Here is a 57,496-nt window from a genome sequence, read left to right on the forward strand (position 1 = left end):
AATGTCTTGCAACTAAAAAATATCTCTTTAGATTGCGATAATGACACCTTGTTGGTGCTGGTTAATCCGATTGGGCCAACATGTCACACTGGAACCACAACCTGTTTCGATGGCGATAAGCAAGAAGTATCTCAATTGGTGTGGCTTCACCAACTTGAAACTCTGCTGGCTGAACGAAAAAATGCCGATCCAGATTCCTCTTATACAGCCAGTTTGTACGCCCGTGGTACCAAACGTATTTCGCAGAAAGTGGGCGAAGAAGGGGTTGAAGTTGCGCTTGCGGCAACGTCGGGCGATAAGGCGGAGTTAGTCTGTGAATCAGCCGATTTGATCTATCATTTGTTTGTTTTATTACAAGACCAAGGTTTATCAATGAATGATGTGATTAATAAGCTAAAAGAAAGACATAAGTAAGTTGTTTGTTTTTTGAAGCTAAAATCCCCGCATAAGGCGGGGATTTTTATATCAACCAATAGTTTTTACATCTACCAATAACTTTTACATCTACCAATAAGTACTAAATAACCAAGAAGTAGTAAATAACCAAGGCCGCTAACGCTAAGCGCAACACTTTTTGTATTTTTTGCCGCTACCGCATAAACAAGGATCATTACGACCTATCTTTTGTACTGGAAAGTGGCCATCTAGATAATACCAATGTCCCTTTTCTTTAATAAAGCGGGAACGCTCATGCATATATTGTTCGGAGAGCGCTTCAATATAGTAGGCTTTAAATTCGACAATACCAGTGCTTCCATCAGGTTCAGGCGCTGCAATTATCTCTAAGCGCTGCCAATTGAGTTGAACAGAATCGGTAATACCTTGTCGATCGTTGTGCGCATTGCAACTTGGGTGATATGTATCGATGATAAAATCAATATTCTTTACGATGTGAGCGGAATATCGGGCCCGCATTAACTGCTCTGGTCGAAGCGCCATTGCATGATTATCATGGATTTTTTTACAGCAACTATGGTAGCTTTTATTACTCCCACAGGGGCATAAGCTCATACAACATCCTTTTTATTTACTGATCGTTTATTTACTTATCATTTTTTATTGGTCGAGCAAATAGGTCTTCAGTCCATTGAATGGATTGTTGGTAATATTTAACCAGATGGTCTTCATGTAAGCCTAATTTAATTCTCGTCTCGCCAACGGTTTTCCAATCAGCTAATTCATAAGCGATCACTAAATTGAGAATATCGCCCAATATCCCCTCATGTTCTAATAACGCTACCTTTATTTTGTCATCAATTGGTATTGCATTAACTATTTTTTCAAGAGGTTGGTCAAACAATGAATCCAATAGTGAGAACATGCCAGTAAGGAATGCTTGACCGCTGTTGTTTTGGTCAATTTTTTGCGAAATAAGTTCACAGAATCTGGCGCGTTGTATTGATAAGGAATAAAGTGATTCCGGTTTAGCTTTGTCAGTAGAGGCAACAACCACAAGAGAAACAAATTTTCTAAGTTTTTCTTCGCCTAAGTAAGCCAAGGCCTGATGAAATGACTGAATAGGGGACGATATTAAATAAGACGAGTTTACGAAGCGGAGTAACTTATAAGATAAGGTTACGTCACCGGTGACGATACGTTCTACTTCTAAATAATCTATTTCCGCTGCAGAGATGGCTTTACACAATTGCACAATGATTAAAAAGGAAGGTTCGATAGATTTTTGTTGGATCATTTCCGGTTTGCTAAAAAAATAACCTTGAAAATAACTAAAGCCAGCATCAATAGCCTGTTGATATTGTTGGTAGTTTTCCACTTTTTCAGCTAAAAATTTTATTTTAGACCCTTTTAATCGCTGGATAAACTTTTTGGCTTTTTCTATAGGAATAATTTGAATATCAAATTTAATAAGGTGGATATGTGGTAAAAAGCGTTTCCATTCTGGGCTTGGAATAAAATCATCTAAGGCAATGATATAGCCTTTTTTTTCTAAATGGATAATCGCAGTAAGTAACTCGTCAGTAGGTTGACAATTTTCTAATATCTCAACGACAATTTTTTCTTTAGGGAAAAGTCCGGGTATTTGATTAATTAAGCTTTGATAGGGAAAATTAACAAAGCCTAGTTTATCACCGAGAACACAATACTCATTACCCCAGAATTGATCGGATAATAGACGATGAGTTGCTTTTTCTGGTTCTATTTCAGGAAACGTATTTTGAGGACCGTCTCTAAAAAGAAGCTCATAAGCAACCGTATTTTTGTCTATGTCTAAGATTGGTTGACGAGCAACGTACGAGTATTTCATATAGGATTTAAGTCCAAGCAAACAAACCGTTTCGTAATATTGATAGGGATTATTAATTATTCTAATAATATAACATTATTAGAATATTTTTTTATACAATTTGTCTTACCGTTAAACTATTTTTCAAAAAATTCATTTTCAAATGCATAACCATTTTGATCATATTTCAATATTGAACTTTGTGAGTACCAGTCACCTAGGACAATACGAGTACAAGGGGTGTGGTCATTTATATTAAAATGATGAATATTAGGTCGATGAGTATGACCATGAATCATTAAATCACATTGGTACTGTTCTAGTACTGTTTCAACTTCTTGTTGATTAACATCCATTATGTCTAGGGATTTTGCTTTTTTATCTTGGCCAATATCAGATTGGACTTTAGCGACAATTTTCTTTTTGACGAACAATGGCAAACAATTGTATACCGATTGCAACCAAGGCTGATGGACTTTTTCTCTAAAAGCTTGGTATTTCACATCATCGGTACAAAGTGTATCTCCGTGTAAAATAACCGCTTTCTGACCATAAAGGTCGATTAGAGTTGCATCATCTAGTATTTGCATACCAGTTTCTTGTTCGAAACGTTTACCGACTAGGAAATCTCGATTACCTTTAATGAAATAACAGGGAACACCTGCTTGAGTTAGTGCTTTAAACTCACTTTTGATTGATTGATTAAAAGTGCTTTTATCATCATCGCCTACCCAAAATTCGAATAAATCACCAAGCACGTATAAGGCGTCAGCATTGACGGCCTGTGTCTTCATGAACTTGTTAAAGCTCTTGGTAATGTCAGGGCGAGAAGGCGTGAGGTGTAAGTCTGATATAAATAAAGTTGTCATAATAATAGCTGATAAAGGGAGCTCGTGGGCTCCCCTATTTTTTACTCTTCTGTAATAGTCGTGCCAGTAATAGTCACTTCTTCTAGAGGTACATCTTGGTGCATACCCATAGAACCCGTGCTTACTGCTTTAATTTTGTTTACGATTTCCATACCATCAACAACATGAGCAAATACACAATAGCCCCAGCCATCCATGCTTTCAGATTTAAAATCTAGGAAGGTGTTGTTGTTAACATTGATGAAAAATTGTGAACTTGCTGAGTGAGGTTCCATTGTACGAGCCATTGCTAGCGTACCAACGCTGTTACTTAAGCCATTGTTGGCTTCATTTTTGATTGAGGCGCGAGTGGCTTTTTCTTTTAAGCCAGATGTCATGCCGCCACCTTGAATCATAAAACCATCAATGACACGGTGGAAAAGTGTATTGTCGTAAAAACCATCGCGACAATATTGCAGAAAGTTCGCGCTAGTTTCTGGTGCTTTTTCTTCGTTTAGCTGAATGGTAATATCACCGAAATTAGTGTGAAGGATGATCATGGTTTAAACCCTTTTTTGATTGTATTGTTTGCAAGTGTGAATTCTAGCTTATCACAGCCGCTAAGCAAATTATTCTGATTTTATCTGACTGCATAAAACGGTTACCTATTCAAATTGGAATTGATATACTCACCGTCAATTTTATTTTCATACAGACCAGATAAAGATTATGTTAAAAATATACAACACACTCACGCGTCAGAAAGAAGAATTCAAACCAATCACCGCTGGAAAAATTGGCATGTATGTGTGTGGGGTAACCATTTATGATCTTTGTCATATCGGCCATGGACGTACTTTTGTTTCATTCGATGTTGTTTCTCGTTATCTGCGATTTTTAGGCTATGACCTAAATTTTGTACGAAATATTACCGATATAGACGATAAAATCATCAAACGCGCGACAGAAAATGGTGAGAGTTGTGAATCGTTAACTGAGCGTCTTATTCAAGAAATGTATCAAGATTTTGATGCACTGAATATGAAACGTCCTGACGTTGAACCAAGAGCTACACACTTTATTGCTGAAATAATTACCTTAGTTGAGCGATTAATTGAGCGTGGATTTGCTTATGTTGCAAGCAATGGCGATGTGATGTTTGAAGTGAAAAAATTTGAACAATATGGTCAATTGTCAAAACAAGATTTAGACCAACTACAAGCCGGTGCGCGAGTAGATATCGATAGCGCCAAGCGTAGTCCGCTCGATTTTGTAGTGTGGAAAATGTCCAAGCCGGGTGAGCCTACTTGGTCATCTCCGTGGGGAGATGGTCGTCCAGGATGGCACATTGAATGTTCGGCGATGAATTCGGCTATATTAGGTAACCATTTTGATATCCATGGTGGTGGTTCGGATCTGCAATTTCCACATCATGAAAATGAAATTGCTCAATCATGTTGTGCGCATGATACAAAGTATGTCAATACTTGGATGCATAGCGGTATGGTGATGATTGATCAAGAAAAGATGTCTAAATCCTTGGGTAACTTTTTCACCATTCGAGATGTGCTACAACATTATGATGCCGAAACGGTACGCTATTTCTTAATGTCAGGTCATTATCGTAGCCAACTAAATTATAGTGAAGACAACCTTAATCAAGCGCGTTCAGCCTTGGAGCGTTTATACACAGCGTTACGCGGGCTAGATACAGAGGCAGTGGCAGACACTGAAAGTGATTATGTTGGTCGTTTTACGGATGCAATGAACGATGATTTTAATACCCCTGAAGCTTATTCGGTTTTATTTGATATGGCGCGAGAAATTAATCGTCTGAAAACTGAAGATTTAGCTGCTGCGTCAAAACTTGGGGCATTAATGCGCGAGCTTGCAGATGTTATCGGCATTCTTCACCAAGACGCAGATACTTTTTTGCAAGGTGACTTAGGTAATAATGATGAAGTGGCCGAGATAGAAGCGCTAATTAAGTTACGTAATGATTCTCGTGCTTCTAAAGATTGGGCCAACGCCGATTTAGCGCGTAACAAGTTAACTGAAATGGGTATTATCTTAGAAGATGGTCCAGAAGGAACAACTTGGCGTAAAGGTTAGATCCGATGTGAAAAACCTTAGGGTATAACTTTATAACGGGCAGTTAACTGGTAATACGTTTCTCGGTTCACGTATTAATTAAGTTGCTGCCTTTGCTATGTTTTGTGAATTAAACCCCATAAGATGAAAACAAGAACCGTCAGTGAGCTACCTAAAATCAATTAGCTAAAATCAATAACCTAGAATTAATAACCTAAGAATTAGTAACCGAGAACAAATCATGGCTCAGATGTACTTCTATTACTCGTCAATGAATGCGGGTAAATCTACCACGCTTCTTCAATCCTCTTTTAACTATCAAGAACGTGGTATGAATCCGGTGATTTTTACTGCCGCATTAGATGATCGTTACGGAATGGGAAAAGTTAGCTCTAGGATTGGTTTACAATCCGATGCTCAGCTGTTCAGTGCTACGACCGAACTTTACCAAGAAATAGATCAATTGAATAACCAACAGAAGCTGCATTGCGTTTTGGTTGACGAGTGCCAATTTTTATCTAAACAACAGGTTTACCAGTTAACCGAAGTGGTGGATAAATTACATATTCCAGTGCTGTGTTATGGTTTACGTACCGATTTCCAAGGTGAATTATTTGAAGGCAGTAAGTACCTGCTTTCTTGGGCTGATAAGTTAGTTGAATTAAAAACCATTTGTCATTGTGGAAGAAAAGCCAACATGGTTATTCGTACCGATGAAAACGGCAAACCTATCGCAGAAGGCGATCAAGTTGCTATTGGTGGCAATGACAAATATGTTTCCATGTGCCGAGCACACTACAAGGAAGCGCTGGGTAAATAAATCGGCCATTAGTCGATATTTTGCAGAGTTCTCGGGAGCACGTTCATTCAAATTAGTGAATGAATACAATGGGTATTATTCAGACACTGAAATCGCAGATGTCTGAATAATATCTTCCTTAGTTTAAAAGTTAACGACCAAAGTGCTTAGCTGCATACGCAACTCTTTCTGCCGGTTTTGGATAGTCATTATCGTGCTCTAATTCCTCTATATGACGAAGCCTCGGTAATAATCCCGCGCCATTAGCTATTTGAATCGCTAATCCGGGGCGTGCATTTAGTTCGAGTACCATGGGGCCTTCTTCTCGGTCTAGAACCATATCGGTTCCCATGTAACCAAGCCCGGTCATTTCCCACGCACTTGAGGCTAACACCAACAGTTTGCGCCAATGGGGAACTTGCAGTGAAAGCAGATCTTTGCCGGTATCCGGATGTTGTTTAATGGGGTGGTCGAATTGCACCGCACGAACGGCTTTTCCAGTCGCGATGTCGATACCAACGCCTACTGCACCTTGATGTAAGTTGGCTTTTCCATCTGAGGCTGCCGTCGATAGTCGCATCATCGCCATAACGGGGTAACCTTTAAATACAATTATTCGAACATCAGGCACACCTTCATAGCTGAATCCTTCAAAACAATCATCGAATTTAATCAAGTTTTCTACAACGGCAACATCATTTTTACCGCCTAACGAGAACAGCCCCGCCAGTGTGTTACTAATGTGTCGTTCTACATCTTGTTGATTACAGGTCGCTCCAGATGGTTTGGTATAGACGCCGTCTTTGTGCGACACAATAACTAAGATGCCTTTTCCGCCACTGCCTTGGGCTGGTTTAATAACGAAACCAGGCCATTGCTTAACCATGGCATGAACCTTCTTTACTTCGGCTTGTTGTCTTATCACACCAATCAGCGCTGGCGTGGTTGCACCTGCTTTTGCCGCTATTATTTTGGTTTTCAGTTTGTCATCAACTAAAGGATACTTAGAACGGTCGTTATATCGCCCGATATAGCTATGGTTCCTTGTATTCATGCCCATTATGCCTTTGTTTTTAAGCTTTATAGGGGAGGTGAAACTTGCAAACATAACGTTAATCCTCGGCTAATGGCTTAAAGCGACGTAATTCTGTTAGGCGATAGCCGGTGTAGTTACCTAGCGCTAAGATAGCGGCTAAAATTAACAATTGAATACCGATAAAGTTAAAGGTTAGGTGCTGGATCATATCGTTGGTCATGGCTAAATAAACAATAACAGAGGTTAGCAATGAACCTCCACCTTGCATAAAGACTTCTTTGGGACCTTCTTCTTCCCATAAAATCGACATACGTTCGACTGTCCAAGAAAGAATGATCATTGGGAAGAAAGTAATACTGAGTCCTTCTGTTAATCCGATGCGGAAGGCGACCACGGTAAACACAGAGATAATCAATATTACCGTGATGATCACGGCGGATATTCTGGCCACTAATAATAAATTAAGCTTGGAAAGATAACCGCGTATAATTAACCCGGTTCCGACAATAAGTAAGAAGCCAATGATACCCGTGAGCAGCTGAGTTTGTACAAACGCGACAGCAATTAAAACAGGCATAAAGGTACCGGATGTTTTGAGGCCAATAATGACTCGTAAGAACACGACGATTAATGCGCCAATTGGAATGAGCATGATGGTTTTAAACATCGACTGCTCTTCTAATGGCAGAGTATGGATAGAAAAATTGAGTAGATTATCGGCGTTGACCTTGCTATCAGTCGCGGCCGCAGGAGAAATATCTTGCGCTATCATTGAGAAATGTACTTGGCTATTTTTACCTCCAACCACATCAAGCAGCGATACATTCGATTCGTCCCAAATTAATACGCCATCAGATTTTCCTTGGGTGCCGGAATCTGGGTCGAATAATAGCCAAGTTTGGTTGTCCCACACTTGAACCATTTTATTAATATTTTGTCGACGACGGCCATCTTCAAGATAGATTACCCCAACAATTTTGTTGGGGATTTGCGCATAAGAAAGCAGTTTGGATATCATTTTTGCTTTACTTGACTGATCAAGCAGTAATGCTGCATTTTGGCTATCAGCATCGTTTAACCGTTTTATTAACTCTCGAGTAAAAGTAGCGTTATCAGCACTGCGTTGCGAAGCTTGTTCAATGAGCGATTTTGCCGCTGCGTCTTGTGGGCCATCAAAAGTGGGTTGCAAAATCGGTTCATCAGAAGGAGGGATAGGCTGTACGTCAGCTTGATCGTCCTGTAAAAATTGAGTCTTGTAATAAATAGTCTGTGCGCCACTGGCTTGTCGTATTGACCATTCGGCACGTCGGCCTGAATCGGAGTCGACGTATGCAATTCCATACCCCGGTGATGATGCTGATTCATTTATTAATGTGTATCCCGATTGTGTATTAGGGGCTGCAAGAGACACTTTGGCTGGTTGATCCATTCCAGTGAATTCTATCCGCGCTTCTACTTCCCAAACTTGGCGTTTTTCTCCTGGAGACCAAGGAACACCGTAGTTGTCGTGACGCATGATATTAAGCCAAGTCCCGGCAGCAATGAGCAGCGCAATCAGGAAGTAAAAAGGAATTCTTGAGGTCATAGTTGTATCCTTAAGATCATAGTTGTTTCCTCGGGGTCATAATTGTTTACTTAACATCTTGGTTATTTACTTAACATCATAGATGCTCGATTAAAGACTATAATTATTCTTCTGCGGTTACATTTGCCGCTATCTTTGCATCCTTTGTGTTTTGTTCGGTCAGCAGAAATTTCTTGCTAACATCGACTAGAGCGATGTCTCGAATAAATTCCCTACCCAGTAAGATAGGTTGGCTCATTTGATCTCTATTCGCCAGTGTAAACTGTGCTTTTTCATGAATACTGCCTATTTTTACCCATAATTCGACCACGGCACGTTTTTCTATCGATTCGGATGCCAATAAACGAATATTGGCGAACCTTACAATCGGCGCTTCGATGGTATGTTTCTCAACAGTATGCGGTTCGGAAGATGTGTCTTGAGGTGAGGTGTGATCAGCCGAGTCCGGGTCATTTAGATCAAATCTAACCCATTTTTTTCCTTCACGTTCAAAGTGCTCAATATTATTGGCGTGCAGTGAAGAGGTAGCAGACCCGGTATCAATTCGCGCTAAATAGAATCGCTCCATATTGGCAACTTGGATTTTTTCGATTGCGCCGAGTATGAGTGGTTTAGAAGGAATAGCTGGAGGTACATTACTCGATGGGGCTTGTTGTGTTTCACTGTTTGGATTATGTGCTGCTATTTGTGCTCGTAAGCCATTGGATTGCACTTTTAATTGCTGCGTCTCGGTTTTTAAAGCCGTTGTTTCCGCCGTTAAATCCATAACGTTGTTTTCAAGTCTTTGGATAGAATCAGACTGGTTGCTCAACACTATGTTTAGCTCATTGAGGTTATTCGTCATGATTTTTTGTGATGCTTTGATTGCATCTAAGGTTTGTTGATTCTGTTTTTCTAACTTGTTTGATACACATCCTGCAAGCAAGGTTGTTGCGATAACAGGGACAATAATACTTCGCATTTTTTACCTTAATTTCATTAGGATAACAGATAATTTGACGCGGAGTGTAGCCCACAAAAAAGGGTGCGAAAAGCACCCTAATGTCAGCATTTGGTTAGTATTTCATATGCAGTTAAAATAACAGCCATCGAATGCCTAGAATTCGATGGCTGTTTTCAACAACATCTCAATACTTTATCGCTTAATTAGACTGGATTTTTAGCGACTAATATTGCACGTTTTGGCGCAGGATAACCTTCGACTGTTTTACTCGGGTCATTCGGATCCAAATAATCGGGTAATGAATTGTGTTTCATCCATTCAGTACTGCGTTGTTCGCCCACGGTTGTGACGTTTTCATCTACAATACGAACCTGTTCAAACCCGCATTTTTCTAACCAAACCTTTAACGCTTTTGCAGAGGGGAAAAAGTACACGTTGCGCATTTGTGCGTAGCGGTCTGTTGGAACCAATACCGCATTCTCATCACCATCGATAACCAATGTTTCTAGCACTAGTTCACCGCCAGCAACCAATTGATTTTTTAATTGCATAATGTGGTCTAACGGTGAGCGGCGATGATAGAGAACGCCCATACTAAATACCGTATCAAACGCTTTTAGTTCAGGGAGTTGTTCAATTCCAAGCGGTAAAAGATGTACACGTTGGTCATCACCCATCAGTTTACGAATGGCTTCGAACTGAACTAAAAAAAGATGCGAAGGATCAACACCCATACATAATCGAGCACCCTCACCGAGCATTCTCCACATATGGTAGCCATTACCACAACCAACATCTAATACCGAACGGTTTTTAAGTGGTGATATATGTGGCAATACTCGATCCCATTTCCAATCTGATCGCCATTCGGTATCAATATGAATGCCATGAACAGAATATGGACCTTTACGCCACGGATGAAAGGTGCGTAATAGGTTATCGAGTTTCTTCTTTTCACCTTCAGCTAAAGGTTGCTGATTAGATAAGGTAACCGATAAATTTAGCTCAATGTTGTCGGGTTTATTATTAGGTAGTTTTTTTAGTGCCTTAAGCCAACGGTCAAAGTCACCGTGGTCAGCGGTTTGCCAATCGGTTAATTGTTGCGGAAGAACATTAAGCCATGGTTGCAGTTTTGGCTCTTGGGCAATGAGTTGATAAACATTAGCAAAATTGAACATTATTTGAGAGATCTTTTATTGAGTTTAAGTGAAGGCAATAAATGGCTTGTTGTGTTTTCAGTAATGCTTGCCATTTTATATCAAGTAACTAGCCAGTATATATCAAGAAAAAAGCCAAGATCTGGCTATTTAATCGCCAACATGGAGCCAAAGTTAAAGCACTGAAACCATACTTCAACCGTAGAAAAACCGATTTCTTTTAAGCGCGTTGTGTGCTGGTCAATCGAATCTGGAATCAAGACGTTTTCTATTGCACTACGTTTTTGGCTAATTTCTAATTCGCTATAACCGTTAGCACGCTTAAAATCATGGTGCAAATCGATAAGTAATTGATTGGCGTTATGATCTTCAAAAATATACTTTTCAGATAGAATCAAAATACCACCAGGGCGCAAACCGTTATAAATTTTTTCTAACAAGGACAGTCTATCTTCGGGAGATAAAAATTGTAGAGTGAAATTCAATACCACCATGCTAGCGTTATCGATTGAGATGTCACGAATATCGGCTTCGATTACTTCAACAGGTGTATCTGAGCGGTAAGCATTGACGTGCAACTTGCATCGTTCAACCATCGCTTTAGAGTTATCGACAGATATTATTTTGCAGCCTTGGTGGTGAATGTTACGTCGGATAGACAAGGTCGATGCACCAAGCGAGCAACCCAAATCATAAACAACCGAGTTAGGTTTAACAAATCGTTCTGCTAGCATGCCAATTGCCGAGATTATATTGCTGTAACCTGGCACAGATCGCTGAATCATATCAGGAAAAACTTCGACGACATTTTCATCGAAATTGAAGTTACCGATATTGTCGATAGGGGCTGAGAAAATATTATCTTTATTGCTCATGGTTGCCTGCAATTAAACCTGTAAATTGGGTGGCGTATTTTAAGAGAAAAAATCTGCCGTGTCACCCACCATTACCGCAATGGCTAAATAAGCCGCCCAGCAGTTGATGATACCAAGCAGTTGATAATACCAAGCAGTTGATGATACCAAGCAGTTGATAATACCAAGCAGTTGATAATACCAAGTAGCGTGATGACAAAAGAGCGGTAAAATAGGTCCAAATTGCTGTTTTTATCATCGAATGGTCGTAACTCGATACAAAATAAAATAAAAAGTCATTGCAAAGGTCGATTTTCGCTCGCTTTGAGGGTATAAATGTTGGTTGAATTGGCAGTAGTCACTGTCCAAAATTTAATAACTAATTAAGAGATTGGGAATTTCATTATGCGTACCCAGTATTGTGGTCAACTGAACAAGTCCTTTGTAGGGCAAACTGTAGAACTTTGCGGATGGGTTAACCGTCGTCGTGACTTAGGCGGCCTTATCTTTGTTGATATGCGAGATCGTGAGGGGATTGTTCAGGTAGTGGTCGACCCAGATATGCAAGACGTATTTGAAGTTGCCAACCAACTAAGAAATGAATTTTGTATTAAGTTTACTGGGGAAGTGCGCGCTCGTCCTGATAGCCAAGTGAATAAAGATATGGCAACAGGTGAGGTGGAAGTTTTAGCCACTCATTTAGAAATTATTAATCGCTCAGAAGCATTACCTCTTGATTCTAAGCAAAATAACTCAGAAGAGCAGCGTCTAAAGTATCGCTACCTTGATTTACGCCGCCCTGAAATGAGTGACAAAATTAAACTGCGCGCTAAAGCATCGAGTTTTGTACGTCGTTTCCTCGATGATAATGAATTTCTTGATATCGAAACACCAGTATTAACCAAAGCAACACCAGAAGGTGCTCGTGATTATTTAGTGCCTAGCCGTGTACATAAAGGCAGCTTTTACGCATTACCGCAGTCACCTCAGTTGTTTAAACAACTTTTGATGATGTCTGGTTTTGACCGTTACTATCAAATCGTAAAATGCTTTCGTGATGAAGACTTACGTGCTGATCGCCAGCCAGAATTTACCCAAATTGATATAGAAACTTCTTTTTTAACCGCTGACCAAGTCCGTGCTATAACGGAAAAAATGATCCGTGAAATGTGGCTAGAATTGCTTAGCGTTGATCTTGGTGACTTCCCAGTGTTGTCATTTGCAGAAGCGATTCGTCGCTATGGTTCAGATAAGCCTGATTTGCGTAACCCGCTAGAGTTGGTCGATGTGGCCGATCTAGTTAAAGATGTTGAATTTAAAGTGTTCTCTGGTCCGGCAAATGATGACAAAGGTCGAGTTGCTGTACTTCGTGTTCCTGGTGGCGCTTCACTTAGTCGTAAGCAAATTGATGAATACGGTAAGTTTGTCGGTATCTACGGTGCCAAAGGGTTAGCGTGGATGAAAGTTAACGATCTGGATGCAGGTTTAGATGGTATCCAATCGCCGGTAGCTAAATTCCTTTCTGAAGAGGTGATTCAAGGTATTTTACAGCGCACGGCTGCGGAATCTGGCGATATTATTTTGTTTGGTGCCGACAAAGCCAACATTGTTTCAGAAGCAATGGGCGCATTAAGACTTAAAGTAGGTAATGATTTAGAGTTAACCGATAAATCAGCGTGGACTCCGCTTTGGGTAGTGGATTTCCCAATGTTTGAAGAAGATGATGAAGGCAACTTGCATGCGATGCACCATCCATTCACATCCCCATTGGGAGTTACTGCGGAAGAATTGAAAGCAAACCCTGCGGCGGCTAATTCAAACGCATACGATATGGTTATCAATGGTTATGAAGTGGGTGGTGGTTCTGTCCGTATCCATAATTCAGAAATGCAAGAAACCGTATTTGATATTTTAGGTATTGATGAAAAAGAGCAACAACTTAAGTTTGGTTTCTTACTCGAAGCACTTAAGTATGGTACGCCACCTCATGCTGGCTTAGCCTTCGGTTTAGACAGATTAGTGATGTTACTTTGTGGAACAGATAATATTCGTGATGTTATTGCCTTCCCTAAAACTACCGCAGCAGCATGTTTATTAACTGATGCTCCAAGTCTTGCTAACCCTGCGGCTTTAGAAGAGCTCTCTATTGCGGTTAAATTAGCAGAGAAAAAAGAGTCATAATTAGACGACCCGAGTGACGGCTCTGCAATCGTTATTGGAAAACCAGTTCACAGTTTGAACTGGTTTTTTTGTTTAATGCTATTTTATGCCATTAACCATTTAAGATGTTTATGTGCTCTTATTGGTATTAATATAGACTAATAAACAGTATTTCTGCCTGGTGACCGAATATGGGTCGAACAGGCTTGATTGAAATGGCTATTGATTCGAATGGGAATAATCGTTTATTCGGCGGCAAAAATAATGATAGGAAAATAAATGATCATCCTTGGTATTGACCCAGGTTCAAGAATTACAGGTTACGGTGTTATACGCCAAGAAGGACGTAACTTACTTTATTTAGGCAGTGGTTGTATTCGTATGTCTGAAGCGGAGTTGCCCGGTAAACTTAAACAAATTTATGCGGGTGTTACCGAATTGATTACTCAGTTTCAGCCGGATGTTTTTGCTATTGAGCAAGTTTTTATGTCCAAAAATGCTGATTCAGCATTAAAGCTCGGTCAAGCACGAGGCAGCGCCATTGTTGCTGCGGTAAACGCGGATTTAGAAGTGTTTGAGTATTCTGCTCGGTCAATCAAACAAGCGGTCGTTGGTACAGGTGCAGCGGATAAGTCCCAAGTGCAGCATATGGTGAAAAGTATGCTTAAATTACCCGCAAAACCACAAGCCGATGCAGCAGATGCATTAGGTGTGGCTATTTGCCACGCGAATACGAATAAAACGCTGATTGCTTTAGCGGGTCGAGCAACCAGTGCAAAAAAAGGTCGGTACAGATAAGCTCAGAATTGCGCTAATCTCGAACTGGTTATTTATCCAGTAATATATTATTATCCCTCAATATTAATCGTTTCAAAGGATCGTTACTGTGATTGGACGCTTACGTGGTATTTTGCTGGAAAAGCAACCACCGCAACTGTTGATTGAAGTTAGTGGTATTGGCTATGAAGTACAAATGCCAATGAGTTGCTTTTATGAGCTACCAGAAATAGGAGCTGAAGCGACCGTGTATACGCATTTTGTTGTGCGCGAAGACGCTCAGTTATTGTATGGGTTTAATAGCGTAAAAGAGCGTGCTTTGTTTCGAGAAGTGATCAAAGCTAACGGTGTTGGTCCAAAACTTGGTCTGGCTATTCTTTCTGGCATGACGGCTGCACAATTTGTTTCTTGTGTTGAACGAGAAGATATTTCTACTTTAGTTAAGCTTCCAGGGGTAGGTAAAAAAACCGCCGAACGTTTAGTGGTAGAAATGAAGGATCGATTAAAAGGTTGGGGCGCAGGGGATTTATTTACACCTGCTACTGACGCGGCTCCGTTAGAGAGTCAGGCTCATGCTGAACCGGTACAAAACTCGCAAGACGAAGCGGTTAGCGCTTTAATATCCCTTGGCTACAAACCTCAGTCAGCATCAAAAGTGGTATCGCAAGTCGCTAAAGAAGGCATGACTAGCGAGTCGATTATCCGCGAAGCGTTAAAATCTATGGTTTAGTTTGTTTATCCAACCGTAATTATCAATACCATTGCGATGTAGGATGGTAGATATGAGAGACAAAATTGATGATCGAAGCAGATCGCTTAATTGCTCCGGAAAACCCGGTATTTAAAGATGAAGAAGTTATTGACCGCGCAATTCGGCCGAAAAAATTGGCCGACTATCGAGGGCAAGATCATGTCCGAGATCAGATGGAAATCTTTATCAAAGCCGCTCAACAACGATACGAAGCATTAGATCACTTATTGATTTTTGGCCCGCCGGGGCTAGGTAAAACCACCTTAGCCAATATCGTAGCAAATGAGATGGAAGTGAATATTCGCACTACCTCAGGGCCTGTGTTAGAAAAAGCAGGTGACTTAGCCGCACTGCTCACTAATTTAGAAGAAAATGATATTCTGTTTATCGATGAAATCCATCGTCTAAGTCCCATGGTTGAAGAGATCCTTTATCCAGCAATGGAAGATTACCAACTGGATATAATGATAGGTGAAGGCCCAGCCGCTCGTTCCATTAAGATAGATTTGCCTGCTTTTACTCTTATTGGTGCGACAACACGAGCGGGTTCGTTGACCTCTCCGTTACGTGACCGATTTGGTATTGTGCAGAGATTAGAATATTACAATGTGGCCGATTTACAGCATATTGTGCAACGTAGTGCCGGTTGTTTAAATCTCTCTATGGATGAAGATGGCGCGCTAGAAGTGGCCAAACGTGCTCGTGGTACACCAAGAATTGCAAATCGATTACTAAGGCGTGTGAGAGACTATGCTGAAGTAAAGAGTGACGGGCATATTTGTGCTGATATTGCAGATAAGGCATTAGACATGCTCGACGTTGACCAGAAAGGCTTTGATTATATGGACCGAAAACTGTTGCTGGCCATTATGGATAAATTTTCTGGTGGTCCTGTTGGTCTAGATAATTTAGCTGCCGCGATTGGAGAAGAAAAGGATACTATTGAAGATGTATTAGAACCCTTCCTTATTCAGCAAGGTTACCTGCAACGAACGCCAAGAGGCCGTATTGCGACAGAAAGAGCTTATTTGCATTTTGGTTTTGAAATAAAAAATTAGAGATCAAGAATTTAAAATAAAAACTAAACCGCATTCTGGATGGGTATTTAATTTGTAAATACCCATTTTGCTTTATAGCCATTTTTGTTTTATACCGATTTTTTATCTATATTCACTGTCAATCTATATCCACCTTTTCTCTATATTCAGCGTTAATTTATATTCATTTTTACGCAGGGTTCATTTTTTATTTATCTTCTTATTTGCCTTTTTCCGGTTAATTTACGCCTTGCTTCCTCTTATTAAAGTCTTATTTGCTGTTATTACTAAACCCTTATTGATCGCTGCTGTTATTGATATTCATAGCGATTACTAATTGCGTGTCTGTCATTGGTTAATTGTCGTTAGTTTTGTTTAGTCTCGCAGTGAGCATAATGCTACTAGTTGCTGATCTAAATCATACTCTCGTTGTGTTGCTGGTTTTTCGGCTATTTTTCTTGATATAAATCAAAGCGAAATTATTTATAGAAACCTTTTGAATCTGGTGGTGTTTATCGATAATATTAGCAGCAGCTTTATTAGATATAACTTAACAAAAAACTAACCAAAAAAGCACAAAATATTAACAACTGGCTGACTCTATCGATTTGCCTTATCGATTTACTCGGTAGACAGTGAAAGAGAAGGTTATAGTTAATATTCAATGCTTACACACGATACAAACGTATCAGTGTCACTCAGCCGACACAAAAAGGAGTTACCATGATTGACATAGTTGATCTATCGCGATTGCAATTTGCATTTACAGCGATGTATCACTTCCTGTTCGTTCCACTGACTTTAGGTATGGCATTTTTACTCGCCATTATGGAGTCTCTATATGTAATGACTGATAAACAAATCTACAAGGACATGACAAAGTTCTGGGGTAAGTTATTCGGTATAAATTTCGCCCTTGGTGTGGCTACTGGCCTAACCATGGAATTCCAATTTGGTACCAACTGGTCGTATTATTCTCATTATGTAGGCGACATATTTGGTGCACCGCTCGCTATAGAAGCATTAGTCGCTTTCTTCTTAGAATCCACTTTTGTAGGCTTATTTTTCTTTGGGTGGGATAGGTTATCGAAGCGTCAACATCTAGTGGTTACTTGGTTGGTGGCACTTGGTTCTAACTTCTCCGCTCTTTGGATATTGGTGGCGAATGGTTGGATGCAAAACCCGGTAGGTTCGGAATTCAATTTCGAAACCATGCGTATGGAAATGGTCAGCTTTGCTGAAGTGGTATTAAACCCTGTTGCTCAAGTTAAATTTGTGCATACCGTTGCCGCGGGCTATACCACCGGTGCTATGTTTATTTTAGGTATCAGCTCTTATTATTTACTTAAAGGTAGAGACATCGCTTTCTCGCGTCGTTCATTTGCGATTGCTGCTTCTTTCGGTATGGCGTCAATTCTGTCGGTTATCATTCTGGGTGATGAATCTGGTTATGAGTTGGGTGATGTGCAAAAAGTAAAATTAGCTGCGATCGAAGCTGAATGGCACACAGAAGAAGCACCTGCCGCATTTACTGTTATTGGTTTGCCTAATCAAGAGAAACAACATACTGATTTTGCAATTAAAATTCCATACGCGATGGGTATCATTGCTACTCGTTCTTTGGATAAAGAAGTAACAGGTCTTTCTGATCTTAAAATCGAACACGAAGAACGTATTCGAAATGGTATGATCGCTTATGATCTTCTACAAAAATTACGTTCAGGTGATAAAACACCAGAAAACATGCAAGCGTTTGATGACATAAAAGATGACTTGGGCTATGGATTATTGCTTAAACGTTATACCGATGATGTTGTCGATGCGACTGAAGAGCAAATAAAAGCGGCCGCGGATGACTCTATTCCAACGGTTTGGCCTCTGTTCTTCTCGTTCCGTATCATGGTAGGTATTGGCTTTGCGATGTTGTTTATTTTTGGCGCAGCATTCGTGCAAACTTGCCGTCAAAAAATCACGCAAAAACCGTGGGTATTAAAAGCGGCAATGTACGGAATACCATTACCTTGGATCGCCATCGAACTGGGTTGGTTTGTTGCTGAATATGGCCGTCAACCTTGGGCAGTAGGTGAAATATTGCCTGTTGATGTAGCAGTGTCAGGGCTAACCACGGGTCAACTTTGGGCTTCGTTGTTCGCTATTCTTGCACTGTATACAGTATTCTTGATTGTAGAAGTGTATCTAATGGTGACATTTGCACGTAAAGGGCCAAGCAGCTTGAAAACAGGCCGCTACCACTTTGAACAAAACGGTGACTCTGTCCAAGACAAAGTTAATCGCCAAGTAGAAGCGTAAGGGAGATTAAATAATGTTTGATTATGAAGCATTGCGATTTATTTGGTGGCTACTAGTCGGCGTACTGCTTATTGGTTTTGCCATCGCGGATGGATTTGATTTAGGCGTATGTGCTCTGGTACCGATTATTGGTAAAACAGATAGCGAACGTCGCGTTATGATTAACTCGATTGCCCCGCATTGGGACGGTAACCAAGTTTGGTTAGTGACAGCAGGTGGAGCATTATTTGCTGCATGGCCTCTTGTTTATGCAACCTCATTTTCTGGTTTCTACTTTGCGATGATCGTAACACTAGCGGCGTTATGGTTACGCCCGATTGGCTTGGACTATCGTTCAAAAATCGAATCAGATAAATGGCGTAAAAACTGGGATATTGCGATTAGTGCCAGTGGTTTTATTCCTTCTATCATCTTTGGCGTTGCATTTGGTAACCTTCTGCAAGGTGTGCCATTTACCTTAAATGATTTTATGATGTCTACTTATCATGGCTCGTTCTTTGGTTTGCTCAATCCATTTGCGTTACTGTGTGGGTTAGTCAGCTTATCAATGTTCCTCGTTATGGGGGCGACATGGTTGCAAATGAAGACGACCGACGATGTGCGAGAACGAGCAAGTAAAGTTGCTCAAATGGGGGCTCTTGCTATATTTGTGCTGTTTGTTTTAGGTGGTTTTTGGGTGCAAAATATTGATGGTTACGCATTGCAAACGGAACTTGATACCTTTGCCGCGTCTAATCCATTAAACAAAGAAGTGATTCGTGAAGCGGGCGCTTGGATGCAGAACTTTTCCGACTATCCTTTACTATGGGCTGCGCCTATATTAGGGGTGGTGATGCCGTTAATGGTTATCATCGCGTCGCGAGTAAACAGTGGTGCTCTGGCATTTTTAGCCGCAAGTTTGGCTTCTGCTGGTATCATCCTGACTGCTGGTTTTGCTATGTTCCCATTTATTATGCCTTCGAGTTTGGAACCAAGCCAAAGCTTAACCATGTGGGATTCAACGTCTAGTGAATTAACCTTGAAAATTATGACCATTGTTGCGGCCGTTTTTGTTCCTATCATATTGGGTTATACCAGTTGGACTTATTACAAAATGTTTGGCCGTCTTGATGATAAATTCATTGAAGAAAACAAAAATTCACTTTATTAAGGAGTCATTATTATGTGGTATTTTGCATGGATTTTAGGTGTGTTACTTGCCTGTGCATTTGGCATTATCAATGCACTTTGGTTAGAGCATTCGGAAATGATGGACAAAGATAGTGACTAAATTTGCTACTCAAATAGCGAATTTACATCGACCAATAGATAAGGCCCTTTTTAGGGCTTTATCTTTCATACTGGCTATTGGTCATGTGGTGTTAATGATGTGGGAACCGAGCACATATAGTGTGGCAATTGGTGGCTTTAATGCGCTGACCGGCCCACTATTTGTATGGGCAGTCTGTTCTGGCGTTATATTTGGAGTAGGGTTCACCCCTATATTTGTTGTGTGGCAAATATTATTTTCGCCGTATTTTTCGTTGACCATTCTTAGTTATCTCACTTTCGCTTATCTTTTCGTCTAAAATTTCCTCAAATTGAAGCAGTTATCATCAGACTGCTTCAATTTTTTGCTATTTATTTCAAAAAAATCCGTATGATAAAGACTATTGCCATATCTATAAGGTATAGTTTGATGTTAAGTTTATTTATTATTAGCAATAGGTTGTAGTAAATTTGATGACTTTTATATTTAAATGGCCTGTTACTGTCTATTACGAAGATACCGATGCAGGTGGCGTAGTTTATCATTCTAACTATTTAAAGTTCTTTGAAAGAGCGAGGACAGAAATGCTAAGACATAAAGGCATTTCTCAATACGATTTACTGTCAGAGAACATTGGTTTTGTGGTGCGCCATATCGATATTGATTTTATGCAAGCGGCTAAACTAGATGATAAATTAACGGTTATTACTACGGTGTCAGAAGTGAAAAAAGCCTCAATGGTGTTTTGTCAGGAAATCGTCAATCTTGAGCAACGCACATTGTGTAAAGCCATAGTTAAGGTAGCATGCGTGAACAATAAAAAAATGAAACCTCAAGCTATACCAAACTCAATAATCGCGGAGTTGAATTAGAGTGAACGCTGAACTTTCGATCTTAGATCTATTTTTACAGGCAAGCCTTTTAGTTAAGGTTGTAATGCTTATTTTACTCGGTATGTCCGTGGTTTCATGGGCTATGATTATTCAACGTAGTAAAGTACTGCGAACCGCAGTAAAAGAAGCGAATGAGTTTGAAGATAAATTTTGGTCTACACAAGATTTATCCAAATTGTATCAGGAAGTCAAAGAACACAAAGATGACTTGTCTGGTACTAAAGAAATATTTTTTTCTGGTTTTACCGAATTTGCTCGGTTAAGACGAACTTATGGTTCATCGAGCGAATCCGTTATGGACGGCACCGGACGTGCGATGAGAGTTACGGTATCCAAAGAAGTCGAGTCATTAGAAACCAGTTTGCCATTTTTGGCGACGGTTGGTTCAATTAGTCCGTATATCGGGTTATTTGGTACGGTATGGGGAATAATGCATGCTTTCATCGCTTTAGGACAAGTGAAGCAGGCTACATTAGCCATGGTCGCGCCAGGTATCGCAGAAGCATTGGTCGCCACCGCAATGGGTCTGTTTGCCGCAATTCCTGCGGTAATGGCTTACAACAGTTTGAGTAACCGTGTTGCTAAATTAGAACATTCGTATGCCACTTTCTCAGAAGAATTTCACAGTATTCTTCATCGCCAAGCAATGAGTGATAAGGAATAATCATGGCGGGTTATCAACCTAAAAAAAGGAAGTTAACCGCAGAAATCAATGTTGTACCTTACATTGATGTTATGTTGGTGCTTCTGATTATTTTTATGGTGACATCTCCTTTTATCACTCAGGGAGTAGACGTTGAGTTACCGCAAGCATCTGAAGCTAAAACGGCTTCTGAAATTGCGGGAGATTCCGATGCGAGTTTTATTATTGTCGAGATAGATCAAGATGGTAATTTAGGCTTGAGTGTTAATGATGAAGAGGTACAACGCGGCCTTTCTTTGCAAGATATGATCGTTCGTATAAAAGCAGAGTTATCTGTTTCGCCAAAATCGCCAGTTGCGGTGGGCGGAGACGCGGCAACGCCGTATGCAGAAATTATTTTAGTATTGGATGAATTAAGTCGAGCAGGAGTTCCTAAAGTAGGCCTGTTGACGGATATCAAGGAATAGCGTTAGCTGTAGATGAAAAAAAATAACAAATTAACATCAGCCATCATTATTTCCACTACCCTTCATTTATTGTTGGTAGCAGTGTTGTTGTGGGGCGCAGATTTTAATATGTCGACACCCAAGCCGACAGGAAATATGGTCGAAGCTGTGGTGATTGACCCAGCTTTGGTACAAAAACAAGCAAAAGAGATAAGAGAGAAACGTAAATCTGCCGCAAAATCTGAACAAGAACGTTTGGATAAATTACGTAAGCAAAGTGAGCAGTTAGAAAAAAATCGTCAAGCAGAAGAGGCACGTATTCGTAAACTTAAGGAAGAACGTACCAAGGCGAACAAAGCAACGCGAGAAGCGGAAAAGCAACAAAAGCTTGAGCAAGAAAAAGTACGTGTTGAAAAAGAACGAGCCGCAAGTGCAGAAGCGGAACGTATAAAAAAACAACAACAAGTTAAAAAAGCAGAACAAGAAAGAGTAGCAAAAGAAGCGGCAGCAGCAAAAGCCGAAGCGAATCGAATCAGTCGTGAAAAAGCAGCGCAAGAAGCTCAAGCAAAGGCTCAAAAAGAAAAAGAGCTGGCTGAGAAAGCTGAGCGTGAGAGAGTTGCAGCGCAGAAAGCGGCCGAAAAGGCTGAGCAAGAACGAATTGCCAACCAAAAAGCCGCCGAAGAAGCGAAACAAAAAGCACGAGAAGAGCAACAACGTTTAAAGCAACTAGAAAAAGAACGTAAAGAACGCGAAGCCGCACTGGGTGATATATTTGCTGGCTTAGAAGAAGAACAAGCCCAAAACAGTTCGGCAAAACAACAATTTGTAACCTCACAATTAGATAGGTATGGTGCAATCTATAAACAACTTATCCAGAGTAAACTACTCATGGATGATTCGTACCGAGGTCGTTCTTGTAAAGTAAACTTAAAGTTGGTGCCAACAGGAAAAGATGCAATGCTAAATAGTTTTGCAGTCGTCAGCGGAGACGCACAGTTATGCGCGGCGACAAAGAGCGCAGTAGCGCAAGTAAATAGTTTTCCCTTGCCGACGGATCAAGATATTATTGATAAACTGCGCAATATTAATTTAACCGTGGCACCTGAGTAATAGATTAGCAAGAAAAGGGATGTATTTTGATTAAAAAGCTTATTACAGGAATATTAATACTAAGTGCTAGCGTTAGCCAGATAGCCAATGCGGCACTAGAATTAGTGATTACCGAAGGTATCGATTCAGCTCGACCTATCGCTATCGTGCCTTTTAAATGGGAAGGTACAACTAAACTTCCGCATGATTTATCACAGGTGATCGCCTCTGATTTACAACGCAGTGGTAAATTTAGCCCCATTGCGGTCAATAAAATGCCGCAAACGCCTTATAGTGATAGTGAAATTGAATTTTCCGAGTGGACTAACCTAGGGGTTGATTCATTGCTAACCGGAACGATAACCCAAGATGCTGAAGGCAATTACGTCATAAGATATCAGCTGGTTGATGTTATTCGTGGCCAACTGACTATGGGGCAAAGTAAAGCTTTGGGCCCAGATGGTGAATTGGTTTTTTCCAAAGATCATATTTTATTTAATAAGCGTGCAACGGTTCCCGGCGAACGACTACGCGAATATGCACATCGAATCTCTGATCTGGTTTACGAGCAATTAACCGGTGAGAAAGGGGCATTCGTCACTCGTATTGCCTATGTTGTTGTTAATGAAGAAGAACAATACAGTTATCAGTTAAGAATTGCCGATTATGATGGATTCAACGAACGGTTAGTATTACGTTCTAAGCAACCACTTATGTCTCCTGCATGGTCACCAGATGGTCGACAGCTTGCTTATGTTAGTTTCCAGAATAACCAAGCAGAAATATTCTTAATGGATATTTATACAGGGAAAAGAGAAAAACTCACTTCATTTCCTCGTCACAACGGTGCACCAAGATTCTCACCTGATGGAAAAACATTGGCCATTGTTTTGTCAAAAACAGGCAGTCTACATGTTTATACATTAGATCTAGCCACACGTAAGCTGCGTCAGATTACAAGTGGTCGGTCAAATAATACCGAACCTTTCTGGGGTACGGATGGACAATCATTGATATTTACATCAGATCGGGGTGGTAAACCTCAGATATATCAAGTAAATTTGGTAGACGGTTCGACCAACCGTTTAACTTGGCAAGGCAGCCAGAACTTGGGTGGACAAATTACCCCAGATGGAAGGTTCATGATTATGGTGAATCGTTCAAATAGTGGTTTTAATTTGGCAAAACAAGATCTGGAGACAGGAGCGGTTCAAGTGTTAACTAAAACACTGCTGGATGAGTCTCCAAGCATTGCCCCAAATGGTAGTATGGTCATATACAGTTCTATTTATAGAAATAAAAATGTGCTCTCTATGGTCTCTATAGATGGTCGATTTAAAGCTAGATTACCGGCAACAAATGGGCGTGTTAGAGCGCCCGCCTGGTCACCGTTTTTGTAGCAACTAAGTTTGATAAAGTAAGGAAGATAATAAGATGCAACTTAATAAGATTTTTAAAGGGCTGCTAATTGCGCTACCTATCCTAGCTGTAACGGCTTGTAGCTCAAGTGATGAAGCGGCTGATGCGGCTTCTCAAGAAATGAACAAGCAGGCAGAAACAACGACAACAGTTGTAACTCCTGTTGATCAAGCCAGTCAACTTTCTGAAAGAGAGATGCAAGAGCAAGCACTTCGTGAAAAAAGCACGGTTTACTTTGCGTTTGATAATGCATCAGTTTCTGGTGACTACGCAGAAATGCTAGCGGCTCATGCTGCTTTCCTAAGCAAAGATGCAGGTATCAAGGTAACAGTTGAAGGTCATGCTGATGAGCGTGGTACTCCAGAGTACAACATCGCACTTGGTGAGCGTCGTGCTGAAGCTGTGTCTAAATACCTTCAAGCGTTAGGTGTTCAAGCCGATCAAATTTCAATCATGAGCTATGGTGAAGAGAAACCACTAGTTTTTGGTCAGTCTGACGATGCTTATGCGAAAAACCGTCGTGCGGTTATCGTATACTAATCAAGGATAAACTCTATGTTCAGTAACTTTAAGCGGGCTGTTTCGCTTACGTTACTGGCGAGTGTGGCGAATGTAGTGTTCGCCGCACCGGCTCCAGTATCTGATATTAACAGCAACAACTCTGCTACTTCCTCCTCGGTGAATTCTGGTCCAGAGACGGATGTTCAAAGACTAGAACGTTTATTGAGCAATTCATCTCGGGTACAGTTGAGTCTGCAACAACAAATTGATGGCATGGCATCAGAAATTAGCGAGCTTCGTGGAATGGTTGAGCGAAACAGCTACAACATGAAGCAGATGCTAGATCGTCAACGTGAGCTATTTATTGAGTTAGATAGAGTGAAAAGTCAAAAGCAGCCCACAGCAAATCAAGCTGCTGAAAATACTGGTTCCGAAGCCACTGGTGGCGTTTATAGCGCAGATGTGAATGAAGAGGCAGCCTACAAAAAAGCGGTGTATTTGGTTCAAGTAGATAAAAATTACACCGGAGCACTTGATGCATTCGCCAAGTTTCAAAAAGATTTCCCTAATTCGTCGTATATTGCCAACTCGCATTATTGGGTAGGGCAACTGAATTTTGCGCTTAAGAAAGATGTTGAAGCAGCGAAAAGCTTTGCCTCTGTCGTCGCTTATAAAGACTCAAATAAGAGAGCCGATTCTTTGGTTAAACTCGGTGATATTGCTGCTCGTAACGGCAAACAACCCGTTGCCAATAAGTATTATCAACAAGCCATTGATGATTACCCTGGTTCCGCGTCTGCGAACCTAGCAGAGTCAAAAATTAAGTAATAAAAAATAGACCTTAACGGTCTATTTTTTTATTTTCACCACTGAGTGACAAAGTGTGTAGTGGTAAGTAATAGCGTTTATTTTCCGTGTTATTTGCCAGGATTGATTTCATCGAATCTGTAACAACGCTAGAAAAGCAAGTCGCATCAGGTGTACAATGTCCGGATTCGCGGAAGGTGCATAGAGCAAATAATAATGAGTCACATTTTAGATTTAATAGAAACCACGGTTTATCCATTTCCTCCTAAACCAAAGCCTCTTACCGATCAGCAGAAACAAGCTCATGTCGAGAATATAAAGCAATTGTTGCAAGAGAAGGATGCGGTATTAATCGCCCATTACTATACCGATCCTGAAATCCAAGCTTTGGCAGAATCGACGGGTGGGTTTGTTGGCGATTCACTAGAAATGGCTAAGTTTGGTAATCGACATTCAGCCAGTACACTTATTATAGCTGGTGTCCGTTTCATGGGGGAGTCTGCTAAAATACTGACTCCAGAGAAAACTATATTAATGCCTAATCTAGAAGCTGAATGCTCGTTAGATTTAGGCTGTCCGGCCGACAAATTTACCGAGTTTTGTGACGCGCATCCAGATCACACGGTGGTTGTTTATGCCAATACATCCGCAGCAGTCAAAGCCAGAGCTGATTGGGTTGTCACGTCGAGTATTGCACTTGAAATTGTCGAGCATTTAGATGATGAAGATAAGAAAATCATTTGGGGACCTGATCGTCACCTAGGATCTTATATTGCTAATAAGACAGGCGCAGACATGTTGTTATGGCAAGGTGAATGCGTAGTGCATGATGAGTTCTCGGCTAAAGCATTGAAAGACATGAAAGCATTATATCCTGATGCTGCCGTGTTGGTGCATCCAGAGTCACCTGCTTCAGTGGTTGAACTGGCTGATGCCGTTGGTTCAACCAGCCAATTGATTAAATCGGCTAAATCATTACCTAACAAAAAGCTAATTGTTGCAACTGACAAAGGTATTTTCTTTAAAATGCAACAATTAGTACCTGAAAAGGAACTGATGGAAGCGCCAACCGCGGGTGCGGGTGCAACTTGCCGTAGTTGTGCCCATTGTCCTTGGATGGCAATGAATGGGCTGGCTGCGATTGAAAGTGCACTTACTGGGGAATCTAAACAACATGAAATCTTTGTCGATGAAGAGATTCGAGTCAAATCGTTGATTCCTCTTAATCGCATGCTCGATTTCGCAGAACAGATGCAAAATTAATTTTTAAGATATTGTTACTGATTAGATATTGTTACTGATTAATAGTATGTTTTTATAAGCCACCAGAGCTGGATATTCACCAAGCTTTGGTGGCTTTTGGCTATTTATACTGATCTATCTATTTATACTGGTCTATCTATTTATACGACTTATCTATTGATATATTGATATATTGATTTATCAATTTGCGTACAGGCTTTACGTACCGATTTACTGCTGTTGAGCTAATTCAGCACCTCGCTGAGTTAAACCACATAGCATCACCGGAATAGCCGCATAAATTTCTTCGAATTGTTCTAAACCTTCCACACCGTGCTGCTTAAGTGTTTCTATCGCAGTATCTGGATCATACAACATACTTAAAGAGAGCAAGACACCACCGAGCAAGGCATTGTCTTCACTGTGCTCTGGCATCAATGTTTCCCAGTCGTCTCGAGCCAATTGCCAACCTTGTAGTAAACCTTCGACAAAGTCTTTAGCATCTTGAGAAACGATCTCTTTTTCATCTAGCGTATAGCCTTCTGGCCACTGCCAAGTACCATCTAATAGCTCTGGGCGGGTAGTGTTCCACACCTCGATAACTAAATCGGCATAGTGTTCAAATTGCGCACCATCACTGAAGGGAGCGATTTCTTCTCCACCCCAAAGAAAAGGGATCCATTCTGTTGGGTCGAGTAAAATCGGTGCGGCGGCCATAGCGGTAATAAAACCGCGTGTTTGAGCTTCGCCGAGAAGCTTATTTTCAAATTCAGGTTGTTGAAGCAATTCTTTCAATGTCACGTTACATTCCCAAAATGAGTTTAGCCCGTATCTTAACACGTATTTGAGTTTATTTGAGCAGACAGATCTCGTGTTTTATTCTCTAATGACTTAAGTGAACAAGCTAAAAACCAGACTTATACTATGGTTATAAAGGTAAATGTTCACCAATTAATCATTGTAATTTATTCTAGTTCAATTCACTATTTTTAAGGAAATAATTGGTGTTATCAACTGCCAAAATGCTTAAAATTTGGTGATACAAGCTACAGTTTTTCTGTTTTAATAGCGGGAAAATCTAGAGCCAAATATAAGGCTCAGTGGGCGTTTTTTAACTGTTTTTTTGTTGTAATTTTTATCTATTTTGCCGAGGAAAAAAATGAAATCACGTGCTCCTTTTTGCATTAGGAACGCAGCTGCAGACACATTTGCAATGGTGGTGTTTTGCTTTATTTCAGGGATGATTATTGAAGTTTTTATATCAGGAATGTCGTTTGAGAAATCACTCGCATCCAGGTTAGTTTCTATACCAGTCAATATATTGATTGCACTGCCGTATGGATTATTTAGGGATTGGGCACTTAGACAAGGTGCAAAATTATCGCCGAGCTCATTTGTCAAAAATGTCTCAGATCTTATTGCGTATGTTGCCTTTCAATCACCAGTATATGCCGCTATTTTGTTTTCAGTAGGTGCTTCTGTTGATCAAATAGTAACCGCAGTAACAACTAATGCGGCTATTTCTTGTGGTATGGGGGTGATATACGGACACTTTCTAGATAGTTGTCGTAAGTGGTTTCGCGTGCCTGGTTACGTATCGCATATATAAAATTTGGGGGCAGGTGTTTATTTTGTTGTTTATTAAGCACAAAAAACAACATCTGGCCCCGGTGTTTATTGTCGAAAAGAAAGCTCATTGGTTTGACTTAAAGATAGACTGGCGAATAATGCAACGATCCCTAGTGTGTAATAGACAATCAGATTGAACGCTCCTGCATGGATGAAACCAGCTAATGGTTCAGAACTGAAAATCAAGTTTGGAATAGATAATATTGCATCAAAAAACACACTTAATGCAGTAAAGCCAAACAGGTATAACGACACCCATTTAACGACGTAGTAGCCCAATAGCATTATAAGTATTGGCGAACTAACCAGTTGGGAGGTCATTAATGCAATAGTTGCCAGCGGTAGTAATGCCAAGGCGATAAGGCTCATTTTAAATAAAAAATCCAACCAGTTAATGATGATGTCGATAAATGAAACTTGCCCCAAGAATAGGGTAACAGGTTCATTGATTGAGATATTCGCCAACCATAATATTAAATTTGTACTCAATAATAACAACGAGCAAATTGCAGGGATGACTAACAAGCCAAAGCCGAGTTTCACACTATGGGTTAGGGCATGAGAAACGGGCATACTTCGCCAGAACATCGAGCTGCCTTCTACTCGTTCTTTACGTAAGGTTTTTGGTAAATATAGTGAGCTTAAAATAATAGAAACTAAGCTAACTGAATAACTCATTGCGGCATAAACATTTGATGAAAAAGCATCAAACATGTCTACATTATTACCCGAGTAATGCATTTCAAATGCCATATGACTATTGTGGCTCGAGTTAGCTATTAGTCCGACAATCATGATAACCGCCACAATAAATAGAAAAAAAGGAACACGAGTAACGTTTTTGTGCTCGATCAATTCTTTTTCTAGCATATAGATACTGGCGTGCATTATACGTCCTCTTTTTGTAAAGCAATAAACAGATCGGCCAAGCTAGCTCGATGAATATTCCCCCAATTTTCTGCGGTAGAGAGTTGGTCGCTTTTGAGTAAACACTTGACTGTGCCTAGGCTAATTTGGCTATTTAAAGGATTCAATGACTCAATTATTTCGCTGTGTTTTTGGTCCGCCTCTAAAATAAAATAGTCTTCGCCTATCTTTTCCATACGGCCTTGCAGTATGGCTTTACCTTGCTTAAGCATGACAACATCGGTAAGTAAATGTTCGATTTCTGAGACCTCATGGCTGGCAATAATCAGTGCACGCTCACCGTCATGAAACCATTCTAAAAGGTGTCGATAGAATACATCTCGATAGAGTAGATCCAATCCCAGTGTTGGTTCATCTAATATTAATACTTTACTGTCTGTCGCGATAACGATAGCGAGGTGCAATTGAACTTTCATACCTTTAGATAGGCTTTTGATTTTACTTGAAGGATCAATTTGGGTGCGAGCTAATGTGTGTGTGGCTTTGTCTATATCAAAACTTGGATGCACACCCGCCGTATATTTAAGTATTTGTTTGACGCTCATCCAATCGGGTAGCACGTTGACATCGGATATGTATGCTAACTGCAGCATTAATTCTGCATGTTGCTGGATAGGGTGGCAGCCATTAATGTCAATCTCGCCTTGGTATCGGTGTGCCCCAAGCAATGCATTGATTAAGGTCGATTTCCCCGCGCCATTATGTCCCAGTAGGCCAAGAATCTGTCCAGGGTATAGTTCGAAACTGATGTCGTTTAACGCAACCTTAGTTTGTGAGTGCTTTGATCCTTTATACGATCTTGAAGCTTGATAATTTTTTGAAACGTTTTGAACACTGACTAAAGGTTTCATTGTTTACCTGCTGTCTCTTGTTGTCGCTTTTGAGTGTGTTTAATGTGTTGAATAAACTCGTCTATTGACATATCGATTTGCGATAATGTTTGAGCAATCATAGGGATTTGTTGTTGTAAAAAGTCTTGTTTCTGCTTGGCACGTAGAAGGGATAATGCACCGGGCACTACGAACATACCTTGACCACGTTTTTTTTCAACCAACCCCTGATCAACTAATAATTGGTAGCCTTTCATTACTGTTAAATGATTAATTTTTAATTCAGTCGCCACAGTTCGTACCGAAGGAAGCGGTTGTTGTTCTTGCCAGATACCTTGCAGAATCTGTTGGCAGATGCGTTCACTGAGCTGGCGAAAAATAGGCTGGTCATTGTGCCAATCGGTCATTATGATCCTTGCTATGGAGTATAGTGATATACATGAGTATAACACTATGCTTCTTTGAGATAATTGCAAGGTTTTTTATATGATGAGTGTTAATAGATGAAAAAATAGGGGTCAGGCAAGGCCTGACCCCTTTAGCGTTATATCATCAAGATGTTACGCGGCATTAGGTAATAGAAAAATACCGGTTGGATTAATGGTTAAATAAGCGTGATCTGAAATTTCCGGATCAAACTGTGAGGAGTTTAGCTGTAGCAATAGCTCCTGTCCGTGCCAGTTTACTGCCACCTCGTACATTGACCCCATGTACACAATCCCTTTAACTTGGCACTGTTGGCATACTTCGCCTTCTCCTGCGATAAGAATGGCTTCAGGTCTCACGCCAATTTGATAATGCCCTTCAGGGAAACCATGGATAACGGCTGAATCTGCGTCAATTTTGTAGTCGTTAATTATTAGGTTGCCTTGCTTAAACTCGCCGTCAAATATATTCGCATCGCCCATAAAGTTTGCCATAAACATCGAAGCTGGCGAGCGATACAGGTTATCGGGTGCGCCTTCTTGCATGATATCGCCATCTTTCATCACTACAACTGTATCTGAAACGGCGAAAGCTTCAGCTTGGTCGTGAGTGACGTAAAGCGAGGTAATATTAAAGCGTTGTTGTAGATCTCGGATAGTTTCTCGCATACTACGTCGTAAATTAGCGTCAAGGTTACTTAATGGTTCATCGAACAATAATACTTTTGGCTTTAGAACCAGTGCTCTAGCCAGTGCCACACGCTGTTGCTGACCTCCAGATATTTGGTCAACAAAACGGTCGCCCATATCCCCTAAATCGACTAATGCTAATGCCTCATCTACCCGTTGTTTGATTTCATTAGCTGGTAATCTAATCATCTTTAAACCGTAGGCGACATTTTCAAATAATGACATATGTGGGAATAATGCATAGGACTGAAACACCATACAAATATCCCGATGTTGGATAGAGGTATTTGTCACATCTTCCCCATCAATAAATATTTGCCCGCTGGTGGGTTTTTCTAGCCCAGCAACTAAACGTAACACAGTGGTTTTACCGCAACCTGATGGGCCAAGTAGAGTAACCAATGTCCCTTTTTCTATTTCCAGATCCAGTCCACCAATTACCGTATTATCTCCAAAACGCTTGCATACATTTTTGAGTACTACAAAGCTGTTGTCTTTCATTTTTATTTTCTCCACAAATTTAGTCTTGGTTCTTGGCTTTTGAACGGGAAATTCGTGCCTCGCCTACTAGGTAGTCAAAGGTCAGAATGATGCTTAACATGACAAATATAAGCAGTGAGCCATAGGCGATAGCAATACCGTACTCGCCATCTTCTACACGGTTTAAAATGTAAGAAGTCGCTACACGAGTCTCAGGTGTCACAAGGAATATAATTGCGCTCACCGTTGTCATAGCGCGGACGAAACTGTATATCAGCGATGACAAAATAGCCGGACGAAGTAACGGTATTAAGATATAAATGATGGTTTTAAATGAGTTAGCTCGAAGGCTGAGCGACGCTTCATCTAAGGATTTATCTAGTTGGCCTAACCCTGCCACACCAGCGCGAATACCGACTGGTACGTTACGCATTACCATCGAAATGATGACAATAGCTGCGGTTCCGGTTAAGTAAATAGGCGCATCGTTAAAAGCAAGGATGTATGAAACACCCGCCACTGTTCCCGGTACAGCGAAACACAGCATAGTGATAAATTCGACCACTTTTTTACCATGAAATTGTTGTCGAACCACAATATAAGCGATCAGTAAACCAAAGGTTGCTGTAATTGGTGCGGCAATACCTGCATAAGTCATGGTACTGATCAATGATGGCCAAGCACCTTCACCAAAGCCCATACCAAATAGGTTGATATAGTTATCCAGAGTCAGTGAATAATCCACGCCCCAGTTTACGGTAAAGCTACCAAAGACAATACTTCCGTACAGCAAGACGTTAAATACCATCCAACCATATAACGTAACTGAGACAAAAGTACGCAAACTGGTGGGTAGAGGCTGAACATCTCCTCGGTAAGATTTACCAGAAATCGTCACATAAGAGCGTTTGCCTATCCACATATACTGGATAACAAAAATAGCCAATGAGAAGATTAATAGTACCGCACCAAGTGTACTGGCTGAGGCATAGTCAAGTTGTGCGCCTGCAATATAGAAATAAATTTGTGTAGCAAGTACATCGAAACTACCGCCCAGTACTAACGGGTTACTAAAGTCAGCTAAGGATTGAACGAAAATAATTAAAAATGAGTTAGCCAGCGCAGGTTTAAGTAACGGCAGTACAATGCCAAAAAACGTTTGGTAGCGATTCGCTCGCAACGTATAGGAAGCTTCCTCCAAAGAAGGGTGTAATGACTTCATTGCCCCATCTAAAATCATAAAAGACATTGGAGCAAAAGCGAGTACTTGCGCCATCCAAATACCAGTAAAACCGTACAGCCAATTGGTATTTTCGAAACCAAACCAATCAACCATCAATTCCGTCACATAACCAGAGCGCCCCAGCATTAATGTTACGCCTAATCCCACTACAAATGGTGGTGTTACAATCGGTAGAATAGAAAAGATTCGCGTAATAAACGCCGATTTCTCAGCAATACGGGTTGAATAAATTGCGAACATCAAGCCAAAAAAGGTTGCGGTAATACCTACAGACGATCCCAACATAATAGAGTTGAGAATAATTTGTATGATCTGCGCTTGCGATAAAATTTCAATGAACTGCCAAGCAACAAAGTTACCCATTTCATCTTGAAACATCGGCACAAAAATGGCGATACTTGGATAAAGTATAAAGGCCGAAATAAGACCAATAATCGAGACTAATGAGCCGATAACAAAGGCATCTCCCCCCATGTACTCGAGCCGTGCCATGGCCTGTGTCATGGTCATTGCTAAAGCAGCAAAAAGGAATAGGGTGGAATAACCCAAGCCCTGACCTGTTATTGCTGAGGAAGCAATAATAAATACGATACAAAACAGCGTGTAGCCAATATCGAACTTGTGGCGGGTGGTATGATATTTATTTAAGGCAAATTTAGGACGAATTAAAAGTACCAATGGTAGGCTAAACCACAGCCAAGCTATATTAGTACCACTCCATGCCATTGCTTCAAAAAACTCATCAGATGTTGAGTCCATAAGCCCATAATCGAGGGAAAAAGTGGGCAAAAGTATGAAAGCAGCAATAATTGACATGATCCAATAAAATATTGGGTCACGTTGCGAATTTTCTGCAAGGCGATTTTTCAAGTCTGACTCTGTTGCAAATTGAGACATGATATTTCCAACCGAAAATTAGTGAATAACAGACCTAAGAACTGGCAAAGTCAGTTCCTATATAGTCAGTGTTTATAAATGACTAAATCTTATAAAATGATTCGCTCTTATAAAAAGAGAAGAGAGTAGCGCGGCTGCGCCACTCACATTAAGGCTGGTTTATTCGCCCATTTTAACCACGTTAACCCATTTTTTAATTAAGCGTTTACGTGTGTCAGAAGCGCCGTAAGTATTCATATCATAATCGATAAGATCCAGTTTTTGAGGATCTAACGCATACGGAGATTGCTCTGCATCTACATTGGTTAAAATTTGGAAAGACTTGCCTTTTTGCCAAGCAAGTTGTTGACCTTCTTTAGACAGTACCCAGTCGATGAACAACTTGGCATTTTCCTCGTTACGAGCGCCTTTGATCATGCTGACGCCGCCGATCTCATACCCAGTACCTTCACATGGAGAAATAAGTTCTAAAGGCGCACCTTGAGACTGCTCTAGAGAATAATCGTGTAAGAACCCAATACCAATAGCAATCTCGCCACGAGCAGAGTTACGAGATGGTGTCACACCCGATTTGGTGTATTGGGAAATGTTCTTGTCTAAGCTCTTAAAGTAGTCGAATGCTTTATCTTCACCCCAAAGTTGAATAAAAGTGGCGAGGGCAGTGTAAGCAGTACCTGAACTTTGTGGATCGGCAATTTGGATTTCATCTTTGTATTCTGGTTTAGTTAAATCTTCCCAACAACGAGGGATAGCTAAACCTTTTTCTTCTAAACGCTTGGTATTAACACCAAAGCCTAAGATACCCATATAAACCGCAGAAGAGTAGTTACCTTTGCGTTTTGCTGGGTCTTTAAATTTATCGATAATATTATCTAGTTGAGGTGATTTGTAAGGCATTAGAAGATCCATCTCACCGGCTTGTGATTGTGGATCAAGAGTCCCGCCATACCAAACATCCGCTCTTGGGTTCTTGCGTTCTGCTTGAATTTTCGCAAGCGTACTGCCAGAACCGTTACGAACAAAAGACGTTTTTACATCGTATTTGTCTGAAAACGCTTTGGTTTCTGCTTCGCACATGGCATTGGTTGCACTGCAATACACAATTAATCGGCCTTCTGCCATAACTTGTGGCGCTGCGAATGCAGTAGAACCGAGTATGCAAGCTGCTAGCAGATGGCGTTTAATATTCCCTTTCATTATTTGTTTCCTCTTCTTATTGTTTTTGCCTAGCCAAAAGTGGTGGTTTATCGAAAAACATTCACTTTACACGCTGAGCTGGTATCACTTTTTTGTGATTCGTTGTGTAGGGGAGCTTGTGTACTTTCAATAACGTTATATTGGGGAGATAACGTTATTGAGGTACAAGTTAATAGTAGAAAAAAGACAAAGAAAATGAATGAGACAGGTTTTTAGCCCACTAGGAATTTTTCCTAGTTTTGAAGGGTGAATGTAGGATTTGAGACTCGGTTCACAGTTAGATAAGTCCAGTAGATAACTGTGGAGCGAGGCGCTAAATAAACTGGCCAGCTAATTAGTTATAGAACGATTGCTTCGTTGTTGGGCTCGCACAAAAGGGATCAACAACATACCAATAGCAGCGGCGGCTAAAGTAATGACTGCAAAAAATCCTTGCCATTGAAATTGTTCAATGACGATAGAAATCGGATAACCGGCCAATGCTGCCCCCAGATAACCAAATAAGCCGACAAAACCTGTCGCGGTGCCTGCTAGGTTTTTATGTGAACATTCTGCCGCAGCCATACCTATCATCATTTGTGGACCGAAGATAAAAAAACCAATCGAAAATAAACATGCAGATAATATAAAAATATTATTCATGGGGGTTAACCATAATGCTGCGACAGAGATAAAAATACCGAGAGCAAAAATAAGATTCATTGGAGCTCGGTTACCATGGAAAAATTTATCCGATCCCCAACCGCCAAGCAATGAACCTAAAAAGCCACCCACTTCAAACATAGAGACGGCGGTGTTCGCGGTGAGTAAATCAACGTGATGGCGTTCGACTAGATATAAACTTCCCCAATCATTTACCGCTATTCGTACTACGTAGACCAATAAATACGAACTACACAGTAACCAGATGTATTTATTGCCAAGAACGTAGGTTTTGACAATTTTCTGAAATGGAAGACCAATACCTTCTTGTTCCTGTTGTTTTTCTAACTGATCATCACGCCAATCACCAACGGTCGGTAAGCCCAGTGTGGTCGGTTTGTCTTGCATGCGAAATGACAAAACAATCCCCACAATAATGGCAATAATACCGGGTACAATAAATCCGAATCGCCAGCCCCAAGTTAGAACAATATAGCCGATGGATATAGGAAGAAGAGCGCCACTAACATTAATGCATGTATTCCAAACTGACCACCAAAAGCCTCTTTCCGAGCGTGAGTACCAGGTTGTAAGTAGCTTTGCACAGGCAGGCCAACCCCAACTCTGAAAAAACGCATTCAGTGTCCATAAAATCAGCATGGCGGTTAATGATGAACTAAAGCCAAAAAGAACGTTAATAATGCCAGAAGCAATTAAGCCAAATCCCATAAAATAACTTGGATTGGACTGGTCACTTATCATGCCTGAAATAAACTTCGATGTGCCATACGTAATATAATAAACAGTCGCGATCATACCAATATCGGAAGGTTCCCAACCTAAATCGGTTAACATAACAGGCATACTGTAGTTTAAGCTTTTGCGAGTAAAATAGAATATACCGTAGCCTACATACATGGATATCATCAGATGTAAGCGCCAATAGTGATAGGTTGAATTAACGGTCTTTTGGTCGGTTATCGTATCGACAGGTGGCTTTGCAGACAACAATCCAAACATTATCTATTCTCCCTAATGTCGCCACCAATGGTCGCGTCGGGCGAGGAAGCGCGCTGGTCTGTTTTTGCTGATAAAGAGCGACTCGCTTTAGTTGGTAGGCTGACCACGATCCGAATACCCATAGGTGTAAATTTATCATTACTATCAGGTTTGCTGTTATTGGATAGTTTATCGTTGCGAATTTGTTGACTCGTTGTATTTGTCGAGCCATTGCTGATAGATAAACTGCCTCCTAGAGCCGTAATACGCTCTGATAAACCTTTTAGCCCCGTTCCTTTAGTTTGCCAGTTTACTGGTAGGCCAATGCCGTTGTCCCTGTACTCCATGCTAAATAATGTTCCTGGCAAGAAGGTAAGGGTAATTTCGGTGGCGTGAGAATGTTTTGTTGCATTGTTGATCAGCTCTTGCACAATTCGATAAACCGTAACTGAAGTAACGTCGTCTAATTGTTCAGTGTCAAAACCAATATTTAAATTAAAGGTAACGTTACGTTCAGAAAATCTCATTTCATTGGCAATTTGTTTTAAAGCACCTTCAAGCCCTAATTGGTCTAGCACATGCGGTCGCAGTTGAGATAATAGTTGGCGTGTCGCGCTATGCACTCTAAACGCTAGATCATTTATCGCAGTCGCAATTTGTTTGGTATTGCTTTCTTGCGTTGTTCGATTGGCTAACGTCGCCTGTATTTGTATCGCCGTGATATTTTGCCCTATTTCATCGTGGAGTTCTCTGGCGACCGATTTGCGAATATCTTCCTCTACATGCACTAACTGGCGAGTCAGCGCCTGTTTAACCGAGAGTTCATGAGCAAGTTCATAGTTCAGCTTTTTGAGTTTTTCTGACAACAAGTACTGGCGACTAATCGCGATACCAAGCCCTAGACCTACTAAGGCCTGGGTCGTTAAAAACAGTTGCATCTCTTCGTAGGTTGAAAATGAGCCCATTACTTTCTTTGCCATTGTCAGTAATACGCTATTCATCACTGCGGCTAATATGCCGCCCTGCCAGCCGTATCGGTAAGCCATAAAAATATTTGGCAACAGAACCACGATTAAAAGCAGTGAAGCCATTTGTTGTTTAAAACTAAGCTCAGCAAGTAAACCAATGCAGAAAAATAATAACATCCATAAAAACGCAGACGGGCGCAACGTCACTTCGTTGTGCACTAGAGTGGGAGAGAGCGGAACCCAAACCTTTTGATTTAAGTAATCATGTAGAAGGTAAAAAAATGGCGCAAGGATAATACCGCCAGTGAGGGTGGCGATCATGGCACTGTATATTAAACTGAGGTCAAGCAATAACGGCTTGCTTAAAAAGAAAATAACGCAGCCATACAACAAACTATTTACAACAATTACCCCTAATAAAGCCAATAGTTGTTGCCAATAAGTGTCTAAGTGCTGCCACCAGCGTTGTATGGGGCGAATAACACTGTAGCTAATAAAAGGAGCAATAAATAACAACAGATCAGTTTGGCTAGGTTGCAAGGTTTGTACAATAACGCAAGTCAGAACAAACTCACTTAAAAACACCACCCACCAATGTTTAATTGGCATGATAAGCAATACTGCCAATCTCAAACCAATTGGTAGAAACAAGCCAGAAATGTAAATATTGCTGACCAGATAACCGCTAATACTCCAAAGACAAAACCAAGTAATACTGTAGATAACATAAATAAAAAGGCTGGTAAAAGCGCGACTGCTTATTTGTTCTTTTACGGTTTTCATTCGGGTAACAATTTATTTTTAATCGCGAAACGGATTAGATCGACATTGTTGGACAACGAAAGTTTACCCAATATATTCGCGCGGTGGACATGAACGGTTTTATGACTTAGCGATAAATCGTAAGCCACTTCCTTTACATCTTTGCCCTGAATAAGTTGCTCAAATATTTGTTTTTCTCGTTTGGTTAATTGGTCGAGTGCCGTAGAAGGCACGTTGGCGTTACTCAAATTAAACAGCGCATCGGCGCAAAGATAGCGATCTCCAGCAGAGACAGTGCGAATAGCGGTTACCAATTCACCGGGACCACATCGCTTAGAAAGATAGCCCAATGCACCTGCATCGATGGCTTTACTAACAAATGAAGCTGAATCATAAATACTCAGCACAATCGCTTTTAATTCCGGCTGAACTTTTTTTAAGCGAGCAAGCAACGACAAGCCACTTTCATCTGGCATAGAGATATCAATGACGGCAACATCTAACTCGGGAAGAGTAGCAAGGGCACTAAAAGCCTCTTTTGCTGAACTAAATTCGCCGACAATGGTTATATCTGATTCAACGCTTAGCAACTGGGCAAAGCCAGAGCGAACCATCACGTGGTCGTCTATCAAAGCAACAGATATCATAAATTATTATCCTTTTGTTACTGCGGATATTGGTAATAATGGATAGAGGTAATAACGGATAGTGGCAAAAGCCCCTCTGATGATCAAAATTGATGGCTCGAGGTGTGATGGAGTCGATAATTAATTTCATTTAGACGTTAGCGAAGAGGAGGGTTGATGTGAGCAAAGGTTGTTTTGTAGTCAGTCGACCAGAAAAGCGCGAGTTTTGTTGTTTTTCCACTTGACCAAACCGCGTAGAATCATTAAATTAGCGCCTCGTTGTTAACGCTCTCGCGTAGCAACCCAAAATACGGTGAGTTGTCCGAGTGGCTGAAGGAGCACGCCTGGAAAGTGTGTGTACGGCAACGTACCGAGAGTTCGAATCTCTCACTCACCGCCACATTCAAGTTTAAAGACGCTCTAGAGCGTCTTTTTTCTTATCTGAAATATAGGAAATCAATGAGTTAGGGCGTTTTAAAGTCCAATATCGCTCTTTTTCATCCGACACTTTTTGTACTACCTAATGTACCACCAGTCTTTTCTAATGTACCATTAATGAATCAGTGGTACATCGGCTTGTGCCACGACTGGCTTTTTCGGTGGTACATCATGGCAAAGAAAATAGCACCATTAACTAACACTCAAGTCAAGCAGGCTAAGGCTTCAGAGAAAGAATATACTTTATCTGATGGTGATGGCTTACAGCTTAAAATCAAGCCCTCTGGTTCGAAAACGTGGGTCTTTAAATACACTAAGCCTTTTACGAAGAATCGTACAAACCTTGGTTTTGGTGTTTATCCTGAAGTTTCTTTGGCTCAAGCAAGAGAGAAAAGAAAACAAGCCAGAGAGCTACTTGCGCAACACGTTGACCCCAAAGTTTATAAAGATGAACAAAGGCTTAAGCAACAAGATCAATACAGTAACACTCTACAGGCTGTGACTGAAAATTGGTTTACTATCAAGAAGTCATCGATCACGGAGGGTTACGCTAAGGACATCTGGAGATCTTTAAATCTACATATCTTTCCTTCACTAGGTAAGTATCCAATATCTAGCCTGACAGCACCAATCGTAATTGCAGTTTTGAAAAATGTCGCAAAATCAGGAAATCTAGAGACAGTTAGGCGTTTAGCCCAGCGTTTAAATGAAGTCATGACTTTTGCGGTCAATACCGGCCTTATTCATGCAAACCCATTGAGTGGTATAAGAGCAGCATTTGAAAAGCCTGTAGTTAAACATATGGCCACTATAAAGCCTGATGAACTACCCGAGCTGATGCGCACATTGAATGCTTCCAACTTACAAGTCGTGACACGTGCTTTAATTGAATGGCAGTTACATACGATGACACGTTCAAATGAAGCGGCTAAAGCTGAATGGTCTGAGATTGATTTAGATAAAAAACTATGGGTTATTCCAGCAGAGCGTATGAAAATGAAACGTGAACATACAGTTCCACTTACAGAGCAGTCATTCGCGATACTGAGCATCTTAGAACGATTTAAACGACCTTATAGCACATATTTATTCCCTTCCAATCGCGATCCCAAAAAACATATTCATACAGAGACTGTAAATAAAGTACTTCGCCGTATTGGGTATCAAAATAAGTTGGTTGCTCACGGCTTTAGAGCATTAGCAAGTACAACGCTTAATGAACAAGAATTTAATCCAGATGTTATTGAAGCTGCATTAGCTCATGTTGACAAAAATGCTGTACGTAAAGCGTATAACCGATCAGAGTACCTAAAACATCGAACAGAACTGATGACCTGGTGGTCGAATCATATAGAGAATGCATCCAAAGGTAGTTTGAGCATTACTAATAACATTATCAATCTAGGTTAGTTTGCAGCGAGAAAGTTTAACTTGATAGATAGGGTGGAATGAGTCATATTCAAATTTTGGTTTTTTACCCTGCTATTTTTGCTATTAATAGCATTAATAGCCCTCTTTATCGCTAGCTCACAAGGATGATGGTTTGAGATTGAGAAACAAGATTTTCTATAAGTTAAGTGACATTGACACAAAAGTGTCAATGAAAGTTAAGCTGCAAAAGTGTCTTGATATTGGTATTCCGCTGTTAGTTAAAGTACCCAATGGCAACAACGTATGGGCCATCGACAAGGAACTAGATAAACTTACAAAACAAGATATTGTTTTAAGCGAAAGTGATTATTCTAGAAAAGTCATGCTCATGCATCATCTTTTGGAAGGTGAATATCTCTCGTGCGTAAATCCACCTAAAATTAATACACTTCTTTTAGGTGCATCGACATTAGTTGACGGTGTTGAATATCTACAACTAACTGAAAGCGATACGAAAAAGCTTTTAGCTTCTGAAAATATTACGACTGATCAATTCAAAGGTGTAGTTGCTTTTGATGAAAAAGAGCAACACTTTGCCTTAAATGAGTCAATACCTGTTCCTCCTTATGACTTTAAGCTTAGGAACAATAATGATCATCCCATAATGCAGAAAATCAAAAGTGGGATGAGTAATTCGCATTTTGTACTTTGTGATAAAGCAACACGTAGTAACAATGATTTTAACTTTCCAATAGGAAGTGAACTCGATTTATCAGTGAGCGTGTTAGAAGTCGTTATTAGAGAAAGTGACGCTTCAACGCTGGTGTTCAACGCGGAAGATTACCAACTAAGTGCATATCACCTGGAACCAGAATATCATGCATCTACCGCACTATTAGAACTGTCGAAGTGTGGGTATGATCTGTGTGTTAAAAACTTATCCGCTGGTTCAGGAGGTCGTGCAAGCTATCTATCAGGCCATTCCAAAAGCTTTAAAGCGAAAGGATGGTATGAGGCTGGTGCCTTTTTGATTAAAGACAGAGACGGGAAGAACTTTAATCGTGTAAAAGAAGTTTATAGCCACCACTGGCTACCAGAAACTAAGCTAAGCAAGGCAAAAGTAAAAGCAATAACGGAAAATGTTTTAGACGAACTACATGACGCTATTGAAACAAATGACGCGTATATTCGTTCAATAGAATTGATTATCAGGCCAGATAAGTACAAACATGTAAAATGTTAAAAGAGTCACAGCCCTTTTGTATAAAGGGCTAGGATGAGTTTTTATGCTCAAAAGTCAACGCCACTCCTTTTGGTAACTTCGTCCCTTAATGTTTAATGGCACCTTAAATCAACTAAGGAGCTATAAATGTTATCTACTCACTCAGAACTTCGTTCAAACCAAATTCTTCGACTCAAAGATGTCATGTTGATGACGGGCCTTTCGCGATCGACTATCTATGACAAACAAAACCCTTCATCAAAACGTTTTGACCCTTCATTTCCTCAGAAAATCAAACTAGGCGCAAGAGCGGTAGGTTGGTTGATGGGGGATATGCAAACTTGGTTAAATTTGATGAGAAATAATTCTATAGCAGGGTGTGATTAGAGAGGCGGGTATCAATATTTGATCATTTAATGTCGTTATCGATAGGAGTGTATATGTTATATCAATTTCCAATTTCGTCGGAGGTCTTTCCCATTGTCTCTCCGTCATCACTAATCACTAAAGCCTATATGGAGGCTAAACTTATCACGCAAGCGCCTGATTCGATGATCTATATGACCGCTATTAGTTCCGTTTCACTCGCATTGCAAGGCGTTATTGATGTAGAAATACCCACGGGAAAAGTAAGCCCTGTATCACTAATGGGGTTAACGATTGCAGAATCAGGAGAGCGTAAATCATCGGTAGAGAATCTATTCACAAAAGGAATCAAATCGTTTCAAAAAGAAAATATTGAATGTTACCAAACACAATTAGATAAATACCAGATTCAACTTGAGTTACATGAAAAAAAAGTCGCTCGTATAAAAAAGTTAATCAATTTGGATGACGAACTTGAATGTGAGTCAATGGCAAACCAGTTACTCGAACTTGAAGAAAAAAAACCAATTAAACCAAAACTCAATTTGCTCACATATGAAGATAGTACTATTGAAGCATTGCTGAGTGGTCTCAGTGAGAATGTACCAAATGCTTTTCTTGGATCTAGTGAAGGGGGAGTGTTACTTAACAGCCGAGCGATGGCGCAAACAGCTAGCCTAAATGCAATGTGGAGTGGTGATGATATTACTGTTAATAGGAAAGTGGTAGGTTCATACACAGTGGAAAGCGCTCGGTTAACCGTCCATATAATGACGCAATCAAGTGCGCTAGATCGCTATATTAAAAAATCAAAGGATAGTGTGCGTGGTAACGGATTCTTAGCTCGTCTTCTTGTTTGTGCGCCATCATCCAATATTGGCTTTAGGCAGTCTTCAGGGATAAATTACTCACGAGCCGGTATACAGGAATTTAACGAAAAGCTTTATCATTGGTTATCGGAATCCCTAGATATTGCTAATTACACCGTGAGCGCCCCATAAACCCACAGGCGCATTATTAGTGAAGGAAGTTCCAAGGAAGAAGTGAATCGATATCTGGCTCTGGTTTGGCCAACTCTTTCATGCACTGAACCAGATAATCGTAAAGGATAAGCCCATTCGCTTTCGCAGTTTCGATGATGCTGTAAAGCATCGCGCTAGCACCTGCACCTTTCGGTGTATCGGAGAATAACCAATTTTTTCTCCCAATAACCAGAGACTTAATTGCACGTTCCGCTCGGTTATTATCGATAGATAAGTGGCCATCTTCCACATACCGAACAAGTTTAGGCCACTGACCAACCGTGTATTTTATCGCTTTACCTAACTGGCTCGATTCTATTACCTTTTGCGATGTCAGCCATTTATGTAAGTCATCCAGCATTGGCTTCGCCAACTTTTGCCGCTCAGTTAATCGCTGCTCTGCGGTTTGGCCTTTCAGGCGAGTTTCCAGTGCATACAGCTTTTGGATTTTCGCCAGCGCGATATCCGCTTTGCCCGCCTTTCCTTTGCCTTGCAGTTTTTTGGCATCCATAAATTTGCGACGTGCGTGAGCAAGGCAGCCAAGGTGTTTCACCTTTGGCAGCCCGTCATAAGCTTTGTAGCCATCCGTTTGTAAATAACCATCGTACTCACCAAGGAAGGCGATAGGACATGCCCTTGAACGACCATTTTGATAATCGAACAAGACGATATTTTTGACCCCTTTCAGACTCGCATCGGGTGAATCCGCACCTGATGCGTAAACCCACATGTAGCATTTCTTGTCTTCTTTAAGGACATTGAGCGGCGTTTCATCCGCTTGCACCACTACTTGCTCCAGAAGGTGTTTTTGCAGAGCTTGATAGAGCGGAGTAAAGTGCTCGCTGACCTGCATGACCCAACGTGCCATGGTCGTTCGGGACAGTTCAATGCCTGATTGCTCGAACAGGCTTTCCTGACGATAAAGTGGCAGTGCGTACTGATATTTGCCTAAAATGATGTTGCTTAGCAGGCTTTCTGTGGCAAAGCTTTTTGGGATAAGACTGGCAGGGGCAGGCTTTTGAACGATGCTGACTTTATCTGCGTCTTTTTCGCACTGGCGACAGCCGTACTTAGGGCGAACATATTCCAGCACCTTCAATACCGCAGGGGTAAACTCAAGCTTTTCGCTGCTGTCTTCACCGATTTTATGCAACGGGTGCTGGCAACACGAGCAGACTTTCTCTTTATCATCCAAGTCCAGCACGATTTGCTCACGCGGTAGGTCTTTAGGAAGAGGTTTGCGTTTACCACGCACTTTTTTGATTGTAGTGGTCGTAACCACTTCTTCTTGCTCATCAGCAGGGGCTTCACATTCCACCTCATTGAACAGGTCACCCTGCGCTTCATCATAAGGTTTGAGTGTTTCGGCACGTTTGGCGAACTGGCGGTCGATAGCCAGTTTGAACTGCTCAAGAAGGGATTCTTTTTCAGCCATCAGGGCTTTCACCATCGCTTGAAGCTCGGCGACATCTTGGCTGTCAGGGTTAATATCAGGCGTCTTTTTCATGGCATTTATTATACTAAAAAGACCATAGGAATACCTGATATATCTGACTTTTATCGTGATTAACTCATTGTAAAATCGTGTATTTCAACCGATTTATGGCCGATTATCGTAAAGCCTGCAAGGAGTCTTTCTAACTCAAATTGGCTTAAAGTAAACACTTGGTTTTTCTCCTTGGACGGCCATTTGAACTTGGCTTTTTCAAGGCGTTTGTACCAAAGAGCAAAGCCCGTTTTATCCCAATAGAGCACCTTCATTTTATCGCGCTGCTTATTGGTAAACAGGAAGAGCGCACCAGAGTTCAGGGACAAATCCGTTTCAGACTCAACCAATGCCGCAAGACCGTTAATGGATTTTCTAAAGTCGACGAACTCACGATAAAGGTAAATCGTAGGGGGATTCACTAACCCTTTCATGATTGAAGCGCACAGATGAGTTTTGCCAAATACTGGGTTGGTGTTCCTTGCGGAACGCTCAACTCGACATCATTAAAACTGAGCGTCATATTCGCCAGTTCAGGTTGAGCCACTTGATAACGGGTAGTTTGCTCAACCACTTCTGCGCGAACAAAGCTACTCTGATGGCTTTCACCTGTCAATTGCAGCGAGCGTCGTTTAGTAAAGAAAGTGGAAAGTGCGAGCTTATTCTGTCGGCAAAATTCTTTCTGGGTTAAAGCGCTGCTTTCGTATTGCTGTAAAAGTCCCAACCATTCCTGGTCACTACGTCGATTAACCATGCTCTTATCTCCTTAATTGTTGGAGTTAAGAGCATAAATTGCCAGTCAGCTTATTTGAATGTGGGGTTTATGGGGCGGATACATTACACCAATAGAAAAATTATTAGATTTTCCAATGAAGCTAAAAAAATATGGCAGGATGTTTACAACGATATTGAAGTAAAGATGAGACCTAATGGTATCTTTCAGCAAGTTGCAGATCATGCCTCAAAGTTACCAGAAAATATTGCAAGGTTAGCGGCTTTAATTCATTGCTTTGATGGCGACTTAAATGATGAAATTTCTTCGGCGACACTCCTAGAGTCAATTAATTTAATAAGCTATTTTTCTGGCCAGTTTGTGAAAGTGTTTTCTGCCCCTCCGAAGTGTGCAGTAGATGCCGATAATTTAATGCAATGGTTTCTAACGCTTTCAAATTCAGGTATTAGATATATTAAGCGAAATGATATTTTTCAATTTGGGCCATATGGGACAAGAAACAAAAAAAACCTAGAACAAGCATTAGAATACCTAAAACCCAATTATATATTAAGTGAAATCATTATTAAACCAAAGACAAGGGTCGTCGATCTCTTTCCTAACTATCAACGTGATGAAGCTAAACTTATTCTTGATTTGGGATTGAAATCTTATATTTGATTTATATTATCTTGATTAATTATCAACGTAATAATGCCGGGTTAATAAGTGAAAAATATAGAAATACAGGTAGCGTAGTTTATGCATAAGTCCAGAGTAATAAGTTAGGACAAACAACAGGGTTAAACCTAAAAATAATAAAGAGGTATCTATCTATTCCCTAGTTTAGCTGTTAGTTGAGGTCGATATTTTGTCGGTTATAGTAATATATATAGATTGTAATTATTAAGAGTTATTTGTTATTCATTCCTTAAGAATGAAGTGAAGTGGATATTGTTATTACTTATTTTAAATAAGAGGTATTGAGTTGAAATGAATTTAATTAATACAGGAGTATTCAATGGATATCGTGTTATACGTAAACATGGTCCATTAATACAAAGAATATTAATGGCGAATGAACTAATGATGGCTAAATCTTTGTCTGATCATAACCGTCTTCTTGTTATGCGCTTTGAGCTGAAGTTTCCTACAGGTTACTCAGGACCTACTGAGATAATATCGAAGTTTTTTGATTCTCTTCGTTTCAAAATTCAATATGACTTAAGAAGGAAAAGTAAAAATAAGAATCGTAAAGTTAATTGCAATATAAACTACGTATGGGTGAAAGAGTTGAGTGGTAACGAAGGCTGGCATTACCATGTCGCTCTAGCTTTAAATTTCAATGTGTATTGGAAGTTTGGAAAGATTGGTAGTACTAGAAATAATACCATCAATCGTATTTCAGAGGCTTGGGCGAGTGCAATGAAATGTTCAGTGAATGATGTGAAGGGGTTGGTTAATATTCCCAAAAAAAATCCAACATATGAATTAAATAAGAGTTCTCCCTCATTTTATGACACATTTTATGCTGTAATGTTTAGGTTAAGTTATTTGGCGAAGTTAAAAACAAAGCCTTATGGTGGTAATGCTAGGGTGCGTTTTTACGGGACGAGTAAGAGTTAACTTTCTGTAGAGTATTTATGGTATATATATGAGTCAGTGCAAAAAAAGAGGTATCAAATAACCTCTTTGTAAAGTTAATCTATCAAGTTTGTATTGCTCTATTTTTTTCTGTGATTCATTTTAGTTGTTATCCATGCTTGAATTTCATGATCTACCCAAGCAATAGAGCGAGCGCCTAATGATACGGGGGGCGGAAATTGACCTTCGTTGAGGTATTTGTAAAGTGATGAGCGTGATATACCTGTAACCTGAATTACCTCTTTTAATCGCATCAGGCGACTCGAAGTAGGTAATTGTTTAATATTATTCATATCGTTGTTCATAATACTAATTCCCTAAAGTCATTATCAATATCATCTTGTGTCACGCCAATGTAGCGCAGCGTAACACCTTCTGAACTATGGCGAAGCATTCGCATCACCCGCGCAATATCTTTGGTGCTTTTGTAAAGGTGGTAGCCTCTGGTCTTTCGCATTGAGTGAGTTCCCAACGGAAAACTAATCTCTTCACCAATCGATGAAAACGCTTGACTAACAGCCCGACGACTCAATGGATTGGCAGCTTTGTTTATTGCTTGCTGATTTCGGTAAGATTGGAATAGGTAGATGTGATGGGGGTTCTCCTTTTTAATGCGGTGGATGATTTCTAAGCTTCTTGGGTTTAGTGCTATCTGCGCCACTTTGCCCGTTTTAGACTCACGGATGGTTAGACGGTCTTCTTCAATATCGCTGAACTTAATCGCCAGTAAATCAGAAATCCGTAAAGCGAGATTAATACCTACATTCCAGATGTCTGACATTTGCTTACTATGCCGTATTTCTAGTAAGTGGCCGATGAGCTGGATAGTGTCACGGTTTTTCACCGCTTGAACTTCTGCCATAACGCAGCTTCCTTTTTTCGATGAAAATGATGATTAGAGGAACTTCAAAGCAAGTCAGAAACGAAAAGCCTTGTTCCATAAGGGTTGGCAAGTTCCCAAATTGCTAAAATGGGAACTTGGATGCTTTTCAGTTCTTGGTGACTTTGATTTGGTCAAACACACCGTCAGATAAATACTCCAAGAAGTTACTTTCCCACGTTCGATAGAAAGATTTCACTTCTCGATGTGCTAAAGCGCACGGGGCCAAAAACATCTGCCTGAATATGTTGCTCTCAATATTGAAATCAAGCTCAATGGCTAATTCTGGATAGACACCACCAGAATAGGCAAAGTCGGTGATGTAACAGAGTTGCCACTTATCACCTTCATTGCGAATCATGATTTCTACTGGATGATATCCACCAGCTTCGGCGCTATAACTCGTGTCTCGAAAGTTAATGGTGAATAAATCAGAGTCGTTCTCCCAATTGCTTTGCTGTACTTGTTTAGTGATGGCCTTGTAAAAGCGAGTAGAGATGGGCAGCACACAAGGGTGAAACTGCATCGTTTGAATTTTGGTGGCGGCTGGCATGGTATGCCTCCTTGGTTAGTGGTTATGCGATAGATGATTTAGTGGGTATGTCGATATTGACCAGTGTTGCTTGTATACCGTCAAAGGAGCCTTGTTGAATTTGCTTGAGGAAAGACCGTTCATAACTTTGATATAGACTGGTTACTTGTGGCTGGTGGAGCTCGCAACGTTCAATGTCTGGTTGATAGAACCATCCACGCAGAAAATTGAAGTAAAGCTCGACCTCCATCTTTTCGGTTTGTTCGTCTGGATAAGCAAAGCTAGTCACAAAGACGATGCACCAATGACTACCGTTTGATTGATTTGTCGCTCTATTGATTTGGATTTCTACAGGATGAAAACCACTACGATCTTGGTAGTAGCTCGATACTCGAAAGTTAAGGGCGATACGTGTGGCAAAGGTGGGAATGTCTAATTGCCCAACAAGTGCATTGAGATATTGCACTAGTAATCGATGCGGCATGGTTTGATTCATAATAAACCTCGCTCAGCAAAAGATACGCATTGCTCACCTACGACGACATGATCTAATACTCGAATATCAATCAAGGCCAAGGCATCAGAAATACGTTGAGTGATCCTGCGATCAGCTTGTGATGGCTCCGGTAAACCGGAAGGGTGATTGTGACCAAAGATCACCGCCGCCGAGTTCAGCAATAATCCTTCTTTAACGACCTCCCTTGGATAAACGCTAGCGGCATCGATAGTGCCAAAGAACATCTCTTTGTACTCAATCAATTGGTTTTGGTTATCAAGAAACATCACGGCAAACACTTCTCTGTCGTAATGCGCCAGTTTCATCTGTAGATATTGCTTAGTGTTTTCTGGACTGGTGAATGAACCTGAACGGGCATACTTAGCTGCGAGCATAGTCGCTGCGGTCTCTAGGATTTGACGAAGCTCTGTAGGTTCGTTTGGCGTGTAATGATTTGAATGCATGTACTTTCCTTCTTGTGCGTTAAAGGTATGTGCATCCAAGTAATATGTGGCTAAAAAATAATGGAATCCTTCCCCATAGAAGCAGCCCAACTACGCTGGGCCGCTTTAAGTTATGGTCGTTGTTTATCTTGTTGTTTGGCCCAGTTGTAACCACTCACCACGCCATAGATGAACAATTCGATTAGCGTCTTAGTGGGTAGGTGGGTATTCACCATTCGCCTCCTTGTTGATGTGGTACAAACCTGCGCCAACGATAAAGCCAGCAATGAAAACAAACGGCATAAGTGCCTCCTGTTTAGTTTGGTTCAAGAAATGTGCATAGATGGAAGCTAGCGATTAACTGGCTTCAGAAAGGTAATGTGTGGTTGAAAAAAGTTGGAGTGTGGTGATTTACGCAGTGGAGTAATTAAATGCACATTCTCGTTATCTCATGAGTTGAACTAACCGGAATTCATCATGAGATTAATAAAACTAAAAGAAGTAATGACTTTAACCAGCCTTGCACGTTCTACTATCTACAAGTACATGAGCGAAGGGCAGTTTCCAAAAGCAGTGTCACTAGGTTGTCGTTCGGTAGGGTGGGTAGAAGAAGAGGTAACAGATTGGATATTGGAAAGGATTGGTGAGCGCGATAGTGCAGAGTAAGAGAATAATAGAAGGAGGCTGTTATGGCTTCCTACTATGCCGTTTGTCTCTGTAACAAGCTTTTTGTTCAGATGCGTTACGTCATGCGGAATCAAGGCTCGTTCAGGGACAAGAACGCTTTAGTGCCATTACTCTAAAACCTTTATGCCCCTTTTCGTGTTAGTGCTCAACTTTAAATAGATTACCTTTTTTATGGCAAAATGCCTGCTATTCAGGCCATGTCCAAATTTGGAACCTGCTCCTTTCATAATTAATTAGCCAGCCACTTTGACCTAATTCAAGTCCGATTTTATATGCTTGGTGGTATACTTTATTAATTATATTAGATAATTGCTCGTTAGTTACTTTCCGAAAGTGTTACGAAACCTCGTGAGTACTTTGTGGGTGAGCCTGATTTTAGGTGACAGGAAATTATATGACTCAAAACCGCCAGAGCGATCCTCATACAGCGATTTCAACATGGAGTGGGTTTGTATATCAGGGAAAGCTCGCTCTGTATCATTGTCTTCGGTTAATGACGAATGACTATGAGGCGAATCGCGATCTTAAACTACAGTTGGAAAGTCAGGATGATTTTGCGATTTTCCGAGCAAACCAGTGCTTATCATTGCACCAAGTCAAAGCTTACAAGGCTACGTTGTTCTCTGGCTATCGCGCAGGCATTAATAGCCAAAAGGAAAATGCCACAGAACGGGGTATCCAAACGGCATATTTTCATGTTGCTCGTGACATTATTGATCTACCAGAATCATTCGAACAGGAATACCAACCTGTAGAATTGTATCCCTATCCACTACAACCAGGAGCAAATGAGGAGCATACCAAGCTTTATTGTCCACTCGATGAAGTTGATAGGTATATTGAAGCTCAGATCAGGGAAATGATATCAGTTGTAGATTGTTTGTTTCCTTGGAAAGCAATAATTTGCACTTCAATCCGAGAGATCCTCGAAGCGATAGTGAACACTAAAGTTGTCATGGTACATCACCAAATACACCAATCAAATCGGAACCAGACAGCAATTGCAGCTAATGAGTTTATCGAGTTTTCGGATATCTATGAAATTCTTGAAGCTGACGATTATGAGCGATTTAACAATGAAGAGTATTTCCTTAGCCGCTTGAAAATTGATATTGGAGCTTACTATCAAGAATTCTGCGAACAGCACGATACGATACCACAAGCAGCATACGCCAAGTTAGATGACTGCATAGCAACGATTACCGACTTGGATAGTCAAGGTATGAAGGCTTTCCTTCGCGCAACGATGCCACATCGAAAAGGACGATTTACCACACTAAGTGATTTTAAGGACCAAACGCTTGACCGTGACTCTATGAGGCAGGGGCTGTTTACGATTTTCCATAAGTTGGTTAAAGCGCAGAAACCAGATAGTGAAAGGGTGCATTTCGCATGGCAAGTTGACGGTCGATTCTATTATCCAACAGGGATTCATACCGCAGCAGAACATCAGGACGTGGTCTGCCATGATATTTTGCAACAGGCACTTGAGGAAGATGTTGAATGCTTATTTGAGTGTGGGGCGTTGATTACCAGTGCTATAGATATGCCATCCATCACTTGTGTGAAAATTGGTGTGGATGCCACGGAAGAAGAAACGATTATAGGAACTAGTATCGGCAGTTTTCAACAGGTGGGGCTAGTTTCTTTGAATAATGTACCTGAGAGCCTAAAAGATGCAGAAGTTGATTGAAAAGTTGTTCGAATTGCAGGGTATGGAGCGAAAAGCTTTACCTAAATTGGAGTTGTATGAATACAGCGAGCCGGATAAAACGGGTTACTGGCTAGTGGTTCATGGTGAACCAGAGCTTTCTCCTGAGCTTCAGGCAAATTGGCTGAGCGACTGCAAGAAAACGACGGTAGACCCTGCACTTGAGAAAAATATTAACTTGTTGATTGTATGGCAGACCGAAAGTTTGAATGAGAAAACCAGCAAAATGGTACATTACGCAGAAGAGGATAGTTACTTCTTTAAAAAGCATGTTTTACCTTATACGTCTGATGAACTGGAAGCTTTACAGCTGATAGTTGAACAGAATGGGCTGGAGTCAGTGTTTCGCAATGTTCTGACTAATACTCAGACATTTACCGCATACAAAGCGCAGTACAATCAGGGAGGTTGGCAAAGTTTGCTGTACAGGTTGGCGATAAAGGTATCAGCACTTACGATTCAAGGCTCAAGTAAAGCGGATCTGACCAACCTTGAACAGAATATCCAGGAAAAAGTCTTGAAGTCGCCCAATGCTGAGATTTTGAGGGCGACTGAATTGGCTCTCTGGAATATAGCTGACCAAAATCCCTTACAGGAAATCCCCCCAGAAAATTTATTGGCACTTATGACTTCAGAATTAGGCAAGGATGACTATGAACTTGACTGTTAAACGTCTGGTAATCCAGAACTTCAAACTTTTTGAACGTCGTGAAATAGTCATTGATAACGATCGCCTAATTGTTCTCGATGGTCCCAATGGCTTTGGCAAGTCATCGTTTTTTGATGCTTTAGAGTTGCTATTTACTGGGACAATTCGGCGTTACGTCGAGCTAGAAGAACTTACGGTGGATGGGCGCAGCCAGAAACTAGGATGCCCATGGCTATTTAATAAAGCAAAAGCGGGAGCTTGGTTATCCATACGTGCCGAGGTGGTAATAGACGAACAAACCAAGTTCCTTGAACGGGCGGCTTGTAAGACTGAACTAGATAAGCATAAGGGACTGAAGGAATTAAAGTTACCTTTATATGAATTAGCGGCTCTGGAAGCTGAGCGCAATTCGCCAGTTTCCGATGAGGAGGGGTATCTTTCTGAGTTACAAGGAGAGGAGTATAAACGAGACTTTGAATTGTTCCATTATGTGGAGCAGGAAGAAAATACTCGGTTATTGAAACAGAAAGAAAAAGATCGCCAGCTACAAATCGCTCACCTGTTTGAAATTGGGGAAATCCAACAGAAAATCAATACTATCAACCTGTCATTTAGCAAAATCGGTAAGTTATGTGGCGCGCAAAAAAAGCAGGAGGTTAAAGCACTAAAAGCTAAATGGGAAACTGCCAAACAGCAGCTGTTACCGGATGGTGGACCTATTGATTACAAACGATTAATCAATGCTACAGATCAACCCTGGGATCGGGAAGTTTTAGAGTGTGAAGTTCAACAGTTTGAGCAATGGCTATCAACGGATGGCGAGTTGTTCCGTCTAGGGAGATTTGTTAAGAATTTTGCCCATTATGAAAATCATATTTATAATCAGGAACTTAAAAAAAGGCTCCTGCCGCAGAGAGAGTTACAACAGCGGATGCTTATGTTTATGCATCGTATCCCTCAACAACAGACGTGGGCGCTAGAATTACAGCGATATGACGCCGCTATACAGATAACTGATGCGTTTAAGGATATAGTGAAGGCTGTCAAACATGATCAGCTTACTCTTCCTCATGTCCTAACGGATCTACTCCCAGATAATATTACGCCGAGCGAATTCGGTCGTCAGGTCGTACTACTAAAACAGCATATTACCTCGATTGACAAACTGGATGAGAGCTTAGCTGTTCTAGTGTCGATGCGTGAGCAGTTGGTGAAAGCTTTTACACAGCACCAATTACATGGAGAACCTACAGAAGTTTGTCCTATATGTGGTCATAGCTGGGACTCAGTTGAATCACTGCTTAATGGGATCGAGAAACAGGGAGAAACACTACAGCTATTGGCTGAACAGCAAAACAGTCAATTGACTGGGCAGTTAGCCGAATTTAAGAAGACATACCAGTTACCAATTGAGCAAGCACTGGTTATTTATCTGCAACAACAGCAAGATAAGGTTGCTTTCAAACGTAAGCTTGTTGCGCTGAGTCAAGAGCAACTCCATTGGTTGCAGAATTACAGCCAGCAGTTGGAGGTGGCTGGAATTGAATTTCAGGATCTGCTAGTTGAGAGCTTTGATCAGAATGCTGAATTACAATTGTCTGAGTTGGATAAGCGAGTACGTTCTAAGTTTAAACCAGTAGATGACAGCTGTCTTTATAACGACTTTGACCAATTATATAGGGTAGTATTTAACAACGATTCGTCGGCGGTAAGGCAAGTAACGCTTAAGCAGATCGAGATGAAAATTAACTACATGCGACAGCAACAGTCTCTTGCGTCTTCAATATATGCAACGACTTGTGAGCAGGCGTATAAGGACGCTGACCAACAGGTAAAAAATGCTAGTAAGGTCAGAGGGCACTTGAAAAAGCTCAAGGAAATATACGAAAACGAAAAAAAACGCTATCTAGAATCAATTGTGAAAGAGATCGAAATCTTGTTTCACATTTATTCAGGTCGACTGATGCAAAGTTATCAACAAGGGTTAGGGATCTTCATTGAGAACAATGGGAATTCAATTGCCTTCCATGAAACGCCAGGGCGAGACCATGATGTCGTGTTTTCCATGAGTTCTGGTCAACTTTCCGCTTTAGTTCTGTCTTTTACGTTAGCGCTTAATCAACGGTATGCGAAACACAGTTTATTGCTGATCGATGACCCGGTACAGACATTAGACGAAATTAATGTGGCGGGTTTCATTGAATTGTTGCGTACTGAGTTTGCAAACCGTCAGATTATTATTTCAACGCATGAAGATCGCATGTCTGCTTACTTCCGTTATAAGTACAAAAAGTTCGGAATGCCAGTGGGTCGGATTAACTTTATGGAACAGGCGCTCTTAGTTGTCGATACGCAATAGAAATAACGGATTATCTCTTTCTCAGTGATGATGGACAGGCTCATATTTGTTAAACAAACTAATCTGAAGAGCCAAAACTAGGTTTTGGCTCTAACAAGGAATTGTCCAGAACCGTCATAGTGGTACTTCATAACTCAGAAGTGCCCCATTGTGTGTTTAGCCAGTTTTTCACTACGTGTGAATACTGTGAATTTTACCTTATAAAAACTAATCATCTAATCTCTAATCATTCACTCAAAAAAGCTATCCCTTACCGATTGTCTGGACCTCAATCACTAGTTCTCTTATGCGACCAAAATCAAGTACCGCCTTATGCGTTTTGTAGTATATTGCACTGATAATATTAGACAGTGATGGTGTGTTGCGCGTCAGGAATGGAGAGTAGAAGAGAAACTCTACTGCATTGGTAGGTATTCAATCTTATTTCAAGCAAATAAACCCGCAACAATAAAAATCAATAGTAAAGAGCCACGAAAACGAGGTGAAACCAAAGTGAGGTTGGGAACATATCAATGAAAATTGTCCATATAGACATCCAAAACTTTCGAAAGTTAAAGAGCTGCCGTATAGAACTTGCTGAAACTAGTACAATTTTTGTTGGCGCGAATAACAGCGGTAAAACCTCAGCAATGGATGCGCTGATCATGTTTTTAAAAAAAGGAAAGCGAAAAGAGCTATCTACTACAGACATTACCCTTTCAAATTGGGCAGGCATAGAAAAAATCGGCTCTGATTGGCTTCGTATCGGCGAGGACCAACAGCCGGATTTTGCCTTAGACATTTGGCGCGAACAACTACCTTCTATTGATGTTTGGTTAGAAGTTGATGAGTCAAAAATCCATTATGTCAGACACTTGCTGCCAACGCTAGATTGGGACGGAGGCTTACTCGGTGCTCGGTTGATTTTAGAGCCAAAGGACACAGAAGAATTATATAAAGCCTATGCGTCTGCTCACTCGGCAGCGCAAACTACTATGGCATCTCGTCAAACGGGAAGTGGCAATAACAGTTCGTTATCTCTAGCATTATGGCCAAGATCAATGCGGGATTTTTTGGATCGAAAACTTCATAGTTACTTCACAATCAATGCTTATGTATTGGATCCTGAGTTGGCCAATAATACACCATCGCAACCCATCACCGAGTATATGGAGGCAATGGATAGCGACCCGTTTGATGGTTTGTTTAAAATTGACATTATCAATGCACAACGTGGTTTTTCTGATCCTAACTCAGGTGAAGGAACAGCAAACAGTGATCGACGTCTATCCGCTCAATTGAGGAGTTATTTTGACAAGCACCTCAATCCAAATGAGTTACCTGAAGCAAGCGACCTAGATGCTCTAGAAGCGATGGAGGCAGCTAGAGCCGCATTTGATCAAAAGTTGAAGAGCAGTTTCAGCAACGCAATTGGAGAACTGGAAGGTCTTAACTACCCTGGTTTCAGTGATCCCCAAATTCTGCTTTCAAGCAAAGTAAATCCTCTAGAAGGGTTGAATCATGACTCAGCAGTTCAGTTCAACGTTTTGCGTACTGAAACTTCCTTGGCAGCCGGATTTTGCTTGCCGGAAAAATATAATGGACTCGGCTACCAAAACCTTATTTCAATGATTTTTAATCTCATCCGCTTCCGTGATGAATGGATGCGAGTAGGTAAGGCAGGAAAGCGTGAAGAAAACAGCAACAAGCCCATAGAGCCTCTTCACCTAATGCTAATTGAAGAGCCTGAAGCTCACTTGCACGCACAAGTGCAACAGGTCTTCATCAAGAAGGCATATAGCGTTCTAAGAGCTCACTCAGACCTTGGGAACATGAAGCAGTTCTCTACTCAGATGCTTGTAAGCACGCACTCAAGCCATATTACTCACGAAGTGGACTTCACTGGCTTACGCTATTTCCGCAGAAAACAAGTTTCAGCTGTTCAGGAAGTCCCGTGTGCCTATGTTGTAAATATGTCGGCGGTATTCGGATTAGAGTCCAAACGTCGTCCCAAAGGGCAAGATCCTGAAGAACAAAAAAGAATCGAAACTGCGCAGTTCGCAACACGTTACCTTAGATCAACACACTGCGACCTCTTTTTTGCAGATGCAGCAATCCTGATAGAGGGGCCTGCGGAGCGAATGCTGGTACCTCACTTTATAAGACATCACTATCCCGAACTGGATAGAAGCTATATCTCACTCCTAGAAATTGGCGGCAGTCATGCACACCGATTGCGTCCGTTAATTGAAGCCTTGGGCATACCAACGCTTATCATTACTGATTTAGATTCTCTGGAAAA

59 protein-coding genes and 1 tRNA gene (2 of these 60 running past the window's edge) are annotated in these 57,496 nt (G+C 40.8%); 32 read left to right on the forward strand and 28 right to left on the reverse strand.

Annotation, left to right across the window (positions count from 1 at the left end):
• Window positions 1-414, forward strand: the 3' portion of a protein-coding gene (hisIE, locus tag ACLKML_RS16750) for a bifunctional phosphoribosyl-AMP cyclohydrolase/phosphoribosyl-ATP diphosphatase HisIE (RefSeq protein ID WP_317716252.1). It extends 225 nt beyond the left edge of the window; 414 of the gene's 639 nt are visible here — the last part of the coding sequence; the start codon falls outside the window, past its left edge; it ends in the stop codon at window positions 412-414.
• 144 nt (window positions 415-558) lie between these two features.
• Here the strand turns inward: hisIE and ACLKML_RS16755 are convergent, their stop codons facing one another.
• From ACLKML_RS16755 to ACLKML_RS16770, 4 genes are all read right to left on the reverse strand, one after another.
• Window positions 559-1,011, reverse strand: coding sequence for a YchJ family protein (locus ACLKML_RS16755; RefSeq protein ID WP_413284152.1), 453 nt, complete (start codon window positions 1,009-1,011; stop codon window positions 559-561).
• A 31-nt stretch (window positions 1,012-1,042) separates the two neighbouring features.
• Entirely contained in the window at window positions 1,043-2,266 is a 1,224-nt protein-coding gene (locus tag ACLKML_RS16760) for an EAL and HDOD domain-containing protein (protein WP_413284153.1), read from the reverse strand.
• 116 nt (window positions 2,267-2,382) lie between these two features.
• Window positions 2,383-3,114 (reverse strand): UDP-2,3-diacylglucosamine diphosphatase, encoded by a 732-nt coding sequence (gene lpxH, locus ACLKML_RS16765; RefSeq protein WP_413284154.1) that lies wholly within the window; start codon window positions 3,112-3,114, stop codon window positions 2,383-2,385.
• A gap of 41 nt (window positions 3,115-3,155) precedes the next feature.
• Window positions 3,156-3,653, reverse strand: coding sequence for a peptidylprolyl isomerase (locus ACLKML_RS16770; protein ID WP_413284155.1), 498 nt, complete (start codon window positions 3,651-3,653; stop codon window positions 3,156-3,158).
• Between the two features lie 169 nt (window positions 3,654-3,822).
• On the opposite strand from ACLKML_RS16770, the gene cysS reads away from it, so the two are divergent.
• Window positions 3,823-5,205: a cysteine--tRNA ligase gene (gene cysS / locus ACLKML_RS16775; RefSeq protein ID WP_413284156.1), complete on the forward strand. Its 1,383-nt coding sequence runs from the start codon at window positions 3,823-3,825 to the stop codon at window positions 5,203-5,205.
• A gap of 220 nt (window positions 5,206-5,425) precedes the next feature.
• Entirely contained in the window at window positions 5,426-6,004 is a 579-nt protein-coding gene (locus ACLKML_RS16780; protein WP_413284157.1) for a thymidine kinase, read from the forward strand.
• A gap of 130 nt (window positions 6,005-6,134) precedes the next feature.
• Here ACLKML_RS16780 and ACLKML_RS16785 read toward each other — a convergent pair whose 3' ends face one another.
• The 6 genes from ACLKML_RS16785 to ACLKML_RS16810 all read right to left on the reverse strand — a co-directional run bounded on the left by ACLKML_RS16785 (window position 6,135) and on the right by ACLKML_RS16810 (window position 11,817).
• On the reverse strand, window positions 6,135-7,091 hold the full coding sequence (locus ACLKML_RS16785) for an alpha-L-glutamate ligase-like protein (RefSeq protein ID WP_413284158.1): 957 nt from the start codon (window positions 7,089-7,091) through the stop codon (window positions 6,135-6,137).
• Between the two features lie 4 nt (window positions 7,092-7,095).
• Window positions 7,096-8,604: an inactive transglutaminase family protein gene (locus tag ACLKML_RS16790; RefSeq protein WP_413284159.1), complete on the reverse strand. Its 1,509-nt coding sequence runs from the start codon at window positions 8,602-8,604 to the stop codon at window positions 7,096-7,098.
• A 103-nt stretch (window positions 8,605-8,707) separates the two neighbouring features.
• Window positions 8,708-9,565, reverse strand: a complete 858-nt coding sequence (locus ACLKML_RS16795) for a RimK/LysX family protein (RefSeq protein ID WP_413284160.1) — start codon at window positions 9,563-9,565, stop codon at window positions 8,708-8,710.
• 185 nt (window positions 9,566-9,750) lie between these two features.
• Window positions 9,751-10,725, reverse strand: coding sequence for a tRNA 5-methoxyuridine(34)/uridine 5-oxyacetic acid(34) synthase CmoB (gene cmoB / locus ACLKML_RS16800; protein WP_413284161.1), 975 nt, complete (start codon window positions 10,723-10,725; stop codon window positions 9,751-9,753).
• 125 nt (window positions 10,726-10,850) lie between these two features.
• Window positions 10,851-11,579 carry a carboxy-S-adenosyl-L-methionine synthase CmoA gene (gene cmoA, locus ACLKML_RS16805; RefSeq protein ID WP_413284162.1) on the reverse strand — a complete coding sequence of 243 codons (729 nt, stop codon included), beginning with the start codon at window positions 11,577-11,579 and terminating at the stop codon, window positions 10,851-10,853.
• Window positions 11,580-11,640: 61 nt separating this feature from the next.
• On the reverse strand, window positions 11,641-11,817 hold the full coding sequence (locus tag ACLKML_RS16810) for a hypothetical protein (RefSeq protein ID WP_413284163.1): 177 nt from the start codon (window positions 11,815-11,817) through the stop codon (window positions 11,641-11,643).
• A gap of 146 nt (window positions 11,818-11,963) precedes the next feature.
• On the opposite strand from ACLKML_RS16810, the gene aspS reads away from it, so the two are divergent.
• From aspS to nadA, 16 genes are all read left to right on the forward strand, one after another.
• Complete coding sequence (gene aspS, locus ACLKML_RS16815) at window positions 11,964-13,739, forward strand: aspartate--tRNA ligase (RefSeq protein WP_413284164.1); 1,776 nt, start codon at window positions 11,964-11,966, stop codon at window positions 13,737-13,739.
• Window positions 13,740-13,997: 258 nt separating this feature from the next.
• On the forward strand, window positions 13,998-14,516 hold the full coding sequence (gene ruvC / locus ACLKML_RS16820) for a crossover junction endodeoxyribonuclease RuvC (protein ID WP_317716238.1): 519 nt from the start codon (window positions 13,998-14,000) through the stop codon (window positions 14,514-14,516).
• Between the two features lie 88 nt (window positions 14,517-14,604).
• Window positions 14,605-15,225 (forward strand): Holliday junction branch migration protein RuvA, encoded by a 621-nt coding sequence (gene ruvA, locus ACLKML_RS16825; protein ID WP_413284165.1) that lies wholly within the window; start codon window positions 14,605-14,607, stop codon window positions 15,223-15,225.
• Window positions 15,226-15,293: 68 nt separating this feature from the next.
• Window positions 15,294-16,304: a Holliday junction branch migration DNA helicase RuvB gene (gene ruvB / locus ACLKML_RS16830; RefSeq protein ID WP_413285917.1), complete on the forward strand. Its 1,011-nt coding sequence runs from the start codon at window positions 15,294-15,296 to the stop codon at window positions 16,302-16,304.
• Window positions 16,305-17,006: 702 nt separating this feature from the next.
• Complete coding sequence (gene cydA, locus ACLKML_RS16835; protein ID WP_413284166.1) at window positions 17,007-18,593, forward strand: cytochrome ubiquinol oxidase subunit I; 1,587 nt, start codon at window positions 17,007-17,009, stop codon at window positions 18,591-18,593.
• A gap of 13 nt (window positions 18,594-18,606) precedes the next feature.
• Window positions 18,607-19,743, forward strand: coding sequence for a cytochrome d ubiquinol oxidase subunit II (gene cydB, locus ACLKML_RS16840; protein WP_413284167.1), 1,137 nt, complete (start codon window positions 18,607-18,609; stop codon window positions 19,741-19,743).
• 12 nt (window positions 19,744-19,755) lie between these two features.
• Complete coding sequence (gene cydX / locus ACLKML_RS16845; RefSeq protein WP_009842723.1) at window positions 19,756-19,863, forward strand: cytochrome bd-I oxidase subunit CydX; 108 nt, start codon at window positions 19,756-19,758, stop codon at window positions 19,861-19,863.
• Window positions 19,856-20,161 (forward strand): cyd operon protein YbgE, encoded by a 306-nt coding sequence (gene ybgE, locus ACLKML_RS16850; RefSeq protein WP_413284168.1) that lies wholly within the window; start codon window positions 19,856-19,858, stop codon window positions 20,159-20,161. Before cydX ends, ybgE begins: the two co-directional genes overlap by 8 nt.
• Window positions 20,162-20,315: 154 nt before the next feature.
• The gene (gene ybgC / locus ACLKML_RS16855; RefSeq protein WP_413284169.1) at window positions 20,316-20,714 is read left to right on the forward strand and encodes a tol-pal system-associated acyl-CoA thioesterase; all 399 of its coding nucleotides are present in this window, start codon (window positions 20,316-20,318) and stop codon (window positions 20,712-20,714) included.
• Between the two features lies 1 nt (window position 20,715).
• Window positions 20,716-21,399: a protein TolQ gene (tolQ, locus tag ACLKML_RS16860; protein ID WP_413284170.1), complete on the forward strand. Its 684-nt coding sequence runs from the start codon at window positions 20,716-20,718 to the stop codon at window positions 21,397-21,399.
• 2 nt (window positions 21,400-21,401) lie between these two features.
• Window positions 21,402-21,845, forward strand: a complete 444-nt coding sequence (gene tolR / locus ACLKML_RS16865) for a protein TolR (RefSeq protein ID WP_413284171.1) — start codon at window positions 21,402-21,404, stop codon at window positions 21,843-21,845.
• Between the two features lie 12 nt (window positions 21,846-21,857).
• The gene (tolA, locus tag ACLKML_RS16870) at window positions 21,858-22,934 is read left to right on the forward strand and encodes a cell envelope integrity protein TolA (protein ID WP_413284172.1); all 1,077 of its coding nucleotides are present in this window, start codon (window positions 21,858-21,860) and stop codon (window positions 22,932-22,934) included.
• Between the two features lie 26 nt (window positions 22,935-22,960).
• A complete protein-coding gene (gene tolB, locus ACLKML_RS16875; protein ID WP_413284173.1) occupies window positions 22,961-24,313 on the forward strand; it encodes a Tol-Pal system beta propeller repeat protein TolB in 1,353 nt (450 codons plus the stop codon).
• 34 nt (window positions 24,314-24,347) lie between these two features.
• Window positions 24,348-24,872, forward strand: coding sequence for a peptidoglycan-associated lipoprotein Pal (pal, locus tag ACLKML_RS16880; protein WP_413284174.1), 525 nt, complete (start codon window positions 24,348-24,350; stop codon window positions 24,870-24,872).
• A gap of 15 nt (window positions 24,873-24,887) precedes the next feature.
• Window positions 24,888-25,661 carry a tol-pal system protein YbgF gene (ybgF, locus tag ACLKML_RS16885; protein ID WP_413284175.1) on the forward strand — a complete coding sequence of 258 codons (774 nt, stop codon included), beginning with the start codon at window positions 24,888-24,890 and terminating at the stop codon, window positions 25,659-25,661.
• Window positions 25,662-25,856: 195 nt separating this feature from the next.
• Window positions 25,857-26,903, forward strand: a complete 1,047-nt coding sequence (nadA, locus tag ACLKML_RS16890; protein WP_413284176.1) for a quinolinate synthase NadA — start codon at window positions 25,857-25,859, stop codon at window positions 26,901-26,903.
• 210 nt (window positions 26,904-27,113) lie between these two features.
• Here the strand turns inward: nadA and ACLKML_RS16895 are convergent, their stop codons facing one another.
• Window positions 27,114-27,683 carry a UPF0149 family protein gene (locus ACLKML_RS16895; RefSeq protein WP_413284177.1) on the reverse strand — a complete coding sequence of 190 codons (570 nt, stop codon included), beginning with the start codon at window positions 27,681-27,683 and terminating at the stop codon, window positions 27,114-27,116.
• 358 nt (window positions 27,684-28,041) lie between these two features.
• Between ACLKML_RS16895 and ACLKML_RS16900 the strand changes: the two genes are divergently transcribed.
• Window positions 28,042-28,491 carry an L-alanine exporter AlaE gene (locus ACLKML_RS16900; RefSeq protein WP_317716223.1) on the forward strand — a complete coding sequence of 150 codons (450 nt, stop codon included), beginning with the start codon at window positions 28,042-28,044 and terminating at the stop codon, window positions 28,489-28,491.
• A gap of 65 nt (window positions 28,492-28,556) precedes the next feature.
• Here ACLKML_RS16900 and ACLKML_RS16905 read toward each other — a convergent pair whose 3' ends face one another.
• From ACLKML_RS16905 to ACLKML_RS16945, 9 genes are all read right to left on the reverse strand, one after another.
• Window positions 28,557-29,399: a hypothetical protein gene (locus tag ACLKML_RS16905; protein WP_413284178.1), complete on the reverse strand. Its 843-nt coding sequence runs from the start codon at window positions 29,397-29,399 to the stop codon at window positions 28,557-28,559.
• Entirely contained in the window at window positions 29,399-30,289 is an 891-nt protein-coding gene (locus ACLKML_RS16910) for an ABC transporter ATP-binding protein (protein WP_413284179.1), read from the reverse strand. Before ACLKML_RS16910 ends, ACLKML_RS16905 begins: the two co-directional genes overlap by 1 nt.
• Window positions 30,286-30,675 (reverse strand): GntR family transcriptional regulator, encoded by a 390-nt coding sequence (locus ACLKML_RS16915; RefSeq protein WP_413284180.1) that lies wholly within the window; start codon window positions 30,673-30,675, stop codon window positions 30,286-30,288. The genes ACLKML_RS16910 and ACLKML_RS16915 overlap by 4 nt, the downstream gene beginning before the upstream one ends.
• 153 nt (window positions 30,676-30,828) lie before the next feature.
• Window positions 30,829-31,884, reverse strand: a complete 1,056-nt coding sequence (gene fbpC, locus ACLKML_RS16920; RefSeq protein ID WP_413284181.1) for a ferric ABC transporter ATP-binding protein — start codon at window positions 31,882-31,884, stop codon at window positions 30,829-30,831.
• Between the two features lie 19 nt (window positions 31,885-31,903).
• Window positions 31,904-34,003: an ABC transporter permease gene (locus tag ACLKML_RS16925; RefSeq protein WP_413284182.1), complete on the reverse strand. Its 2,100-nt coding sequence runs from the start codon at window positions 34,001-34,003 to the stop codon at window positions 31,904-31,906.
• A 159-nt stretch (window positions 34,004-34,162) separates the two neighbouring features.
• Window positions 34,163-35,200: an ABC transporter substrate-binding protein gene (locus ACLKML_RS16930; protein ID WP_413284183.1), complete on the reverse strand. Its 1,038-nt coding sequence runs from the start codon at window positions 35,198-35,200 to the stop codon at window positions 34,163-34,165.
• Between the two features lie 330 nt (window positions 35,201-35,530).
• On the reverse strand, window positions 35,531-36,862 hold the full coding sequence (uhpC, locus tag ACLKML_RS16935) for an MFS transporter family glucose-6-phosphate receptor UhpC (protein WP_413284184.1): 1,332 nt from the start codon (window positions 36,860-36,862) through the stop codon (window positions 35,531-35,533).
• Window positions 36,862-38,592, reverse strand: coding sequence for a signal transduction histidine-protein kinase/phosphatase UhpB (gene uhpB, locus ACLKML_RS16940; RefSeq protein WP_413284185.1), 1,731 nt, complete (start codon window positions 38,590-38,592; stop codon window positions 36,862-36,864). Before uhpB ends, uhpC begins: the two co-directional genes overlap by 1 nt.
• Window positions 38,589-39,218: a response regulator gene (locus tag ACLKML_RS16945; protein ID WP_413284186.1), complete on the reverse strand. Its 630-nt coding sequence runs from the start codon at window positions 39,216-39,218 to the stop codon at window positions 38,589-38,591. The genes uhpB and ACLKML_RS16945 overlap by 4 nt, the downstream gene beginning before the upstream one ends.
• Window positions 39,219-39,509: 291 nt before the next feature.
• Here ACLKML_RS16945 and ACLKML_RS16950 point away from each other — a divergent pair.
• From ACLKML_RS16950 to ACLKML_RS16970, 5 genes are all read left to right on the forward strand, one after another.
• Window positions 39,510-39,597: transfer RNA gene (locus tag ACLKML_RS16950), tRNA-Ser, on the forward strand.
• Window positions 39,598-39,806: 209 nt separating this feature from the next.
• Complete coding sequence (locus ACLKML_RS16955; RefSeq protein ID WP_413284187.1) at window positions 39,807-41,045, forward strand: integrase domain-containing protein; 1,239 nt, start codon at window positions 39,807-39,809, stop codon at window positions 41,043-41,045.
• A 190-nt stretch (window positions 41,046-41,235) separates the two neighbouring features.
• Complete coding sequence (locus ACLKML_RS16960) at window positions 41,236-42,249, forward strand: hypothetical protein (RefSeq protein ID WP_413284188.1); 1,014 nt, start codon at window positions 41,236-41,238, stop codon at window positions 42,247-42,249.
• A gap of 126 nt (window positions 42,250-42,375) precedes the next feature.
• On the forward strand, window positions 42,376-42,615 hold the full coding sequence (locus tag ACLKML_RS16965) for an AlpA family phage regulatory protein (protein ID WP_065675568.1): 240 nt from the start codon (window positions 42,376-42,378) through the stop codon (window positions 42,613-42,615).
• 53 nt (window positions 42,616-42,668) lie between these two features.
• Entirely contained in the window at window positions 42,669-43,595 is a 927-nt protein-coding gene (locus ACLKML_RS16970) for a DUF3987 domain-containing protein (protein WP_413284189.1), read from the forward strand.
• A gap of 16 nt (window positions 43,596-43,611) precedes the next feature.
• On the opposite strand, the gene tnpC is transcribed toward ACLKML_RS16970, so the two are convergent.
• From tnpC to tnpA, 3 genes are read right to left on the reverse strand one after another with little or no spacing between them, the layout of a single operon-like run.
• Window positions 43,612-45,123, reverse strand: coding sequence for an IS66 family transposase (gene tnpC / locus ACLKML_RS16975; RefSeq protein WP_413282880.1), 1,512 nt, complete (start codon window positions 45,121-45,123; stop codon window positions 43,612-43,614).
• A gap of 59 nt (window positions 45,124-45,182) precedes the next feature.
• Window positions 45,183-45,536: an IS66 family insertion sequence element accessory protein TnpB gene (tnpB, locus tag ACLKML_RS16980; RefSeq protein WP_413282881.1), complete on the reverse strand. Its 354-nt coding sequence runs from the start codon at window positions 45,534-45,536 to the stop codon at window positions 45,183-45,185.
• Window positions 45,533-45,856: an IS66 family insertion sequence element accessory protein TnpA gene (tnpA, locus tag ACLKML_RS16985; protein WP_413282882.1), complete on the reverse strand. Its 324-nt coding sequence runs from the start codon at window positions 45,854-45,856 to the stop codon at window positions 45,533-45,535. Before tnpA ends, tnpB begins: the two co-directional genes overlap by 4 nt.
• Before the next feature lie 60 nt (window positions 45,857-45,916).
• Between tnpA and ACLKML_RS16990 the strand changes: the two genes are divergently transcribed.
• Both ACLKML_RS16990 and ACLKML_RS16995 read left to right on the forward strand, forming a co-directional pair.
• Entirely contained in the window at window positions 45,917-46,495 is a 579-nt protein-coding gene (locus tag ACLKML_RS16990; RefSeq protein WP_413285918.1) for a DUF3987 domain-containing protein, read from the forward strand.
• Between the two features lie 312 nt (window positions 46,496-46,807).
• Window positions 46,808-47,440: an inovirus Gp2 family protein gene (locus tag ACLKML_RS16995; protein ID WP_413284190.1), complete on the forward strand. Its 633-nt coding sequence runs from the start codon at window positions 46,808-46,810 to the stop codon at window positions 47,438-47,440.
• Between the two features lie 98 nt (window positions 47,441-47,538).
• On the opposite strand, the gene ACLKML_RS17000 is transcribed toward ACLKML_RS16995, so the two are convergent.
• The 5 genes from ACLKML_RS17000 to radC form a co-directional block, all read right to left on the reverse strand.
• Entirely contained in the window at window positions 47,539-47,763 is a 225-nt protein-coding gene (locus ACLKML_RS17000; protein WP_413284191.1) for an AlpA family transcriptional regulator, read from the reverse strand.
• Complete coding sequence (locus ACLKML_RS17005; protein WP_108168082.1) at window positions 47,760-48,320, reverse strand: tyrosine-type recombinase/integrase; 561 nt, start codon at window positions 48,318-48,320, stop codon at window positions 47,760-47,762. The genes ACLKML_RS17000 and ACLKML_RS17005 overlap by 4 nt, the downstream gene beginning before the upstream one ends.
• Before the next feature lie 127 nt (window positions 48,321-48,447).
• A complete protein-coding gene (locus ACLKML_RS17010) occupies window positions 48,448-48,891 on the reverse strand; it encodes a DUF2787 family protein (protein WP_413284192.1) in 444 nt (147 codons plus the stop codon).
• A 22-nt stretch (window positions 48,892-48,913) separates the two neighbouring features.
• Window positions 48,914-49,366 (reverse strand): DUF2787 domain-containing protein, encoded by a 453-nt coding sequence (locus tag ACLKML_RS17015; RefSeq protein WP_413284193.1) that lies wholly within the window; start codon window positions 49,364-49,366, stop codon window positions 48,914-48,916.
• Window positions 49,363-49,830, reverse strand: a complete 468-nt coding sequence (gene radC / locus ACLKML_RS17020; protein WP_413284194.1) for a RadC family protein — start codon at window positions 49,828-49,830, stop codon at window positions 49,363-49,365. The genes ACLKML_RS17015 and radC overlap by 4 nt, the downstream gene beginning before the upstream one ends.
• Before the next feature lie 456 nt (window positions 49,831-50,286).
• Here radC and ACLKML_RS17025 point away from each other — a divergent pair, with 456 nt between their 5' ends.
• The 5 genes from ACLKML_RS17025 to ACLKML_RS17045 all read left to right on the forward strand — a co-directional run.
• A complete protein-coding gene (locus tag ACLKML_RS17025; protein WP_413284195.1) occupies window positions 50,287-50,475 on the forward strand; it encodes an AlpA family transcriptional regulator in 189 nt (62 codons plus the stop codon).
• Between the two features lie 415 nt (window positions 50,476-50,890).
• Window positions 50,891-52,189 (forward strand): ABC-three component system protein, encoded by a 1,299-nt coding sequence (locus tag ACLKML_RS17030; protein ID WP_413284196.1) that lies wholly within the window; start codon window positions 50,891-50,893, stop codon window positions 52,187-52,189.
• Window positions 52,173-52,877, forward strand: a complete 705-nt coding sequence (locus ACLKML_RS17035; protein WP_413284197.1) for an ABC-three component system middle component 1 — start codon at window positions 52,173-52,175, stop codon at window positions 52,875-52,877. Before ACLKML_RS17030 ends, ACLKML_RS17035 begins: the two co-directional genes overlap by 17 nt.
• Entirely contained in the window at window positions 52,861-55,215 is a 2,355-nt protein-coding gene (locus ACLKML_RS17040) for an AAA family ATPase (protein ID WP_413284198.1), read from the forward strand. Before ACLKML_RS17035 ends, ACLKML_RS17040 begins: the two co-directional genes overlap by 17 nt.
• A 512-nt stretch (window positions 55,216-55,727) precedes the next feature.
• Window positions 55,728-57,496 carry the 5' portion of an AAA family ATPase gene (locus ACLKML_RS17045; protein ID WP_413284199.1) on the forward strand. The gene runs 574 nt beyond the window's last position, so 1,769 of the gene's 2,343 nt are visible here — the first part of the coding sequence; its start codon is at window positions 55,728-55,730; the stop codon falls past the right edge of the window.

Source organism: Vibrio sp. MA40-2, assembly GCF_047302445.1.
Taxonomy (GTDB): domain Bacteria; phylum Pseudomonadota; class Gammaproteobacteria; order Enterobacterales; family Vibrionaceae; genus Vibrio.

Bases quoted from the DNA above. Each gene is read 5' to 3' on its own strand.
- ACLKML_RS16910 (WP_413284179.1), bottom strand. From the start codon at position 30,289: ATGAAACCTTTAGTCAGTGTTCAAAACGTTTCAAAAAATTATCAAGCT.
- uhpB (WP_413284185.1), bottom strand. From the start codon at position 38,592: ATGAAAACCGTAAAAGAACAAATAAGCAGTCGCGCTTTTACCAGCCTT.
- aspS (WP_413284164.1), top strand. From the start codon at position 11,964: ATGCGTACCCAGTATTGTGGTCAACTGAACAAGTCCTTTGTAGGGCAA.
- ACLKML_RS16790 (WP_413284159.1), bottom strand. From the start codon at position 8,604: ATGACCTCAAGAATTCCTTTTTACTTCCTGATTGCGCTGCTCATTGCT.
- ACLKML_RS17000 (WP_413284191.1), bottom strand. From the start codon at position 47,763: ATGAACAACGATATGAATAATATTAAACAATTACCTACTTCGAGTCGC.
- cmoB (WP_413284161.1), bottom strand. From the start codon at position 10,725: ATGTTCAATTTTGCTAATGTTTATCAACTCATTGCCCAAGAGCCAAAA.
- ACLKML_RS17025 (WP_413284195.1), top strand. From the start codon at position 50,287: ATGAGATTAATAAAACTAAAAGAAGTAATGACTTTAACCAGCCTTGCA.
- fbpC (WP_413284181.1), bottom strand. From the start codon at position 31,884: ATGAAAGACAACAGCTTTGTAGTACTCAAAAATGTATGCAAGCGTTTT.
- ybgF (WP_413284175.1), top strand. From the start codon at position 24,888: ATGTTCAGTAACTTTAAGCGGGCTGTTTCGCTTACGTTACTGGCGAGT.
- ACLKML_RS16960 (WP_413284188.1), top strand. From the start codon at position 41,236: ATGAAAGTTAAGCTGCAAAAGTGTCTTGATATTGGTATTCCGCTGTTA.
- ACLKML_RS16965 (WP_065675568.1), top strand. From the start codon at position 42,376: ATGTTATCTACTCACTCAGAACTTCGTTCAAACCAAATTCTTCGACTC.
- ACLKML_RS16780 (WP_413284157.1), top strand. From the start codon at position 5,426: ATGGCTCAGATGTACTTCTATTACTCGTCAATGAATGCGGGTAAATCT.
- ACLKML_RS16760 (WP_413284153.1), bottom strand. From the start codon at position 2,266: ATGAAATACTCGTACGTTGCTCGTCAACCAATCTTAGACATAGACAAA.
- cydB (WP_413284167.1), top strand. From the start codon at position 18,607: ATGTTTGATTATGAAGCATTGCGATTTATTTGGTGGCTACTAGTCGGC.
- ruvB (WP_413285917.1), top strand. From the start codon at position 15,294: ATGATCGAAGCAGATCGCTTAATTGCTCCGGAAAACCCGGTATTTAAA.
- ybgC (WP_413284169.1), top strand. From the start codon at position 20,316: ATGACTTTTATATTTAAATGGCCTGTTACTGTCTATTACGAAGATACC.
- ruvC (WP_317716238.1), top strand. From the start codon at position 13,998: ATGATCATCCTTGGTATTGACCCAGGTTCAAGAATTACAGGTTACGGT.
- ACLKML_RS16930 (WP_413284183.1), bottom strand. From the start codon at position 35,200: ATGAAAGGGAATATTAAACGCCATCTGCTAGCAGCTTGCATACTCGGT.
- ACLKML_RS17010 (WP_413284192.1), bottom strand. From the start codon at position 48,891: ATGCCAGCCGCCACCAAAATTCAAACGATGCAGTTTCACCCTTGTGTG.
- pal (WP_413284174.1), top strand. From the start codon at position 24,348: ATGCAACTTAATAAGATTTTTAAAGGGCTGCTAATTGCGCTACCTATC.
- ACLKML_RS16755 (WP_413284152.1), bottom strand. From the start codon at position 1,011: ATGAGCTTATGCCCCTGTGGGAGTAATAAAAGCTACCATAGTTGCTGT.
- tolR (WP_413284171.1), top strand. From the start codon at position 21,402: ATGGCGGGTTATCAACCTAAAAAAAGGAAGTTAACCGCAGAAATCAAT.
- tolA (WP_413284172.1), top strand. From the start codon at position 21,858: ATGAAAAAAAATAACAAATTAACATCAGCCATCATTATTTCCACTACC.
- uhpC (WP_413284184.1), bottom strand. From the start codon at position 36,862: ATGTTTGGATTGTTGTCTGCAAAGCCACCTGTCGATACGATAACCGAC.
- radC (WP_413284194.1), bottom strand. From the start codon at position 49,830: ATGCATTCAAATCATTACACGCCAAACGAACCTACAGAGCTTCGTCAA.
- ACLKML_RS16955 (WP_413284187.1), top strand. From the start codon at position 39,807: ATGGCAAAGAAAATAGCACCATTAACTAACACTCAAGTCAAGCAGGCT.
- cysS (WP_413284156.1), top strand. From the start codon at position 3,823: ATGTTAAAAATATACAACACACTCACGCGTCAGAAAGAAGAATTCAAA.
- ACLKML_RS17005 (WP_108168082.1), bottom strand. From the start codon at position 48,320: ATGGCAGAAGTTCAAGCGGTGAAAAACCGTGACACTATCCAGCTCATC.
- ACLKML_RS16970 (WP_413284189.1), top strand. From the start codon at position 42,669: ATGTTATATCAATTTCCAATTTCGTCGGAGGTCTTTCCCATTGTCTCT.
- ACLKML_RS16900 (WP_317716223.1), top strand. From the start codon at position 28,042: ATGAAATCACGTGCTCCTTTTTGCATTAGGAACGCAGCTGCAGACACA.
- ACLKML_RS16995 (WP_413284190.1), top strand. From the start codon at position 46,808: ATGAATTTAATTAATACAGGAGTATTCAATGGATATCGTGTTATACGT.
- cmoA (WP_413284162.1), bottom strand. From the start codon at position 11,579: ATGAGCAATAAAGATAATATTTTCTCAGCCCCTATCGACAATATCGGT.
- cydA (WP_413284166.1), top strand. From the start codon at position 17,007: ATGATTGACATAGTTGATCTATCGCGATTGCAATTTGCATTTACAGCG.
- ACLKML_RS17035 (WP_413284197.1), top strand. From the start codon at position 52,173: ATGCAGAAGTTGATTGAAAAGTTGTTCGAATTGCAGGGTATGGAGCGA.
- ACLKML_RS16945 (WP_413284186.1), bottom strand. From the start codon at position 39,218: ATGATATCTGTTGCTTTGATAGACGACCACGTGATGGTTCGCTCTGGC.
- tnpB (WP_413282881.1), bottom strand. From the start codon at position 45,536: ATGAAAGGGTTAGTGAATCCCCCTACGATTTACCTTTATCGTGAGTTC.
- tnpA (WP_413282882.1), bottom strand. From the start codon at position 45,856: ATGGTTAATCGACGTAGTGACCAGGAATGGTTGGGACTTTTACAGCAA.
- ACLKML_RS16795 (WP_413284160.1), bottom strand. From the start codon at position 9,565: ATGCGAAGTATTATTGTCCCTGTTATCGCAACAACCTTGCTTGCAGGA.
- nadA (WP_413284176.1), top strand. From the start codon at position 25,857: ATGAGTCACATTTTAGATTTAATAGAAACCACGGTTTATCCATTTCCT.
- ACLKML_RS16925 (WP_413284182.1), bottom strand. From the start codon at position 34,003: ATGTCTCAATTTGCAACAGAGTCAGACTTGAAAAATCGCCTTGCAGAA.
- ACLKML_RS16810 (WP_413284163.1), bottom strand. From the start codon at position 11,817: ATGATAAAAACAGCAATTTGGACCTATTTTACCGCTCTTTTGTCATCA.
- ACLKML_RS16915 (WP_413284180.1), bottom strand. From the start codon at position 30,675: ATGACCGATTGGCACAATGACCAGCCTATTTTTCGCCAGCTCAGTGAA.
- ACLKML_RS17030 (WP_413284196.1), top strand. From the start codon at position 50,891: ATGACTCAAAACCGCCAGAGCGATCCTCATACAGCGATTTCAACATGG.
- ACLKML_RS16905 (WP_413284178.1), bottom strand. From the start codon at position 29,399: ATGCACGCCAGTATCTATATGCTAGAAAAAGAATTGATCGAGCACAAA.
- lpxH (WP_413284154.1), bottom strand. From the start codon at position 3,114: ATGACAACTTTATTTATATCAGACTTACACCTCACGCCTTCTCGCCCT.
- tnpC (WP_413282880.1), bottom strand. From the start codon at position 45,123: ATGAAAAAGACGCCTGATATTAACCCTGACAGCCAAGATGTCGCCGAG.
- ACLKML_RS16785 (WP_413284158.1), bottom strand. From the start codon at position 7,091: ATGTTTGCAAGTTTCACCTCCCCTATAAAGCTTAAAAACAAAGGCATA.
- ACLKML_RS17015 (WP_413284193.1), bottom strand. From the start codon at position 49,366: ATGAATCAAACCATGCCGCATCGATTACTAGTGCAATATCTCAATGCA.
- ACLKML_RS17040 (WP_413284198.1), top strand. From the start codon at position 52,861: ATGAACTTGACTGTTAAACGTCTGGTAATCCAGAACTTCAAACTTTTT.
- ACLKML_RS16770 (WP_413284155.1), bottom strand. From the start codon at position 3,653: ATGATCATCCTTCACACTAATTTCGGTGATATTACCATTCAGCTAAAC.
- cydX (WP_009842723.1), top strand. From the start codon at position 19,756: ATGTGGTATTTTGCATGGATTTTAGGTGTGTTACTTGCCTGTGCATTT.